The following is a 54,744-nucleotide window of genomic DNA, read 5'->3' as shown; positions in this document are numbered from 1 at the left end:
CCCAGCAAACGACGAGCACCAAATCGTCGCCGATCTGACCTGGCTACTCTCCCGCTGGTCGTGTGTATTCGGCACACCCGCCTGTCAGGGCATCATCGCCGAACGCCCCGACGACGGGTGCTGCTCGCACGGCGCTTTCCTTGCCGACAAGGACGATCGCAAGCGGCTGGCCGGTGCTGTGAAGATGCTCACACCCGAGGACTGGCAGCTGATGGGCGAAGCCACCGAGAAGGGCAAGGTCGTCAAGAAGGGTTACCTCGAGCTCGACGAACTCGAGGACGAACCGGCCCTGCGCACCCGCCGCTTCGACGGCGCCTGCATCTTCCTCAACCGCCCCGGTTTCGCCGCGGGCCCCGGCTGCGCGCTGCACATCATGGCGGTGCGCAAGGGCATCGAACCGCTCGAGGTGAAGCCGGACGTCTGCTGGCAGCTGCCGATCCGCCGCACCCAGGATTGGGTGGAGCGTCCGGACGGAGAACAGATCCTGCGCACGGTAGTCACGGAATACGACCGCCGCGGCTGGGGTCCGGGCGGCCTCGATCTGGACTGGTACTGCACCGGTTCGCCCGACGCGCACGTCGGCGCCAAGCCGGTGTGGCAGTCCTACGGCCCCGAGCTGCGGGAACTGCTCGGCGCGCCCGCCTACGAGGAACTGGCCCGGCTGTGCCGCCGGCGCGAGGGCCTCGGTCTGATCGCGGTGCATCCGGCGACGGTGGAGGCGGAACGCATCCACCCCGAGGCTCACATTTCGGATCAATCGGCGTGAAAACCTCGTAACCTGCTGGTTCACCCCGTGGTCATGCGGAAGTCACTCCGATCGGGTTGGATCGTTATCCATGTCGAAGAAAGCGCTCTCCCTGGCGACCCTCGTGATCGGCGCCACCCTCTCCATGACCGGCCTGGCCAACGCCGAACCGAACGGTGACCCGGCCAAGTACGCGGACTTCACCTCGAGCTTCGTGAACTACAACTCCCCCGAGGCCCTGACCGCGGCCCAGGACGGCAAGTACATCATCGTGAGCCCCCAGGGCACCACGACCACGATCGCCTGCCGTGGCACCGGCACCGACGTGGCGATCTACGACTGCATGCAGGAAGACCAGTTCGGCTGGTACAACCTGCGCAAGATCGACACCCCGCTCGGCCCCGCCTGGAGCTCCGTCTAAGTCCCTCCGAACACGAGAGCCCCGTCGGCGGACCGACGGGGCTCTGTTCGTTCGTGGGATCAGGCTTCGAGCTTGTACCCGAGGCCACGCACGGTGACCAGGTGCTCCGGCTTGGCCGGATCGGCCTCGATCTTCGAGCGCAGGCGCTTGACGTGCACGTCCAGGGTCTTGGTGTCGCCGACGTAGTCGGCGCCCCACACCCGGTCGATCAGCTGCCCGCGGGTGAGCACGCGACCCGAGTTGCGCAGCAGGTATTCGAGCAGGTCGAACTCCTTGAGCGGCAGGGTCACCTGCCCGCCGTTGACGTGCACCGTGTGCCGGTCCACATCCATCCGCACCGGACCGGCCTCGAGCACGCCGTTCTCGCTGCCGGAATCCAGCTCGTCGCCCGCGCCGCGGCGCAGCACCGCGCGGATGCGGGCGATCAGCTCGCGCGCCGAGTACGGCTTGGTGACGTAGTCGTCGGCGCCCAGTTCCAGGCCGACGACCTTGTCGATCTCGCTGTCGCGCGCGGTCACCATGATCACCGGCACGCCGCTGCGGGTGCGCAGCTGCTTGCAGACATCGGTGCCGCTCATGCCGGGCAGCATCAGGTCGAGCAGCACGATGTCGGCGCCGGAACGATCGAACTCGGCCAGCGCGGACGGGCCGTCGCCGACAACGGTGACGTCGAAGCCCTCCTTGCGCAGCAGGAACGCCAGCGGATCGGCCAGCGACTCCTCGTCCTCGACGATCAACACACTCGTCATCTGCGTGCCTCCACACCGTTCGTTCGTCCAGCGGGGGTGCGCTGGACAATGGTTTCTCTCGTGGCGAGCTCCGGCCCCTGCTCCGCGTCCTCGTCCCCATCGGTTTCCAGATGGGCGGGGATGCGCAGCGTGAACGTCGAGCCGGTGCCCAGTTTGCTCCACAGGGTGATCTCACCGTTGTGGTTGGCCGCCACGTGTTTGACGATGGCCAGGCCGAGCCCGGTGCCGCCGGTCGACCGTGAGCGGGCCTTGTCGGAGCGGAAGAACCGCTCGAACACCCGCTCCTGGTCTTCCTTGGCGATGCCGATGCCACGGTCGGTGACGGCCATCGCGACGTGATCGCCGCGCAGCGACCGGCTCACCGACACGTGCGACCCCTGCGGCGAGTACGCGATGGCGTTCTCGACCAGGTTCGACAGCGCGGTGACCAGCAGCGTCTCGTCGCCGAGCACTTCCAGCCCACTGGGCCGATCGGTGCTGACGGTGATGCCGGCGGCCTCGGCGGCGGTGCGCGACCGGTCGACGGCCTGCTGCACCACGGTGTCGACGTCGACCACGGCCAGATCCGGCAGCTTCTCGGCGCCCTGCAGGCGCGAGAGCGCGATCAGCTCGGTCACCATCTTGCCGAGGCGCCGCGATTCGCCGAGCACGCGCGAACCGAAGTGGCGCACGGCCTCGGGATCGTCGGCGGATTCCAGCATGGCCTCGGCCAGCAGGCTCATCGCGCCGACGGGGGTCTTGAGCTCGTGGCTGACGTTGGCGACGAAATCGCGCCTGGTCGCCTCCATGCGCGCCTGCTCGGAGTCGTCGTCGGCGAACAGCACGACGAAGCTGGTCTCCTCGCGCGAGAGCTTGCGGGCGACGCCGCGCACGGCGATCCGGCCACGGCCGGGCAGCGGGTTCTTGGCGGTGAGGTCGTATTCGGCGGACTCACCGGTGGCGAGCACCTTCTCCACGGCGGCCCACGCGCGTTCGTCGAGCAACCGATTGCGGACCAGGCCGAGTTCCTCGGCGCGCGGATTCACCAGGACCACGTCGCGGTACTCGTCGACCACGGCGATGCCGCTCTCGGAGGCGAGCACGATCAGGTCGAGCACCTGGGACATGGTCAGCCCGGTGTCTTCCTGGGTGCGGGCGGCCTGCCTGGCGTTGACATACGGGATCAGCAGGCCCCCGACTGCCAGTCCGACGACAGCCGCGAGGACTGCCAACAGCACGGCCTGCGGAACACTCACGCTTTGATCGTACGAGTGCCGACCGACGTATCGGTGGCGGGTCGTCGAAGTTTCGCGCAGGTCACAGGCCCTTGGCGTGGCGTTCTCGTGCCGTTCACCCGGCGGGCACCTGGAGTGTCCTCGGCGTGTCAGTCCGGCGGTTCGCCGTACATCGCGAGGGTCACCGCGGCCCCGTGCCGGTCGACCCATGCGCCGAGCGCATAAATCGGCTGGAGCAGATCGCGGCCCGCTTCGGTGAGTTCGTATTCCACTCGCGGCGGTGCTTCGGCATACCGCTGCCTGCGCACGAGCGTCATCTGTTCCATCCGGCGCAGCGTCTGGGTGAGCATCTTCTGGCTGATGCCCCCGACGGCGGTGCGAAGGTCACTGTGACGAAGCGGACCATCGCGCAGCATGTACACGATCACGGGCAGCCAGGAATTCCCGAACAGATCGACGCCCATCCTGGCGGGGCAGTCGGACTCGTAGTCGCCGTACGGCGCGTAGTCGACCCGTTCGGCCGGTTCCGCGGTCATGCGATCCAGCCTGCCACCGCCGAAAGGCACCCCGGAGTGCCTATCGGAATTCCTACCGTCGGTGTGGTCGATGCCATCGGGCGTCGGCAACCGCGAACCCTGGGAGTTCTCATGCGAATCGGAATCATCGGCGCCGGTGCGATGGCGGCCGCGCTCGGCGGCGGCTGGGCGGCGGCGGGCCACGAGGTGCGGATCGGCGCGCGGTCGGCCGAGGCCGGGCGCGCGCTCGCCGCCCAGATCGGCTCGCGCCAGCCGGTGCGGCGATCCACCGAGGTGCCGGGCATCGGCTCGGCGGCGACGCCCGTGGTCCACGCGGGCGACATCGCCTCGGCGATCACGGACGCCGACGTGGTGCTGCTGGCGGTGCCGGTGGACGCGCTCACCGCCGTGCTCGGCGAACACCGTGACGCGCTGGCGGGCAAGGTCCTCATCGATTGCACCAACGCCTTCCTGCCCGACGCGGCCGCGCCCGAGGGCGTCACCGCGTTCGTCCTGAGCGAGGGCGCGGTGACTGAACGCATCGCGGCGACCGTCCCGAAAGCCCACGTGGTCAAGGCTTTCAACCTGCTCGCCGCCGAGGTGTGGGCCGGACCGGACCGCGTCTTCGACGGCGAACGACTGGCCGTCCCGCTCTGCGGTGACGACGCCGACGCGCTGCGCACCGTGGCCTCCCTAGCCGAAGACCTTGCCCTGCAACCGTTCCCGGCCGGTGGCCTCCATCGGGCGAGATACCTGGAGGCCACCTCGGTCTTCACCGTCGGCCTGTGGTTCGCCGGTGCGAACGCGCGGGCCATGCTGCCACCGCTGTCGGCGGCATTCGCGGTGGCCGACGCCTAGGTCCAGCCACAAAACCCCAGCAGGACAAGCGTTCCGGATCTCAGTCGCCGCGCCCGGGGGCGGTCGCGATGGCTTCGATGGCGTCGATCAGGCGTTGCTTGCCCGCGGGTTCGATATGCAGATCCTGGAATCGCCGGTAGCTCAGGTAGCGGCCGTCGTCGGTGACGTCGAGCCAGGTCAGGTACCTGGCCGGGGTCGCGCGCTCGGCGTGCAGGCCCACCCTGGCCTCGATGTACCCGGACGCCGCGCGCGGCGACGCGGTGAGCCGGTGCATCCGCTCGGCGACGGAATCCGCTGCGCGCTGCCAGGATTCGAAGTGCGCGGCCAGGCGGTCGACGTCCTCGACGAGGTGGCCCGCCTGTCCCGCGGGCAGCTCGCCGAGGAAGGAGGCGAAGGCGCGCGTCACCATCCCGGCGCTGCCGGAGAACACCTCGACACTGTTGTCGTCGTACTGCCGGATCACCACACCGCGCTCCCCCGACCGCGCGCCATAGGCCCGCAGCCGGGGCCCGGCCTGATCGAAGACCGCCATCGCGGTGTCCGGTCGGGCCGCATGCCGCAGGACCGCGGTCAGGTCGGGGTCGGCGCCGGTCGGCCAGCGCTGCGCCGCGTCGCGGGCCAATTCCTCATATCGGCCCTGGGTCGGCGCGTCCGAAAACACGGTCAATGGGAAGGGGTACCGGTCGGCGCCGGTCTCCCCCTGCCAGACGAAGGCGAATTCGTCGGCGGTGAAGGTCCAGCTCACGATGCCCCCGCGCCGCCCTGGTCCGCGACCCGCGTCGACGGCGCGTCCGAGCCGATCGCTTCGGGCACCGCGGGAATCTCGTCCCCGAACAGCTCCGGCTGCACCCGGCGCAGATAATCGGGTGCGTTGTGTTCCTCCTCGTCGTCCTTACCGCCGCCGCGCGCACCCGGCGCGCCCATCATGCCCGGACTCATGCCACGCCCGGCCGCCGCGCCCGCCGCACCGGAAAGCCCTGCGGCAGCGAGGTTCTGGCCGACACCGGCCGGCGCCCGACCGGCGACGGACCCACCCGGCGTCAACGTGGCGCCACCAGGGCTCGAACCGCCCGGCGACCCCGACCCCGGCGAACCGCCACCACCCGGGCTGGTCCCCGGGGTGGTCGACGCCGGTGTCGTCGAGGCGGGCGTGGTGCCCGCCGGATTGGTGCTGCTGTCGTCGCCCTGCGAGTCGTCGGAACCGCCGCTGTCCTCGGTATCAGTTCCCGCCGTGGTGGTCTCGTCGTCGTCGGTCGTCGTCCCGGGTTGCGTGGTTTCCTCGGTGGTGCCGGGGTCCTCGCCGGTCGTCGTCCCGTCGTCGGTGGTGTTCCCGCCCCCGCCGTTGGTGGTGCCACCGTTGTTCGAGCCGCCACCACCGGTGCCCGGATCGTTGGGATTGACGGTGCCCGGCTGGGTGGGTGCGACGAAGGTCGGCACGTTCTCCCCAGCGGGGCCGTAGGTCGGCTTGTAGGTCAGGTTCATCGCCGCGATCGCCTGCATGCGCCGGTCTTCCTTCTCTCGGTCGGTAGCCGCCGCCGACCCGGGAACCGCGAGTTCCGCCAAGGTCGCGGGCACCGACGTCCCCGGATCGGCCACCACAGTCGCGTTGATAGGCGCCGGCACAGCCACTTTCACCGCCTCCGCGCCATAGGCCGCGGCCTTCACCCGATGCCCTACCGCCGACAGCACCATGTACACGTCCGTCGCCTCGGTGACGAACTTCCGCCCAGCAGCCTCACCGGCGGAGGCGAACTCGCCGTGCAGACTCGACGATGCCCGCGCGGTCTGGATCATCAGCCCGGTCACCGCACCGGAGATCTCGGTGAACATCGCGACCCACTGATCACCGAACTGCTGCATCACGCCGGGCTGCATCTGCTGCACGGCGTCGTAGATCTCCTGGTGCGAAAAACTATCGAACGGCTCGAATTCAGAGATGTACTTTGGATCGACACCGCCGTGACTGAGCGATTCCTGTTGCTTCTCAGCACCGGACTGCTGCTGTCGCCCGCTGACCTGCTGATCCAGTCCTGGCAGAATCACGCTCAGCGGATTCTGCGACCCTCCCCCGTCAGCCATGGTCAGTTCTCCTTACCGATGGATTTCTCTACGACCGAGGCGATTTCCATGATGTTGGCGCAGGGGTCGAGACCCTTGTTCTTACCAAGACTTTGAACAAGCGTCCCGACGATCACGACACCGGCGTCAGTCACCATGTGTACCTGGCACGCATCCTCGCCACCCGGCTGTTCGCGCACCAGCCCAGCCTGTCGACCGTTGACGGTCGTCGCCTCCAACCAGGCGCCGTTCTTCTTCAGGTTCTCGTCCCAGGTCGTGTTTCCCGAGTCGACGTGGAGTGCAAGTGTGTTCCCGGGGCTGTCGAACAGGCAGGTCAAGAACGTGTACTCCGCGACAAGATCCGGGCCACGCTTTCTGGACTCGGGTCGATAGCCAACTGACTGGATATCGGCATCGCTGATCCACGTACAGGGGTCGAAGATCACCGTTGGCCGTCCCGACGACCTCGTGTACTTGTTGTCCTGAGACGGCGGCTGCAGCTTTGGGTTCGTCAGCGTCGGCCGAGCTGGCGACGTCTCCGCCGCGCTTGCGGAACTCCCCGGCGTGTCAGAGGTAGCGCCGTCGTTGTTGGCGGCCGAGCCACAGGCCGATGCCGTTACTACGACAAGAGCACAGCCCACAGTCGTCCAAAATCTCATGTCATACCTGCCCTGGTAGGTTGCCCAGCGCCGACGCATTCAGTTGGTCCGCCTCGCTGAGGATTCCGGCAGCTTGGAGGTAACCGTCCGCCATACTGCGCGCGGCGGTCGCCATCTGCCCGAGGGTTTCCTTCGCTCGTGCCGCCTTCTCAGCGAAGCCGTCCTGCAACTCCTGCGCGGACTTCAGCGATCCGAAACCGTGGATGGTCCTGAGCACCTCCGCGTCCTTGACCCACCCATCGCACATGCCCGCGAACCGCAGGTACGACTGAGCCACTTCCCGAGCCGCATCCGGCTCCATCGTCAACTGCCCCGACGACGCCGCATTCCACAGCTGCGCGGCCGCATCCCCACCGATAGCCACAGGATCCCCTCCCAACGATGCCCACCCGCATCCTAGCGCCCGATCTTCCGCACACGATATAGGTGCTCGAGTGGTCACGGCGCACGAGACCGACCGCGGCCACCACCACCCATTCCAGCCCAGGCCGGTGCACCGATCGGCTGGTAGCCTCACGGCGGACATGGAACGGGGGAGAAATGTCGCGACCAGCCACCTATGCGGGGACCACCCGCCGTCGTGTGCGCCGCCCGACTCCCCGCCGCTTCGGCGCGTTCGTTCCGGTCACCAGAATCCGTCCCGGCGATCAGCTGAATGCTCCAGCACCGCCGAGCAGCGAACTCACTTCCGCCGGAGTGCGGTCAACCCATGGAGAACAATGCTGAAGGCCGACATCGACCAGATACGCGCTCTCACGGTGAAACTCACCAACGCGGGCGAAAGCATCGACGCGCTGGACGTCCGCTCCGGCGCGAGCTCGCTGGACGCTTCGCTCCCTGACGGCACGAACGACGTGAACGACGCGACGTTCTTGATTCCAGAGGCGGCGGCGCAGGCAGCGCTGGCGGTCGAAGGCGCCTTTCTGCGCGCGGCCGAGCGCTACAAGCAAGTAGCGTCCCTGTGCACCACGTGCGCGGACAACCTGCAGATGACCGACGAGGAATTCGGCCGCAAGCTCTCCGAACTGGACATCCACAGTGCATAAGCGTTCCGATGTCGAGAAGTGGGACCTGGAAGCGGTGAAGACTTGGGCAGGCCAGGTCGCTGCGGCACGCGGCGCCCTGGTGGTGTGCGCCGATACGACGATGACCCACATGCGGGACATGCAGGCCAGCTGGTCGGGCGCGACCTACCTGGCCGCGTATGACCGTGTCGCCGACGACCACACCCAGGTTCAGAAGCTCGCGCTGGAGGTCGACGAGCTGGTGACCGCTGTCAACGACGAGGTGAACAACGTCATCTCGCATCGCACGACGCTGCTGGGCAAGGTCGCGGACGCACAGGGCCTCGGAATGACTGTCGACGACGTGTGGAAGGTCATGGACTACGACAACGTCGAAGCCGACGTGCGCCGCGACCATCAGACCTTGATCAACAACGCGCTGTACCCCTTCGAGGACGCCGTCACCAAAGCGGTCCAGGCCATCACCAGCCAGGCGACCGAGATCAGGTCGGCAGGCGACCTGCTCGGTTCGAGCCTGGACGTGAGCGCAGCCGACACTCAAGCAGGACGCTTCGGCAAGGAGGACGGCACCGAGCTGGCCGAGGCCGTCAAGACCAACGACAAGGCCAAGATCGACGAGATCCTTGCCCAGATGCCCCAGCCTGCGCTCACCCAGTTCGAGATCGATCGGCTGGCCGAGGGCAACGAGGTCAACACACTCCCACAAAGCACCCAGGACTATTACAAGACGTTCTTTCAGGCTGCGGGCAAAGACGGCATCCTTGGCCTGAACGAACAACTCCTGGCACGCGAGAACGCCGGAGACACCAGCGCCGCCGCACAGCGCAACAACCTCGCCAACACTATCCTCGCCGTTTCCAACGAGAAAGTGGGAACTACCAACGGTTCAAAAGGATCGTACTCGAATCTACCACCGGACCTGCAGGAGCTCATCTCGGGTCGCACCGAGGATTTTACCGGCGCCTACAACGGCGACTATCAGCGAGAAAACCGCTTCGAGGAACTCGGCCAATTCGGCGAGCTTCTGAGCGAGTCTGATCCGGGTATGCAGCCCGGTAAACAGCTCGGAGTTGAACTCGGCCGCCAAAGCGAAAGCATGGTGGCGTATTTCGACACCTATGCGAAGAATACCGATGGCCAGCTCCCCCCTGGATTCAGCAGCGACGACAAGACGGCGGTTCAGGAAGGAGCGCAAGAACTTATCGCGATCGCCACCCGCAACGACGACGTGAGCTACTCACTGCTTACCGGAAACGATCTACCGCCGGCCCCTGATATCGGCTCAGAATACAAGAACGATCGCCCGTTCAACGCCGAAGAATTCCGGAACACCATGTTCCGGCAAGAATGGCCTGACGATGGCCAAGCGGCAGCCGGATTGCTGGACTGGATTGCGGAAGACACCCACAAGCCCGGCGAGGAAGGCCTGCGAGCTAATCAGGCACTCGCTGATCTGCCAGATTACTTCGCCCCCACCGGAAGCGCATCCGATGATTCGGTATCCGGACGGGCCGGACTCAAAGAGGAGGACGGCCAGACGGTCTTCAACCGTAGCGTCGATGCGTTCAGTACGAATCCGAAGCTGTCCGACACCATGGCGAATATAATGGGTAGCAATATCGATAAATACATCTCTGGCCACGCGACCGAAACCCGACTCGTGGATGATCCGACTCTGCCAGGAACAAATAATCGACTCGCTGAACTCACGACGACGGATGCCGACAGATTGCTATTTCTGGCGAGCCAATCCGAGGGCGGTCGACTCATGCTCGAGGTTAGCCGCCAAGAGTACGAATCCGCAATGATCGGACGAGCGTTGTCCGAAGGCGGAAGCAACCCCACCGAGTGGCTGAATACCAACGCACCCAACCTCGCACAACTGGACGGTCGGTACACGACCGCCATAAACAACGCGTTGACCTGGCAGGACGAGAAGAACAGCCAGACAGAGTTCGATGAGAAGACCGCAACCTTCGAGAACCGCCAAAAGGCAGGCGAGATCGTCAAGTCGCTTACTTTGGATAATCTGGAGATTCCAGGCCGAAACCCTGTAGGGGTGATCGGCAACGAGGTATTCGGGGTATTGAAGGACGAGGGATACAACGCCGCCATGGAGAAATGGAATCCCGAGCCCGAGAAGGAAGTCGTCGTACCACCAAATCCCTCCGCATTGACGACCCATTCCGAGAACGACATCAGATCCACAATCTTGCAGGAGATGATCAAAGAGGGCAGCCTCCCAGCATACGGGACCGATGCGAATGGAAATCGCGTCGATTTCCTGGACAGCAACGGACGCCTTGTAGATGTCGGCGGCTTGTCCGGTTCTGCCATAACCGCCTTCAACCAGACACTGACCGACCGCGGACTCAACGGCTATGTCGACAGGTACGGCGCGGACCATGCAGTCGCGCTGAGCACTGGGTTGGAAACAAAAACAGACGATCTCTACCAATACGTTACCGGCAAACCAATGCCCTCGAAATAGTAGGAGCAGGCGATATGACGAAATGGCAATGCACAGCAGTCGCAGCCCTATCGATCTTCGCTCTGGCGGGCTGCACGTCGAGTAGCACCGAGCCCGGTGACAAAACAACTACGACCGCGAAATCCACTGCACTCGACCCGTGTACAGACCTAACCGCCGGTTTCATAGAAAAATATGAAATGCAAACTCCCGGCCGACGAACAACGGAATATAACAACATTCCGGGATGCGAATACAAAAGATCCGTCGCCGAGCATTCGAAAGTATTCGTCGCACTCTACAAACCGTCCGAGGTATCAGCCAACGAAGCAGGCCTGCCACCGACAAGAACGGTAGCGATTGCAGGTTATCCAGCGGAGATATCGGGGTGGCGTGAAGCGCCCGCGCAGGCCGGCAAATACCTGTGCTCAGCCAAGGTTGAACTGAACGAACACTACCTGATGATCTACTATAGCGACGGCCTGCTTCCATTGCCCGACGAGGACTACTCATGCCGCAGAGCGACGGAGATGAGCGAGGACCTCGTTGAAATGGTAGTGGGACAGAAATAGCCGTCCATGGTGAAACCATACAAACGAATCCAAGGCTGCGACCGAGGATTGATTCCGCCACCCGGCTGAGGCCGAGGTCTGGCGATGTCGAGGATCGTCAGACCCGGTTGTTCAGGCGGACGAGCCCAGGACGAGGGCTGCGACCACGTAGCGGAATCTGGGCTATGAAAGCGGCGAAACCGAGGTGGGGCGAGGCCACACCCGACGCGTGCCGGTCAGGCGAAGACTTCGTCGAGGGTGTCGGCGGTGAGTACTCGCCGCGCCCACAGACGCAACCGATCCAGATCCGCCGTCCGGACCCGTGCCGACAGCTCGGCGGGCACAGTGCCGAACTTCTCGATCAGCAGCTCGACCAGGATCTCGGCTCTGCCCCGCGCTTCGCCACGAGCCTCGCCTCGTGCCTCGCCCTCGGCGCGCAGGCGCTCCGCTGTCGTCATGATCGCCTCCTTGGCGCGCGGACCGAGCTGTTCGATCACCGGATCCAGGTCTTGTTCGGGCGTATCGCCCACGATCAGGATATAGCTGAATGTCGGGCGGAGGTCGACGGTGGGATCGGCTTCCATGGCGCGTAGGTCCTCGACCAGCTCGAGCATGTCGTCACCGAGGTGGGCACTGCCGGGGGCGATCTTGTGCAGGATCAGCATGACGCGGGTGGCGGGGGTCAGGTCGCGGGCACGGAGCGCTGCCAGGTCGAGGGTCGCTACGTCGTCGAGGAGGAAGGAGAACCTCGGGAGCCACGGGCAGAGCAGCTCGTACGTGGATTCGTCCAGGTCCAGCAAGGGACGCAGTTCGGCCGGGGCCGTCCAGTGACGAGTTCGGCCGCTGTGCACGACCAGTGGGATCACCGCGGGAAGTAGTTCGGCGTCGGGGTGTTCGCGGCGGTGCTGGGCCCAGATGTTGACGACGTACTCCAGCATGCGCAGCGCCATGAAGCGGTCGTTGCCGGACTGGTGCTCGATCAGCACGTAGACGAAGGCGTCGCGGCCGTCGAGCTGGGTGCGATAGAGCAGGTCGCTGTAGCGCGATCGCAGCTCCTGCGACACGAAACTGCCGGGTTGCAGACGCAGCGACTCCAGGTCGAGCCGGGCGGTGATCGCCGAGGGCAGGGCCGCGCGGATTTCGCTGGCGGCATCGGCGGGCCGGGCCATGACACACCGGAAGTAGGCGTCGTGCGGATTCGACGGCGGCGAGACCATGTGAGCGAACCTACGCCGCTGGTGATGCCGATTACGAATCACTCAAATCGACCATGCGACAACCAGATACGAGAGACCACCTGGGATCCGGCGCTTCGGATCCCAGGGACCGGTCAGTCAGGCGGCGGCGCCGAGGCCCAGGGCTACCGCGACCGGGAGGAGGTAGAGCAGGGGGAAGGCGACGGTTTTGTACGAGCGGGCGCGGAGGACCGTGATGACCGCGCCGAGGAAGTAGAGGATGAGGGCGATGGCGGCGGTGATGCCGAGGGCGGGGATCCAGAGGCCGAGGAGCAGGCCGAGGGCGCCCGCGGCTTTGGCGAGGCCGAGGGGGGTCCACCAGGTTCGGGGGACGCCGTAGTCGATCAGGGGGTCGACGACGAAGGGGGCTCGGCGCAGGAGTGAGAAGGCCGAGAAGCCGACCCAGAGGGCGGCGATGACGGTGACGATGATGTACGCGGTGTGCATGGTTGGCCTCCTTCGGCAGCCGCGTTGTTCGCGGCGTCTACCGAGGTGACGACGTAGCCGAGGTGGGTGTGACATCGCGGGGCTGATCGCCGAATCCTGGGGTGTCACCTGGTGATTCGCCGGTCGGGGCCCGTACTCCGGTCCGAGGCGGTGGCAGTACCGCAGACCGATGCGCGTCGCGGGCGGCGATTTCTACCGTCGGATCATGCGTACCCGAGTTCTTGCTCTCGCGATCTGCACAACCGCCGTGCTGCTGTCGTCCTGCACGACCGGTGCGGCGGACCCACTGCCCTCAGGGGTCGCCGCCCGGGCTGACACCGTGCAGGCGGATCTCGATGGGCTGATCGGCTCCGGCGCTGTCGGCGCGCTCGCGACGCTCACCGACAACGGCACCATCGTCCTGGCCGCTGGCACGACCGACCTCGCGACGCCGATGCCCACCGATCCGCCACAGCATGTCCGGGTCGGCAGCATCACCAAGACCTTCACCGCGGCGGTCGTGCTGCAACTGGTGGCCGAGGGCAAGGTCGAGCTCGATCGGCCGGTCGATATGTACCTACCCGGGCTGCTCACCGGGGACGGCATCGACGGTCGCGTCATCACGGTCCGGCAGATCCTGGGTCATCGCAGCGGGCTGCCCGAGCCGATCGATGCCCTGGGCGTGAACGAGCACACGGCGGCGCGGCTCGGCCGCACCTTCACCCCCGCGCAGGAGATCGCCCTCGCGCTGCGGTACCCGGCTCGGTTCGCCCCGGGTGCGCGGTTCGAGTACACGAATACCAACTACATCGTCGCGGGGATGTTGATCGAGGCGGTGACCGGACGCGGCTACGGTGACGAACTGCGTGCGCGGATCGTCGCGCCGCTGGGGCTGTCGGGCACGTATCTTCCGGCTACCGGCGAGACCGGTCTGCGCGATCCGCATCCGGCCGGCTACACCACCGTCGACGGCATCGTCACCGAGGAGACGCTGATGGAGCCGTCGGTGCCGTGGGCGTCCGGTGCGCTGGTCAGCACCGGGGCCGACCTCAATCGCTTCTACACCGCGCTGCTGGCCGGTCGGGTGGTGTCGCTGACACAACTGCTGCCGATGCTCGACGGGGTCGATATGGGTGGCGACGACGGCATGTCCTACGGCCTAGGCGTCGGCTACACCCGGCTACCGTGCGGCGCCCGCTTCGTCGGCCACGTCGGTGGTGTGCGGGGCTTCACCGCCGTCTCCGGCGCCACGGAGGCCGGGCGAGCGGTCACCTTCTCCTTCACCGGCACGCCCAGCGCCACGGAGATCGGCACGCTGCTCACCCACGCGCTGTGCGACTGACCGGCAACAGACCGGCCCCGCACCGTGGGAACGATGCGGGGCCGGTCCGGGGAACGACTACTTGCCGCCCTGGCTGGCGACGGCGGCGGCGCCCGCGGCGGCGGCCTCCGGGTCCAGGTATTCGGCGGGCTTGACCGGGCGCAGGTTCTCGTCGAGCTCGTAGCGCAGCGGGATGCCGGTGGGGATGTTCAGGCTGGAGATGTCCTCGTCGGAGATGTTGTCGAGGTGCTTGACCAGCGCGCGCAGCGAGTTGCCGTGGGCGGCGACCAGGACGGTCTTGCCGGTGAGCAGCTCGGGGGCGATGGTGGTCTCCCAGTACGGGATCATCCGGGCCACGACATCCTTGAGGCACTCGGTCTTGGGGACCTCGATGCCCGCGTAGCGCGGGTCGCCTTCCTGGCTGTACTCGTTGTCGTCGGCGATCGGCGGCGGCGGCGTGTCGTAGCTGCGGCGCCACAGCATGAACTGGTCCTGGCCGTACTGCTCGCGGACCTGCTCCTTGTTCTTGCCCTGCAGGTCGCCGTAGTGACGCTCGTTGAGCCGCCAGTCGCGGATGACCGGGATCCAGTGCCGGTCGGCGGCGTCGAGCGCGTTGTTGGCGGTGCTGATCGCGCGGCGCAGCAGCGAGGTGTAGACGATGTCGGGCAGAACGTCGTGCTCGGCGAGCAGCTCGCCGGCCCGCTTGCCCTCGGCGATGCCCTTGTCGGTCAGGTGCACATCCACCCAGCCGGTGAACAAGTTGAGGGCATTCCATTCGCTCTCGCCGTGGCGCAGCAGCACGAGGGTGTAGGTCATGGGGTCATTCTGGCATTTCGCCGATACTTCCGGCCCACCCACCTGCTATGCGGGCGCACTGGCCCCGGGGATCACGCCGCGTCCGCCTCCACCGCCAGCACCCCGGCGCCGACGAGCGTCGCGCCGTCGGCCAGCGTCGACAACTCCACCGTGAGCCCGCGGACGAACTCCAGCCGCGCGTGCCGGGCGACCGCCGCGCGCAACGGCCCCCACAGCGGCTCGCCGGAGTGCGCGAAGCCGCCACTGATCACCGCGCGGTCCACATCGAGCAGGGCGGCCGCGCTGGAAACCGCCTGTCCGAGCGCGGTTCCCGCCCGCGCAAGCGCGGCGGTCGCCACCCGGTCGCCCCGGTGCGCTGCCTCGGCGAGCTCGATGCCGGTCGTGCCCGCCCAGCCGTGCTCACGCGCCCAGCGCACCGTGGACAGTCCGCTCGCCACCGCCTCGACGCAGCCGAACCCGCCGCAACCACACGGGGTGTCGTCACCCGGGACGACGATGTGCCCGAGATGACCGCCGTTTCCGGTGCGCCCCACCAGGACTCGCCCGTCCGCGATGATCCCGCCACCGACCCCGGAGGACACCGTCAGCGCCAGCCCGTCGGCCACCCCGCGCAGCCCGCCGACCCGATGTTCGGCCAGCGCCAGGCACGCCCCGTCGATAGCCAGCCGCACTGCTGCGGCCGGGAACAGCGCCCGCACGTGCTCGACGATCGCGAATCCGTCGCGCCACGGCGGCAGGTTCAGCGGACGGACGACACCGGCGGGCACGTCGACCGGGCCCGCCGAACCGATCCCGACGGCGGTCACCTCGGTGTCGCCCGCCACAACGCACAGCAGGTCGCGACAGGCCGTCCACGGGTCGTCGGTCGCGGTGGCCGCGCGGCGCACGCCACGCAGCGTGAAATCCGGATCGACCAGTCCCGCAGCGAATTTCGTCGCCCCGATGTCGAGTGCTAGTGCCGTCATCACCCCTCCTGTCCGCGCGGTGCCCGGCACCGTGTCGTCGCAGCCCAACAGGGCCGTGCGGACCACGCGATGTGAGGGATCACAGCATGTGGCACACGACACTTTGACTACTGGTTGGTACGCACGGCCCATTTTCGTTAGATACTTCGACGCGGGTCGGGTCTAGTCAGCTGGGCAGCACAACTCTGATGAAGGATAGCTGTGTCGAAATTTGTCGTACTGGTGTTGAGCCTGCTGTCGGTGGGCTTCCTAGCCGCACCGGCGGGGGCGAACCCGTTGTATCCGACCCCCGATCCGGATCCGTTCTTCGCGGCACCGAGTGACATCGCGGCGCTCGCGCCCGGTGACGTCGTGCGCAAGCGTCGCATCGACACCCTGCTCTACCCCGGGACCGAGGGCTGGCAGATCGCGTTCCGCTCCACCAACTCGGCGGGCAACGCGATCATGGGCGTCACCACCGTGCTGATGCCGATCGGCGTGAAGAACCCGCCGCTGGTGTCGTATCAGGCGCTGATCAACTCGATCGGCACCCGCTGCAACCCGTCGCAGTCGCTGTTCAACGGCGAACTGCAGGACGCGCCCGGCGCGATGCTGCCGTTGCAGCGCGGCTGGGCCATCTCGGTCCCGGACTACCTCGGCCCGACCGTCGCCTACGGCGCGGCCAAGCTCAGCGGCATGGTCACCCTCGACAGCGTGCGGGCCGTGCAGAAGGTCGCCGAGCTGGGTGTCGAGAACTCGCCGGTCGCGATCGCCGGGTACTCCGGCGGCGGCATGGCCACCGCGTGGGCGGGTGCGCTGCAGCCGACCTACGCGCCGGAGCTGAAGCTGTCGGCCGTGGTCGCCGGCGGCATCCCCGCCGACCTGGAGCTGATGGCCGACGCCCTCGGTTTCGCGCCGCACCCCGGCTTCGGCCTGGCCTTCGCCGCGGCGATGGGCATCGAGCGCGAGTACCCCGAGCAGGTGCCGGTCTCGGACCAGCTCAACGAGAACGGCCTGTGGTTCCGCGAGTTCACCAAGGACGCGTGCCGCCGGTTCCTGCTGTTCCACGGCATCTTCCGCAACGCCGAGCAGATGGCGGCGTCCAAGGAACTGATGACCAGCCAGGTCGCGCGCGGGGTGCTGCGCGAGAACAGCCTCGTGCACTTCACCGGCGCGCCCACCGCGCCGACCTACATCTGGCAGGGCAAGTACGACACCCTGACCCCGTACGGTCCGGTCGCCGAGTCGGTCGCGCACTTCTGCTCGAAGGGTGCCCCGGTGCAGCTGCAGACGATCGAGATCTCCGAGCACATGACCGCCGCCGCGGCCGGTTTCGTGGACGCCTGGAACTACGTCGAGTCCCGCTTCCGCAACGAGCCGGTACCGTCGAACTGCTGACCTGACACCGGGTACCCGTGCGCGCAAACACGCGGGTACCCGGTATCGACAGCCCTTGGCACGTGGTAGCACAAGGTGGCACTGCTCGCTAAGCTGGGAATATGAGTGCCCAGCCAGAGATCACCCAACGGGATCTACGGAACCGGTCCAAGGAGATCATGGACGCGGTTCAACACGGCACGTCATTCACGGTCACCCGTGATGGCCACCGGATCGGTGAGCTGATCCCCCTGCGGCGCCGACGCCGCTTCGTCAGCCGAGCTGACTTCGCCGCGATGTCGCGGACCTCTCCGGAGATCGATGTCGCGAACTTCCGCGCCGATCAGGCGATCGCGATGGACGACACGGCGGGCGACCCCTATGACGCCTGAGACACCCGAGGCCGGACTGCTCGACACCAATATCCTGATCCTGCGCCGTCGGATCGATGCGAACGAATTGCCTGATCAGATGGCGATCAGCGCCGTCACCCTCGCCGAGCTGTCCAGCGGACCGAATCAGGTTCGGCCCAATTCGGAACAGAACGACTACGACGAGATCGAAGAACGCGCCCGCCGGCTGGAGGTGCTGCAGCGCGTCGAGAGCGAGTTCGATCCGATTCCGTTCGATGTGGAGGCCGCGCGGATCTACGGGCGGGTTTCCGCTGCGGTGGTCGCCGTCGGCCGCAAACCACGCCGACGCGTCGCCGATCTGATGATCGCCGCGACCGCGATCGCCGAGGACCTGCCGCTGTTCACCACGAATCCCGATGACTACATCGGTTTGGAGAAGCTGCTGACCATCGTCGCCGTGACGCGACCGTCGAACGGGTGAGCTAGTCGCGCGGCGGCGCGGCCATGTCGTCCGGCGTCTGCGTGTCGATCAGATGCTCGAAGGCGCGCAGGTTCTTGAGGGACTCGCCGCGGGAGACGCGCCACTTCCATTCCTTGCGGATGGATTCGGCGAAGCCGAGTTCGAGCAGGATGTTGAAGTCGGTGTCGACGGCCTCGAGGATCTGGCCGAAGACGCGGTCGAGCTCGTCGGGGGTGACCGACTCGGCCGACATGCGGCCGACGAGGTAGATGTCGCCGACGTTGTCGAGGGTGTAGGCCACGCCGTAGAGGCGGCGGTTGCGGCGCAGCAGGTACTTGTAGACGCCTTCGAAGTTCTCGTCCGGCTTGCGGCAGACGAACGATTCGATGCGCACGCCGTGCTTGCCGACGGTGAGCATCACCGTCGTCTTGAGCTTGCGTTCGCCGGGCAGGACGACGATGAAGGTGTCGTCGGTGTGGCGGGTGTATTCGATCTCGCGGTCGCGCAGCGTGTCGTCGATGACCTGCGATACGGCGCTCACCTGCGTACTCCCGTCCGGCGCCGCCACAGCGCCCGCGATCTGGCCTGGCTGGTCTCGCCCGCGTGCAGGGCGATCGGGCCGCGTTCGGCGCGGAACCCGGCCATGGCGGCAGCGTAGCTGTCGAGCAGCCCCTCGGCGGTGTGCGCCCAGGAGAACTCGCTCGCGTGCGTGACGGCGGTGGCGCTCATCCGCGCCAGGCGATCGGGGTCGTCGAGCAGGGCGGCCAGCGCGTCAGCCCAGTCCGGGGTGCGGTGTCCCGGCACCAGCAGACCGGATTCGCGGTGCCGCACGGCGGTGCCGAGGCCGCCGACGTCGGCGGCGAGCACCGGGGTGCCGCTGGCCTGCGCCTCGATGGCGACCAGGCCGAAGGATTCGTTGTAGCTGGGCACCGCGACGACATCGGCCGCGCGATACACCTGCACCAGCCGGTCCGCGGGCTGCGGCGGCAGGAAGGTGACGTGGTCGGTGATGCCGAGATCGGCGGCCAGCTCGATCAGCGCGTCGGGGCGGGCAAGGCCGGATCCGGACGGTCCGCCGACGATCAGCACCCGCAGCTTGCGGCGGGGGTCGCGGCGCAGCAGCGCGGCCGCGGCGCGGACCAGCACGTCGGGGGCCTTGAGCGGCTGGATCCGGCCGACGAAGGCGACGACCTGCTCGTCGGCCCGCAGGCCGAGCTCGGCGCGGGCCGCGAGCTTGTCGCCGGGCCGGTACCGGGTCAGATCGGCGCCGGGCGGCACCACGTCGATGCGATCAGGCGAGGCGCTGTACAGGTCGACGAGCTGGCGGGCCTCGTCACCGGTGTTGGCGACGAGCCGGTCGGCCTCGGCGATGACCTGCTTCTCGCCGATCACCCTGGTCTCGGGTTCGGGAGCGTCGCCATCGGCGAGCGCGGCGTTCTTCACCGCGGCCAGCGTGTGCGCGGTGTGCACCAGCGGCACCCGCCAGCGGTCGCGGGCCAGCCAGCCGACCTGGCCGGAGAGCCAGTAGTGGGAGTGCACGAGGTCGTAGTGGCCGGGCAGGTGGCGCGCCTCCTGGCGCAGCACCTCGGCGGTGAACGGGCACAGCTGGGTGGGCAGGTCGTTCTTGTCCAGGCCCTCGAACGGTCCGGCGACGACGTGGCGCACCAGCACGCCGGGCCCCGCCTCGGCGACCGGCGGCAGATCCGACGAGGTCGCGCGGGTGAAGATCTCCACCTCGGTGCCCCGTTTGGCGAGCTCGAGCGCGGTTTGCAGCACGTAGACGTTCATGCCGCCCGCATCGCCGGTTCCGGGCTGCGCCAGCGGTGACGTATGCACCGAGAGCACCGCGATGCGGTGGGGCAAAAGTTCCGGACGACGCTGACTCACACCCTCCAGTGTGCACGCCGCGACGCCGCCGCCGACATCCCTACCGGGATCGGTGACGGTCGTCACAGCGTATTCGTGAGTGAGTTCACGTGTGTGTCGACACGAGCCTGCCGGATTCGCGAGATCGGTGCCAGCGAATTCCGGACATCGTGTTCGCGGCGGGTCAGCGGCGCAGCGCCTTGTCGAACATCGGCCAGGACTTGTGCAGATCCTGCTGCCAGTAGCCCCACGAGTGGGTGCCGTTGGGCCGCAGATCGACGGTCGCGGGGATGCCGAGCGATTGCAGCCGGTCGCGCAGCTGCTGGGTGCACGCGCCGGTGACCGCCTCCAGCGACGCGCCGAAGAGCAGCTCCATGGTCCGCTGCACTGGGTCGTCCTGGACACCGATGGTGTCGAACGGCCCGGGAATCCCGTTGCCGGAGGACAGATACACCTCGGTGCCGCGGAAGGTCTCGGCGTGCAGGTAGGGATCGTGCGCCGTCCACGCCGGATCGGTCGGCGGCCCCCACATGTTGCGGACGTTGCCGAGCCTGCTGCCGACCACCGCGCTCACGATCGCCTGTCCGCGTAGGTCACTGGTGCGCACGCACCCGCTGTAGGACCCAATCGCCCGGTACAACCCCGGTTCGGCGAGCGCGAGCTGGAACACCGCGGTGCCCGCCATCGACAGTCCCGCGATGGCATTGGCGCCGGTGCCGTCGAACGCGGCGTCGATGACCGGCGGTAATTCCCTGGTGAGGAAGGTGGTCCAGCGCTGCTTGCCGAGCACCGGATCATCGGTGCGCCAGTCGGCGAAGTAGCTGCCCGCGCCGCCGAACGGGATCACCACATTGACCTGTTTGTCCTTGAAGAACTCGACGACATCGGTGCGATCGAGCCAGTTCCCGTCGCTGCCGCCGCCGACTCCGTTGAGCAGATACAGCGTCGGCGCAGGCGAATTCGGGTCAGCGGCCCGCAGCACCCGCACCCTGGCGACGGTATCCATCGCGGGCGAGTACACCCCGATGTCGATGGTGTGATCGGCCTCGATCCGCCGATCCTCGATCCGCGCCGCGGGTTCCGCCGCGGCGGGACCGGCGGCCACCGTCCCGGCGAGCACCGCCAGCACCACCCCGGCGATCCGAGTGCCCACTGCCCGACCGAACATCATCGAACTCCACTCTCGACGCCGAACCCACTTCCTCTGCGATCAAACGGCATTCCCGAACGCTACACACGAATTCACCGAAACATTGTGACGATTACCAGAAGATTTATCGGCGCCCTGTGTGTTCGAACTCCTTAGGCCCGAAGCACAATCACAGTCGTATCACATCGGCCTCAGACACCAACCCGACCTGCTGAAACATTGCCGATGACCTGCGAGGAACCCGTTCCCATAGAGCGCAATATTGCGAACCCAGCGGACAGCCGGAATCGCCTCGAATTTGCTGTGAAAAGACTCACCGGACTCTTTTCCGAGGACCGGCGAGCACGCGATCCGGCAGCAGATATCCGATTCAGCCCACGCGCAGGGCGCGGGCGAACAGCGGCCAGGAGCGGTGCAGGTCGTCGGTCCAGTAGCCCCAGGAGTGGGTTCCGTTGGGGCGCAGGTCGACCGTGGCGGGGATGCCGAGTTCGCCGAAGCGGACGGCCAATTGGCGCGTGCACAGGCCGGTGACCGCGTCGAGCGCGCCGCCGACGAGCAGCTGATCGATCAGCTTCATGGTGTCGCCGCCGATGCCGGGGCCCACGGTGGTGTCGAGGTCGCCGGGCAGGCCGGTGCCGGAGGCCACGTAGATGGCCAGGCCGCGCAGCCGATCCGCGTGCAGGAAGGGATCATTGGCGGCCCAGAGCGGGTCGCCGGGTTGTCCCCACATGTTCACCGGGTCACCGTTCTGGCCGGAGACGACGGTGTTGACGATGGCGTGCCCCTGCGGACCACTCGTGGACACGCAGCCGCTGTAACTGCCGACGGCGCGGTAGAGCTGGGGCGCGGCCAGGGCCAGCTGGAACGCGGCCGTGCCCGCCATCGAGACGCCGGCGATGGCATTGGCTCCGGTGCCGCGGAATTCGGCGTCGATCACGCGCGGGAGTTCGCGGGTGAGGAAGGTCGTCCAGCGCTGGCGGCCGAGCACCGGATCGTCGGCGCGCCAGTCGGCGTAATAGCTGCCGGCGCCGCCGATCGGCATCACCACGGTGACCTGCTTGTCGGCGAAGAAATGCTCGGAATCGGTGCGGGTCAGCCAGTTTCCGCCGTCGCGCCAGTCACCGGTGGTGCTGCCGCCGTCGACCCCGTTGAGCAGGTACAGCACCGGCGCCGAGGAAGCCCGGTCGGCGGCGGGCAGCACGGCGACGTGCACCGGCCTGCCCATCGCCCCGGAGTAGACGACCAGGTCGACGACCCGCCCCTGCCCCGGCGTCGCCGAGATCAGCCGCGCGGCATCGATGCCGCGCGGATCGGGCGGCGCCGCGCCGGCGACCGCTTGGGCGCAGACCAGCCCCGCGACGAGAAGCAACCCACACCGTGCCAGGACGCCCATGCGTCACCTCCCTGCCCGGCCGAGAACGAGACCGTGCGAGAGAGGTTAGGCAGGTCAGGCTGCCCGCACCCGCATTTCTGAAACATTGATAGTTCACAGCAAGGGAGGCGCCGCGCGGGCGCCGGATCTCAGTCCAGCGCGTCGATGAACGCGCTGACCTCGGCGAAGAAGCGCGGCCGATCCTCGATGAAGAGCCCGTGCTGGGCACCCTCCCACAGCGAGATGCTGGCGTTAGGGGCATTGTCGGCGATGTACTGCCCGTTGGCCGCGGGCACCACCGGATCCTCGGTGCCGTGCAGGACCAGGACCGGGATGTCGAGGCCGCGCAGGGTGCCGGTGTTGTCGACGGTGCGGTAGAACAGCGCCTTGCGGACCGAGGGCGGGGTGGCCAGGCTGGTGCCGAACAGCCGCTGGGCGTCGACACCCTTGTCCGCGCCGGGACCGGTGTTGGCATTGCCGAACACCGAGAAGCCGCGCACCGCGCGACCGGCCGCCTCGTCGAAGACACCCGGAATCGCCTTCTCCATGGCCGGGCCGGGCGCCGCGCCGGGCACCTTCGGGCCGATACCGGCCTGCGACCCGCAGTAGACGGCCGCGGCGACGGCGGCGCTGCCGTGCGTGGCGAGGTAGTCGGTGGCGACGATGCCGCCGTAGGACCAGCCCAGCAACACCGCGCCCGATTCGATGCCCTCGGCCGCCAGCACGGCGGCGACATCGCCCGCCCATGCCTTGGGATCGTCGTAGCCCGCGCCCGGATCGTCGGAGTAGCCGTGCCCGCGCAGGTCGACGGCGACGACCCGGTAGCGCTGGGCCAGATCGTCGGCCGCCCCACCCCAGCAGCGCAGATTGCCCGCCCAGCCGTGCAGCAGCACCAGCGGCCTGCCGGTCTCCGGGCCGCTGACCCGGTAGACGATCCTGGTTCCGTCGGCACTGACAGCATCGCGAATAGCCATGCCGACAGGCTAACGCCGGTACACATCACGGTGATCCCAGCCATGGCGACGGCGAATCCACGGCGAATAGGATCAATCCACATGAGCACTCGCACCGCCGTCGTCACCGGAGCCAGCTCGGGAATCGGTGAAGCCACCGCCCGGGAACTCGCCAAGCAGGGCTACCACGTCTACGTGGGTGCCCGGCGGTTCGATCGGGTGCGGCGCCTCGCCGAGGAGATCGGCGGCACCGCCGTCGAGCTGGATGTCACCGTCGAGGAGTCGGTGCGCGCGTTCACCGACTCGATCGACCGGGTCGACGTGCTGGTCAACAACGCGGGCGGCGCCAAGGGCCTGGCCACGGTCGCCGAGGCCGACCTCGACGACTGGCGCTGGATGTGGGAGACCAACGTCCTTGGCACCCTGCGCCTGACCAAGGCGCTGCTGCCGAAACTCGTCGACTCCGGCGACGGCCTGATCGTCACCATCACCTCCATCGCCGCCTTCCACGCCTACCCGAACGGCGCCGGCTACACCTCGGCCAAGCACGCCCAGGCCGTGCTGCACCGCACCCTGCGCGACGAGCTGCTCGGGCAGCCGGTGCGGCTGACCGAGATCGCGCCCGGCGCGGTGGAGACCGAGTTCTCCCTGGTCCGCTTCGACGGCGACGCCGAGCGCGCCGCCAAGGTCTACCAGGGCATCGATCCGCTCTACGCCCAGGACATCGCCGAGATCGTCGGCTTCGTCGCGAGCAGGCCCGCGCACGTGAACCTCGACACCATCGTCGTCAAGCCCCGTGACCAGGCGGGCCCCGGCAGCTTCGCGCGACGCTCCTGACCTGCGGCGTTCAATCCCCGGACCGGGCAACCGAATCCGGGGGCAGCACCGCCCGAGTGGCGGCCCGGCCCGTCGGGGCCGATACTGCCCAGGACCGGCCGACGGCATAGCTACGAATTCGCTACCAGTTGGGGCGGTCGCTAGCATCACCACGTTTGCCGATAGCCAGTCTTAGGAGTGCTCCACCGATGCGCAGTATCAAGTCCGTGTTCGACGGGTTCAAAGACTTCCTGATGCGCGGAAACGTCATCGACCTCGCGGTCGCGGTGGTCATGGGCACCGCCTTCACCGCCGTCGTCACCTCGTTCACCAAGGGCATCGTCAACCCGCTGCTCGCGGTGTTCGGCTCGTCCAACGAGCTGGGCCTCGGCGTCCAGCTGATCGCCGACAAGCCGGCCACCTTCATCGCGCTCGGCCCGATCATCACCGCGTTCATCGACTTCTTCATGGTCGCCGCGGTGCTGTACTTCGTGCTGATGCTCCCGATGAAGTCGCTGAAGAACCGCTTCGGCACCACCAAGGCGGCCGAGCCCACCGAGACCGAACTGCTCATCGAGATCCGCGACCTGCTGGCCAAGCAGCAGGGGCTCAACACCGATCAGACCGAGACGCTGAGCAAGGAACGCGCGAGCGAGTCCGCCTAGCGGATAATCGCCCGCATGAGCCAACCACCGGACGGGCTACCGATCTACCGCGTGCTGACCGGCCCGGACGACGAGACGTTCTGCCGCCGGGTGAGCGCGGCGCTGGCCCTCGGCTACGAACTGCACGAGGGCCCCGCCGTCACCTTCAACGGCACGAACGTCATCGTCGCCCAGGCGGTGGTGTGGCCGACCGGCTAGCGACGCGGCAGCAGTAGCGCCGGGATCATCGCCAGCGCGATCATCACCGGGGCGATCCAGTAGGTGTGCTGGAAAGCCTCGGCCAGGGCCGGGGCCAGCTCGGCGCGTTCGACCTGGTCCATGCCGTGCAGGGCCTGGAGCCCGCCGGTCACCGGGAGCAGCGCGCCCAGCGTCACCGAGCTCACCGCGGTGCCGACCGCCATGGCGGTGGTGCTGATCATGTTCAGCACCGTCGACCCGGCCGGTTGCTGTTCCCGGCTCAGCGGCCGGGTGGCGGTGGTGATCACCGGCATCATGGTGCCGCCGCCACCGGCGCCCATCAGCAGCATGGTCAGGCCGAGCGCCCAGTACGGCGCGTCCGCGTCGAGCTGGAGCACGAACAGCACGAAACCGGTGAGCGCCACCGTGATCGACACCGGCAGGTAGCGACCGGGCGGAATCCGATCGATCAACCGGCCGGCCACCTGCATGGTGGCGCCCGACGCCAGCGCGAACGGAATCCCGAGCGCGCCCGCCACCAGGGCCGATTCACCGCGGACCACCTGGAAGTACAGCGGCAGCAACAGCATCGACCCGAAGTAGCCGCTCGCGAACAGCGCGAGCAGGGTCGCGGAGATCCCGGTCGTGCGGTTGCCCAGGACCCGCAGATCCAGCAGCGGCACCGGCGTGCTCAGCGAGCGCAGCACGAACGCGACGATGAGCCCGGCGCCCGCCGATAGCGGCACCAGCACCGACGCCGAGACGAAGCCGGCGTTCTCGCCCGCGGCGGTCACGCCGTAGATCACCAGCGCCAGGCCCGGCGACATCAGCAGCAGGCCGATCACATCGAGCGGCCGCGGCGGCTCCGGCGCGTCGTCGGGCACCACCCGGGCCGCCAGCACCAGCACCAGCGCGCCAAGCGGCAGGTTCAGGAAGAACATCCAGCGCCAGGACACCTCGTCGATGAGGTAGCCGCCGATCACCGGACCCAGCAGCGGGCCGACCAGGATCGCCAGGCCGAGGGTGCTCATCAGGCGCCCCAGCCGCTCCGGTCCGGCCGCGCGCAGCAGAATCGTCATCGCGACCGGCATCAGCAGGCCGCCGCTCGCGCCCTGCACCAGCCGGAACGCGATGAGCGACTCGATGTTCCAGGCCAGCCCCGCCAGTACCGAGCCGACCGCGAACGCGGCGATCGCCGTCAGATACAGCCGTTTGGCGCCGAAGCGGCCGACCAGCCAGGCCGAGGTCGGCACCACGGCGCCGAGGGCGAGCGAGTAGCCGGTGGCCACCCACTGGATCGTGCTCAGTCCCGCGTCGAACTCGACGGAGAGCTTGTTGATGGCGACGTTCACAATCGTCTGGTCGAGCGTCGCCATGATCATCCCGACCACCAGCACCAGCGCGATGCGCATGGGGTCGCGGGTGCCGGGCGGGGCGGTCGCGGTCCTGGTCAGCACGGCGATCACTTCCCGTACGGGCGGACGGCGCGGGCGGCGCGCAGGGCTTCGGCCCACCAGATCAGCTGGTCGAGCAGGACCGCGGCGGCGGCTTCGGCGGCGTCCGGATCGGTCAGCGCGCCCGCGTCGTCGAATCTGCCCCAGGGGTTGGGGAGGGCGACCGAGTCGCGGACGGTGACCGCGTGCAGTTCGGCGAAGACCGGCCGCAGGTGTTCCACGGCCCGCAGCCCACCGGAGATGCCGCCGTAGGAGACGAAGCCGACCGGTTTCGCCTGCCACTCGGTGTGGTGGGTGTCGATCAGGTTCTTGAGGGTGCCCGGGTAGCTGTGGTTGTACTCGGGTGTCACTACGACGAAGGCGTCGGCGCGGGCGAGCTTGCCGGTGGCCTCGGCCACGGACGGATGCTCGGCGGTGGCGCCGAAGGCGCTGGGCAGTTCGACCCGACCGGTGTCGACCACGTCGACCTCGATCGTGTCGCGCAGCGACGCCAGCCGGACGAACCAGTCGGCGACCGTGGGACCGAAGCGCCCCTCCCTGGTACTGCCGATGACGACGACGACCCGCAGCGGGCGAATGGCGGTGCGGGCGTGCTCAACCGTGGCGCTCATGTGTTCCTCCGACTAGGTGGCGGCCGCGTGGCCGCCGCTGCGCACAACGGTGCTACCTCAACTTCCCTTCAGGTCAAGCGGAGACTTTCCACCTCTTGACCGGAATACCCCCCATGGGTATATAGTTGCATCAGTACGCAGATAACAGACCATGCATGTCCGGGAGGGACGACCATCATGACCACCTCGCTGTTCGCCCACCGGGACTACCGCCTGCTGTTCACGGCGCAGGTCGCGGCCCTGTTCGGGACCGGGCTCACCACGGTCGCCCTCGGCCTGCTCGCCTACGAGCTGGCGGGCGGCGACGCCGCGATCGTGCTCGGCACCGCGCTGACGCTGAAGATGGTCGCCTACGTCATCGTCGCCCCGATCGCGGGCGCCTACGCGGGGCTCCTACCGCGCAGGCAATTCCTGATGGCGCTCAACGGCATTCGCGGCGGCATCGTGCTGGCGCTGCCGTTCGTCGACCAGATCTGGCAGATCTACGTGCTGATCACCCTGTTGCAGATCGCCTCGGCCGCCTACACCCCCACCTACCAGGCCGTACTGCCGGACATCCTGCCCGACGAGCGCGACTACACGAAGGCGCTCTCGGCCGCCCAGCTGGCCGCGACCATGGAAACCCTGCTCAGCCCGATGCTGGCGGCGCTGGCGCTGAGCGTGATCAGCTTCCACTGGCTGTTCGTCGGCACCGGTATCGGCTTCGCGGTCTCGGTCGCCCTGGTACTGACGGCGCACATCCCGAACGCGGTGGTGGGCGACGGCGCGATCGGGCAGCGGCTCGCCGCCGGCCTGCGGCTGTTCGCCGCGACCCCGCGACTGCGCGGCCTGCTCGGACTGAACCTGGTGGTCGCGGCCGCCGGCTCGGTGGTCATGGTCAACACCGTCAACTACGCCCGCGACGTGCTCGGCGGCGATCAGTCCGGCGTCGCGCTGCTGCTGGCCGCCAACGGCTTCGGCACGATGCTCGTCGCGCTGACCCTGCCCAAGATCCTGGACCGGCGCGGTGAACGTCCGGTGATGCTGTCCGGCGCGGCCGTGCTGGTCACCGGCCTCGTCGCCGCGATCACGCTGTCGACCACGAGCATCGGCGACTGGAGCTGGGCCGCCGCCCTGGCCACCTGGGCAACCATCGGTGTCGGCACCGCCCTGGTCCTCACCCCAACGGGCCGCGTCCTGCGCCGCTCGGCCCAGCCCGAGGATCGCCCGGCCATCTTCGCCGCCCAGTTCTCCCTGTCGCACCTCGCCTGGTTGATCACCTACCCGATCACCGGCTGGCTGGCCACCACCGCCGGCTTCACCACCACCTGGGTCACCCTGTCGGTCATCGCCGCCCTCGGCGCCGTCGCGGCGATCCGGCTGTGGCCCCGCCAGGATCCCACCGAGATCACCCACATCCACGAGCTCGGCACCGTCGACCCGGCCATCCTCACCGATGCCGTCGAAATCACCCCCGGCCGCTACCAGCACACCCACTCGTACGTGATCGACCGCAACCACCCCCGCTGGCCCAGCCGCACCCCGGCCCTGGTGTGACGAAACACCGGCGGAACAGCGCACCCCGCACGCGTTCAGCGTGCGGGGTGCGTCGGCATCCGGACCATGGCACGGCGAGCGCTAGCGTGGCCCGGCGGCCGATCCGCCCGACGAGGAACCGGCGGGCAACGCCGACATGGACTGCCAGGTCGGCCAGTCGATGGCCCAGTCGTAGATGTCGCCGTCGGCCTGGGAGAGCCCGATGGAGGTGCCGGTGACCTCGACCGGGTCGCCGTAGCGGGCGGTCGGGAAGTAGGCCTGGGCGTCGGCGGGTGAGAGGTTGATGCAGCCGTTGGTCACGTTGGACGAGCCCTGGGCGGACAGGGATTCCGGATTGGCGTGGATGAATTCGCCGTTGTTGGAGATCCGGACGGCCCAGCGCTCGCGAACGTTGGTGTAGTACGGCGGATTCGACATCATGAAGTCCTCGTACTTCTCGGTGACCACGTGGGTGCCCGAGCGGGTGACGTTGCGCGGCTCGTTGCCCTCGCCGTAGGAGACGGCGAAGTCGAAGACGGTGACGCCGTCGCGGACCACCTGCATGCGATGGCTCGGGGCGTTGGCGATGACGATCTGGCTGCGGCCGATCGTGAAGTCGGAGGTGAGGTCGGAGTCGCCGTACGCGCCGCCGCCGAGATCGACGCCGTACAGCTTGGCCGCGACGTGCACGGTGGTGCCGGGAGTCCAGTAGTTCTTCGGCCGCCAGTGCACCCGCGAACCGCCGTCGTCGGGCAGCCACGCCCACGAGCCCTCGGTGCCCGGGTCGGTGGTGACGGTGAGCGCCTTCTCCACCGCGGCCTTGTTCGTCACCGGGCCGGTGAACTTGATGATGATCGGGGCGGCGATACCGACCTCCTGGCCGTCACCGATATTGATCGTGGCCGGGATCGTCGACTTCGGTGTCAGCGTGCGGAAGGTGCCGTCGATCGGGACCGGCTTGCCGTCGGTGCCGATCGCGGTGCCGGTCCAGGTGTAGGTGGCGTCGTAGCCGAGCGGCTCGGTGACCTGGTAGCTCGCGCGATCGGGGCCGAAGGTGCCCGCGACCTGCTTGCCGTTGGCGTTGGTGAGCGCGATCTGGTCGATCCGGCCGTCGGCGACCGTCACCGACACGGGGGTGACCGGCGCGACATCGGTCGCCCCCGCCGCAGGCGTCATGGTGACCCGCGCGACCGGCCCCGCCGGCGCGGCGCCGCCGCCGGACCGGTCGATCGTGCAGCCGGTCAGCACGACCAGCGCCGCCAGCAAGATCACCGCAACCACGGGGCGCCCGCGCCGAACACCCACGCCACCGCTGTCGGCGGCCAACGCGCGCCGGACATGCCGAACTGCCGTCCCGCGCGCACGCAACGAGGCGGTTACCGAAGGTTTGCTCACGGCATCGAATGTACGCCGGGCTACCGACCGCGCCGCGGCGCCGCCGGGCTCAGAGGGTGAGGCCGACCGTCACCGGCTCCGGTTCCAGCGTCACGCCGAAACGGTCCTCGACGCCGGCGCGGACCGTGCGGGCCAGCGCGGCGATGTCGGCGGCGGTGGCCGCGCCGCGGTTGGTCAGCGCGAGGGTGTGCTTGGTCGAGAGCCGGGCCGCGGCCTGCTCGCCGGGGAAGCCCTTGGCGAATCCGGCGCGTTCGATCAGCCAGCCCGCCGAGAGCTTGGTGCCGTCGGGCGCGGGGTAGGTCGGCACCGACACCTCGCCGAGGTGCGCGGTGATGGCCGCCATGACCTGCGGCAACCGGTCCTCGGCCACGACGGGGTTGGTGAAGAACGAGCCGGCGCTCCAGGTGTCGTGGTCGGCGGAGTCGAGCACCATGCCCTTGCCCGCGCGCAGCCGCAGCACCTCCGCGCGCACCGCCGCGGCCGGGCGGGACTCCCCGTCGCCCGCGCCGAGCACCTTGGCCAGTTCGCCGTAGCGCAGCGGCGCGCTCAGCCCGGACGGGTCGAGCCCGAATTCCACCGCCAGCACCACCGCGGCGTCGCTGTGCTTGAGCACGCTGGTCCGGTACGCGAAGCCGAGTTCGCCCGGCTCGGCCCAGCGGACCTCGCCGGTCGTGCGATCGAGCAGCCGCACCCGGCGCAGCAGCGTGGACACCTCGGCGCCGTACGCGCCGACGTTCTGCACCGGCGTCGCCCCGGCCGAGCCGGGAATCCCCGACAGGCATTCCAGTCCGCCCAGGCCGGCCGCCACCGTCGCCGCGACGACCTCGTCCCAGTTGGCGCCCGCCTCCGCGAACACACTGTCGGCACCGATCCGCACGCCGGTGGTCGCCACCCGGACGACGACCCCGTCGAAGCCGGCGTCGTCGATGAGCAGGTTCGACCCACCCGCGATCAGCAGCACCCGGATACCGGCCGTGTCCAGCGCCGACACCGTGGCGATCAGTGCCTCCGTGGTGCCGCACTCGGCGACCAGCGCGGGCCCGCCGACCCGCAGGGTGGTCAGTTCGGACAAACGCACCGATTCCCGCACCACCGCGCCGGTATCGGCGAGGAGGTCACGCACCTGATCGGCGGACACCACCTGTGTTGTTCCCACGTTTGAAGACGGTAGCCTGTCGCGCATGGCTACACCTCTGGCGTACACGGCTCGCTACACCAAGCCGGTCGCGGCCGTGCGCGCGGCGTTCTCCGACGAGCAGTACTGGAAGGCCCGTATCGAAGAGGTCGGCGGACCCGGCGCCCGGCTGGATTCCTTCAGCGGCACGGGTGACCAGGTGCGCGTGCAGATGGTCCAGTCGATCCCCGCCGATCAGCTGCCGCCCGCGATCACCGCGGTCCGCCCCGGCGACCTGGTGATTCCCCGCACCGAGAGCTACACCGGCACGACCGGCACCATCGAGGCCCACGTCGACGGCGCGCCCGCCAAGGTCAACGCCACCGTCACCCTGACCGACGAGGGCACCGGCTCGATCGCCACCGTCAGCGGCACCATCGAGGTGAAGATCCCGCTGTTCGGCGGCAAGATCGAGGCCGCGATCTCCGAGCACCTGCTCGAGCTGCTCGGCAACGAAGCGGGCTTCACCGAACAGTGGCTCGCCACCCACTGACCCGCACAGCCACCGGTCCGGGGCGCCCGTGTCGAGCGCCCCGGTAACGTGTCCCCTCATGGCACGTCGACTTGACTACTCCGCCCGCTACCCGCTGCACACCACCGAAGAGCTCTACGCGGCGCTGCAGAGCAGGGAATACTGGGAAGCGCGCGTCGCCGAGATGCGGAAGTACTCCCCGCACAACGAGGTGATCAGCCACGAGGTGAGCGACTCCGGCATCGAGGTGGTGCTGGCGCACACGCTGCCGCGCGAGATGCTCCCCGAGATCGCCCAGACGGTGATGCGCAAGGACATGGTCATCACCCGCAAGGAGAGCTGGGGCCGGTTCGACCACGACGAGACCGAGGGCCGCTTCTCCGCGTCCATCCCGGCCGGTCCGGGCAGCCTCACCGGTGACATCCGGCTGTTCCCCACCGAGACCGGCGCCACCATGCGGTTCTCCCCCACCGCCAAGGTGTTCATCCCGATGGTCGGCCCGCGCCTGGAGCAGCTGATGCTGGTGAACCTGGTCGACCTGTTCCGGGCCGAGCAGGAGGAGACCTCGCGCTGGCTGGAAGAGGCCGCCGCGAAGAAGTCGGTCTGACCCACCCGCAGGAGAGACGACCGCCGTGGACCGCAAACGACCGGCACCGGTCGGCACGATCACCCGCGGCACCACCGGCGTCAACCGCCTGCGCCGCAGCGACCGCTGGCTGACCAACGACGACCTGGTGACCGACCGCCTGCGCGCGGCCGCCGATCCGCTGGTCGTCGACCTCGGCTACGGCGCCGCGCCATGGACGACGTTCGAACTGGCGGCCCGGCTGCGCACCGTCCGCCCCGATCTGCGGGTGGTCGGGCTCGAGATCGACCCGGCCCGGGTCGTCGACGGCCGCGACGGCGTGCGCTTCGCCCGCGGTGGCTTCGAGCTGGCCGGGCTGCACCCGGTGCTGGTCCGCGCGTTCAACGTGCTGCGCCAGTACCCAGAGGACGCCGTGCCCGACGCCTGGGCCCGGATCCGGTCGAACCTCGCGCCCGGCGGCCTGTTCGTCGACGGCACCTGCGACGAGCTCGGCCGCCGCTGCGCCTGGGTGCTGCTCGACCGGCAGCGCCCGCTGTCGCTGACGCTGGCCTGGGATCCGTTCACCGTCGAGCGCCCGTCCGATATCGCCGAGCGACTCCCGAAAGTGCTGATCCACCGCAACATTCCGGGCGAACCGGTGCACGCGCTGCTCACCGCGGCCGACCGCGCCTGGGACCGGGTGGCGGCGCTGGCGCCGTACGGTCCGCGCGTCCGCTGGCGCGGCGCGGCGGAGCTGTTGCGCGAGAGCGGGTTTCCGGTGCGCGCGTACCGGCGCCGGATGCGCGACAACGTGCTGTCGGTGCCGTGGCCGGTGGTCGCGCCGAACGGCTGGTCAGACGCCGGTTAACGCCCGGCGCACCCGGGCGGCCGCGCGCGGGGCGAGTTGCTGTCCACCCCACCAGATCTCGTCGATGTCGCAGCGGTGGATGGCGATCGCGTCGGCCACCACCTCGTCCAGCGCCGACTGCGAGATCTCGGTCTCGGCCAGATCGAGCACGGTGCGCACCGGCGTGGTGACCAGGAACGGCCCGGCCGATTCGACATCGGGCCCGTCCAGCTTGCGCCGGGTGAGTACCAGGCGTGGCGTCACCGGCGGGCGCCCCGCCGACACCGACAGATGCAGGAACCGCGGCTGCAACCGGCCGATCCCGTGCAGCTCGGCCGCGCTCTGATACGACACCGCCGCGGCGCCGTCGAACCAGGCCGCCCACATCGCGTACTCGTCGAGCGGTCCGGCCCGCCACTGCGCCAGCCGCATCATGCCGACGCCTGCCCTGGTCACCGATCCGTCGCCGAGCGCGGCTCTGACCTGCAGTTCACAGCCGGTTCGCAATACCTGACGGGTCGTGAAGAAGCCCGCGTGCCGACCGGCGAGCCGCCGCAGCACACGCCACCGATGATCCGCCGTCCCCTGCACCCGGCGCACACCCTCGCCAGTCATGGATCAAGGCTACGCCCGGTGAAGTGCTCCAGGTCACACTTTGCTGCGAAGGCTTTCACGCCCTCCTCAGAGCAGACACAGAAAGATCCGGAAGAATCCGATGCCATGACCACGCAGACACCCCAACGCCCCAAGGTAGGTCGGCGCACGCTGGTGATCGCCTTGGTCGTGGTCGCCGCGCTGCTGGTGGCCGCGATCGTGGGCACCGAAGCCTATGCCCGCCATCAGATCTCGCGCTGCATCAGCAGCTCGTTCGAGCAGCAGATGGGCTCGAGCATCGACGTGGGCTTCGGCCCGAAGCCGATGCTGCTCACCTACCTCGACGGCAAGGTCGGCTCGGTCACCATCGACAGCGAGGACAACAAGTTCGGTCCCGCGGTCGGCATGGTGGTGCACGCGGAGTTCGACGACATCGAGCTCACCGACCGCGGTCGCGGCGGCGGCACCATCGGCAGCTCCTCGGCCGAGGTGACCTGGAACAACGACGGCATCCAGCAGACCCTCGGCGGCATGGTCAGCGGCGTGACCTCCTCACGCACCACCGGCGTGCTCACCCTCGACGTGATCGGCGGCCTGGCCCAGCTGCAGGTGCAGCCGATGGTCCGCGACGGCAATGTCGTGGTGGAGACCAAGTCGGCGCAGCTGCTCGGCATCGGCCTGCCCACCGACCTGGTGCAGGGCATCGTCGAGACCTTCACGCAGAGCCTGCAGAGCTACCCGCTCGGCTTGCGCGCGCAGGAGGTGCGGGTCACCGACGACGGCGTCACCGTGCTGCTCGCGGGCGGCAAGACCACGCTCGAGTCCGCGCCGAGCGGTCAGCAGGCCGAATTCACCTGCTGATGGCGTCAGCCGGGGAAACCGTCGAGCACCGCGGCGGACTTGGACAGCCCGAGCCGGGTGGCGCCCGCCGCGATCATCGCGGCCGCGTCCTCGGCGGTGCGGATACCGCCACTGGCCTTGACCCCGAGCCGGCCGCCGACGGTCTCGGCCATCAGCCGCACCGCGTGCACGCTGGCCCCGCCCGCCGGGTGGAAACCGGTGGAGGTCTTCACGAAATCGGCGCCGCCCTCCTCGGCGGCCCGGCACGCGCCGACGATCGCCTCGTCGGTGAGCGCGGCCGATTCGATGATCACCTTGAGCACGGCGCCGCGATCGGTGGTGGCCTCGCGCACCGTGATGACGTCGGTGAGCACGGCATTGAAGTCACCGGCCAGCGCGGCGCCCACGTCGATGACCATGTCGACCTCGGCCGCCCCCTGCTCGACCGCGAAACGCGCTTCAGCACCCTTGACGAGCGAGTGGTGCTTGCCGGACGGAAAGCCGGCGACGGTCGCGACGACCAGCCCGGGAGCCCGCACCGGCAGCATCGAGGGCGACACGCAGATCGCGTACACGCCGAGCGTGCGCGCCTCGGCGATCAGCTCCTCGACCTGGGCCGGAGTGGCTTCGGGGGCGAGCAGGGTGTGATCGATCATCGCGGCCACGTCGGCCCGGGTCAGCGGTGTCGAGACGGTCATGGACTCGAGCATGACACACCGCAACACGGCGGCCGCCGCGCAGGCCGCCACGCAAACAGCGTTGCGCGGGTCTACCCAAATCCGGGAGACTTAAGCGTGGCGGTTTTCGACCGGCGCCGGCCGCCGAGGATACGGAGACGATTGTGCTGATCCGTCGAGAGACCCCTGCGGACGCCGCGGCCATCGCCGCCATCCACCGCGACGCCTTCACCCCCCACTACGCCGACGACCCGTCGATCACCGAACCACCCGAGGTGGCACTGGTCGACGCGCTGCGCACCGACGAATCGTGGATGCCGACGCTGTCACTGGTCGCTCTCGAGTACGAGACGGTCGTCGGGCACCTGTGCCTCACCAGGGCCGGGATCGGCCCGTTCCCGGTGCTCGCGCTCGGCCCGCTCGGCGTCGATCCCGAACATCAGAAGACCGGGGTCGGTTCGGCGCTGATGCACGCCGCGCTCGGCGCGGCCGACGCGCTCGACGAATCGGTGGTCGGCCTGGTCGGCAATCCCGACTACTACGCCCGCTTCGGATTCGTGCCCGGCGCCCGGCTCGGCATCGTGCCGGACGAGGCCGACTGGGCCGAGTTCTTCCAGGTGCGGCCGCTGACGGCCTACGACCCGGCCGTCACCGGCGAATTCCGCTACCCGGCACCGTTCTACGACCTCTGAGGACTACTCGAAGACGACCGTGCGGCGGCCGTGCACCAGCACCCGGCCCTCCAGGTGCCAGCGCAGGCCGCGGGCCAGCACGACCCGCTCGATATCGCGGCCCTGCCGCACCATGTCGCGCACGTCGTCGGCGTGGTCGACCCGGATGACGTCCTGCTCGATGATCGGCCCCGCGTCCAGCTCGGCCGTGACGTAGTGGCAGGTCGCGCCGATCAGCTTCACGCCGCGAGCGTAGGCCTGGTGATACGGGCGCGCGCCGACGAACGACGGCAGGAAGCTGTGGTGGATGTTGATCGCGCGGCCCGCCCAGTGCTCGCACAGCTCGGCGGGCAGCACCTGCATGAAGCGCGCGAGCACGACGGCGTGCGGATCGTGCCCGTCGACGAGGTCGCGGACCTGCTCGAAGGCCGGGCCGCGCTCGGCCGGGTCCTTCGGGAACGGCACGTAGTGGAACTTCACGCCGTGCGCCTCGGTCATCCCGGCCAGGTCGGGGTGGTTGCCGATGACGGCCTCGATGGTGGCGGGCAGCTCGCCCGCGGCCGCGCGGCCGAGCAGGTCGTGCAGGCAGTGGCCGTCCTTGCTGACCAGCAGCACCGCCCGCCGCGGCGCCCCGGAGTCGTGCAGCTGCCAGTCGGTCTCCGGACCGAACTCCGCGGCCACCTCGGCGAAGCGGGCGCGCAGTTCGTCGATGCCGAACGGCACCGTCGCGGCCTTGACCGCCTGCCGGGTGAAGAACCAGCCGATGTCACCGTCGGAGTGGTAGCCGGCCTCCACGATCGAGCCGCCGAACTCGGCGATGAACGAGGAGATCCGGGCGATGATGCCCGGCCGGTCCGGGCAGCCCAGGGTCAGCACGAACCGGCGGTCATCCGAGGTCACAGGGGCAGAACTCATCCGCCCATCCTCGCAGGCGCTCAGGCCAGCGCGCGCACAGGCTCACGCACGGCGGCCAGCACGCCGCGCAGCTCGGCGTTGAACAGGTCGTAGCGCTCGACATTGCCGAGGTGCCCGGTGGGGAGCACCGTGAACCCGGCGAGGTTGCCCGACTCGCGCAGCAGCTCGGCCAGCCGCTCGGCGTGCAGGGCCGGGGTCATGTCGTCGCGATCGCCCGCCAGCACCGTGGTCGGCACGCTGAAGTTGCGCGCGGCGTCGCCCAGGTGCAGCTCGGCGAGCAGCAGGCCGTAGCGCGACCGGGTCATCATCGGACACCCGCGCACCACCGACAGCGCGTAGTTCAGCTTCTCCGCCGTGGTGTCCAGCGTCATCACCTGACGGGCGAAGATCCAGCGCACCGGCTTGATCGGCGGGAAGACCACCGGCGTGCCGAGGATGAGCCTGCCGAGCCAGTCCGGCGTCGGCATCTGGCGGCCGCCCAGGATCCGCAGCGGCTTGTTCAGCCCGGGGACCATGGTCGAGACCTCGACCAGCGAGTGCGCGCCGGTATTGGTGAGCACGACGGCGTCGGCCTGCTCGGCGACCCGCTCGGGGTAGCGGCCCGCCCAGGCGATGAGCGTCATGCCGCCCATGCTGTGGCCGACCAGGACCGCGCGCTGACCGGGCAGCAGGACCGCGTCGAGCACATCGCACAGGTCGTCGGCGAGCAGATCGGTGCTCGGGCGCGCGTAGCCGTTGGTGCTCTCACCGTGGCCGCGCTGGTCGTAGGCGACCACGCGGTACTCGCCGGCGAAGGCGTTGATCTGGGCGTTCCAGTATTCGATGGAGCAGGTCCAGCCGTGCGCGAACACGATGACCGGCGCGTCGACAGGCCCGTAGGCGTGCACCCGCAGCCGGGCGCCGTCGGCGGTGACCACGGGGATCACCTCGGCGGGCACGGTCGGCGGATCGAACGCCGCGATCCCGTGGGTTCGGGTCCGCAGATCGGCCCGGTGGGCCGCCAGGGTGGTCTTGACCACGAGGGACGCGGAATCGACCAGGTTCAGCAGAGCCGTCGGCAGCTTTGCACGCATCGGCACACTCCTTTGTGTTACTGCCAGATACAGTAACACCGCGTACCGCTAACCGCGAGGGATCGGCGCCGGGAATCCGGCGCGTGTCGTCACCAGCGCGGGCCGCGCTGCACCTCGTCGACCTTGGGGCGCACATCCGCGAGGTAGACACCCGTCGCGATGATCGCGATGAACGAGGTCAGCATGCCGAAGCCGGCGATGCCGAGCAGCAGGAAGACCAGCGCGCCCGCGAGGATCGCCAGCCAGATCGGCTTGGTCATCTTGTCGACCGCCGTGAAGGCGTCCGCGCGCTGCCGCACGGCGTGGATCAGCGCGAAGACCGTCGCGCCGAAGGCCGCCACCCACAGGGCCAGCAGGATCAGCGACGTCAGACCGTTCACCATGTTCACTCCCCCATCATACGAACAGCGGCCCCGCTCACCACTGGTGCGCGGGGCCGCTGTTCGCGGTGGAAGATCAGGCCTTCTTGGGGGCGGCCTTCTTCGCGGGGGCCTTCTTGGCCGGGGCCTTCTTGGCGGCGGGCGCCTTGGCCGGAGCCGGGGCGGGCTCCTCGGTGCTCACGGCGACGACCTCGGCGTCGACGACAGCCGCGACCTCGTCGGCGACGGTCTCGGCCTCGGCCTTGCCACGGCCCAGCAGGTCGGTGACCTTGGCGAGGGCATCCTCGGCGCGGGCGGAGGCGTCCTTGTACAGGCTCTCCACGCGGCCGATCTGCTCGTCGACGGCCTGGTTGGCGCGCAGCCGGTCGACGGTCTCCTCACCGCGGACGGCGAGGTCGGCGTAGATGTCGAGCGCCTGGCGGTAGTACTGCTCGGCCAGCTTGCGCAGCTCCTCCGGGGTGAACTTCTCGCGCAGGTCGGCGAGGTCCTCCGGCAGCTCCGACGGCAGGCCGGCGATGCGCTCGCGCAGGGTCTCGAACTGGGCCTGCACGTCGGCGGGCACGTTGGCGATGCGCTCACGGGCCTCGTCGACCCGGGCCTGGACGTCGGTGGCGCCGACGCGACCACGGACGTCGGCGACGACGTCGTTCACGGCGGTGTAGAGGGCGTCACCCGCGCCGACGGTGGCGAACAGCGGCTTGGTCACGGTAGCGGTCTTCTCGGTCATCAGTCTTCGTTCTCCTGGCGTGGCGGAGTGTCAGTTGTCGTGAACGAAACGTCGCTGTCCCGTTCGATCCCCCCTGAGCCGGTTTCTTCCCCGTTTTCCCGGCGAAACGACTCATAGATTTCCAGCAACACCTGTTTCTGCCGCTCGGTCACCGAAGTGTCCGCGAGCAGGGCGTCCCTGACCGGGCTGTGCGGACGCTGCTCGAGATATCCGGCCCGCACATACAACACCTCCGAGGACACCCGCAGCGCCTTGGCGATCTGCGCGAGTACTTCGGCGGAAGGGTTGCGCAATCCGCGTTCGATCTGGCTCAGGTACGGATTGCTCACCCCCGCCAGTGCGGCGAGCTGACGTAAGGACACCTGCGCTGCTTCACGCTGGGACCTGATGAACCCTCCGATGTCTTGTGCCGCGTGCGCTACACGTCCCTCGGGCTGGTCTGCCATCACTCACCTTCTGGCGGTTGTACGGTCAATACTAAATCAGGGTGCTAGCTATTGCAAGCACTTCTGTTAGCACAGGTTCGGCTAACGGTTCGGCTCAGTGGAACAACAACTGCGAGATCGTGTAGATGGCCAGGCCTGCCAGCGCGCCGACGACCGTTCCGTTGATCCTGATGAACTGCAGATCCCGGCCGACCTGCAGTTCGATCTTGCGGCTCGCCTCGTCGGCGTCCCAGCGCGCGACGGTGTCGGTCACCAGGGTCGTGATCTCGGCCGAGTAGTTACCGACCAGATAGCGGGCGCCGCGATCGATCCAGCCGTCCACCTTGCCGCGCATGGCCGGGTCGTCGCGCAAGCGTTCACCGAGCTGCTGCACATTCTCGGCCACCTTGCGGCGCAACGTGGAATCGGGGTCCTCGGCCGACTCCAGGATCAGCCGCTTGGCCGCGCGCCACGTCGCCTCGGCCATGCCGGTGATCTGCTCGCGGCCCATGATCTCGGCCTTGACCTTCTCCGCCTTGGCGATCATCGCGTCGTCGTGCTGCAGGTCGTCGGCGAAATCCTGGAGAAAGCGATCGGCGGCCTTGCGCAGTTCGTGGTCGGGATTCGAGCGCACCTTCCAGGTGAACTCGACCAGCTCCCGGTAGATCCGCTCGGACAGCAACGTGTTGACGAATTTCGGCGCCCACTGCGGCGCGTCCCGCAGCACGATCCGGTCGATCGTCTCCTGCGAACCCAGTGCCCACTGATGCGCGCGCTCGGCCAGCAGATCGATCAGCGGCAGCTGGCGATTGTCGGCGATCATCTCCGAGAGCACCCGGCCGATCGGCGGACCCCACAGCGGTTCGGCGATCCGCTTGACGATGGTGTTGTCGATGATCTGCTCGACGTCCTCGTCACGCAGCACGCCGACCACCGCGGTCAGGATGGTCGCGCTCTCCTGCGCCACCCGCGCCGCGTGGCCGGGGTCGGCCATCCAGGTCCCGACGCGCAGCGAGATCTGCGCCGAGTCCAGGCGCGCCGACACCACGTCCGGCGCGAGGAAGTTGGTGCCGACGAAGGCGCCGAGGCTCGACCCGAGCTGGTCCTTCTTCTTGCGGATGATCGCGGTGTGCGGGATCGGCAGCCCCAGCGGGTGCTTGAACAGCGCGGTGACCGCGAACCAGTCGGCCAGCGCGCCGACCATGCCCGCTTCGGCGGCGGCCCGCACATAGCCGACCCACTCACCACCGCCGCCGCGCGATTCGAGCCAGCGGCAGAACAGGTACACGACGCTGGCCACCACGAGGAACCCGGTGGCCAGCGCTTTCATCTTGAAGAGGTCACGTTTCTTGCCCGCCTCGTCGGTCATGACCGCGAAACCCGCTGGTCGCGCGGCGGGCTCGGTGCGCGGCGCGAGAACCGCCGTGTTGCCGGGAGCTTTCTCCATAGCCCCCATTCTGCTGTGCCCGTCGCGAGCGCGCCGCCGCGAACCCGCGTGGCGACCACAGAACCGCCCGGTTTGTCTTACGCGCGGGTAGACCAGCGGTGTGGTAAATGCCGCAACCTCGGCCAAACGAGCGCTACCCCACACCGGCGCGCCTAAGCTGTAGAACCAGAGACGCCACATCGATTAAGGGGGCTGTTCTGTCCACCGAAGACCTTGTCGAGATCGGCGAGCAGACCGGTCGCGCCACCGTACGCGGCGGCGGTCCTGTCGACGGCCGCAAACGGCGGTGGCGGCAGCACAAGATCGACCGGCGCGAAGAGCTGGTCGACGGCACGCTCAACGCCATCCGCGCGCGCGGCAGCCAGGCGGGCATGGACGAGATCGCCACCGAGATCGGCGTGTCCAAGACCGTCCTGTACCGCTATTTCGCCGACAAGAACGACCTCGTGCACGCGACCATGCAGCGGTTCATCGAGACCACGCTGCTGCCCCGCGTCTACGGCGCGATCAACCTCGACGCCGACGAGTACCAGCTGGTGCGCGCCGCGATGACCGAGTACGTCGGCACCGTCGACGACGACCCCGAGGTCTACCGGTTCATCATGAGCAACTCCGCGGGCGACAAGTCCTCGCTGGCGGAGTTCGAGCGGCTCTTCGCCGAGGTGGTCACGGCCGTGCTCGTCGACCGGGCCGGCGCCAAGGGCGTGCGCACCGACGGCGCCATGCTGTGGTCGTATGTGCTGGTCGGCGGCATCCAGCTGGCCACGCACTGGTGGACGACCACCGAGAAGGCGATGCCGCGCCAGGACGTCATCGACTACCTGACGATGATGGCGTGGTCGGCGATCGAGGGTGTCGCCAAGGCGGGCGGGTCGCCCGAGTACTTCACCTCGCAGAGCCACGAACTGCCCGAGATCCCCGTTCAGCCCTCCTGACCGGGCGATCCTCGCGTTCGCCGGAGCCGGGCTCGACATCGCGGCTCGGTTCGTTACGCTGAACCGAGCGGGGCGCTGTGGCTTGCGTCACCGCGGGTGGTCGCGCGCGCTGTATGGGCGGTGACCGCCCTGCGCGTCGGCACCAACGGAGGTACCTCGATGGCGAAAAACGTGCCGACATCCCGGCTTGCTCGCGGGACGAAGCTGGGGGCAGTAGCGGCGAGCTCGGTGATCCGCTCGAAGAAGACCAGGCTGTCCATGCGCGGGCGGTCCGAGGCCGTGCGCGCCCGGATGGCCGAGGAGTCGATGATCCGCACCACCGAGCAGGTGGTCATGGTGCTGGGCACCATGAAGGGCGTGGCCATGAAACTCGGCCAGATGATGTCGGTGCTCGATCTGGACCTGGTGCCGCCGGATCATCGCGACCGGTTCCAGCAGCGGCTGGCCGTGCTGCGCAACGCCGCCCCGACCGTCTCGTTCGAGGCGATGCGCGCGGTCGTCGAGGAGGACTTCGGCCGCCCGCTGACCGAGGTGTTCGCCGAATTCGACCCCGAGCCGATCGCGGCCGCCTCGATCGGCCAGGTGTACCGGGCCACCCTGCACGACGGCCGGGCCGTCGCGGTGAAGATCCAGTACCCCGGCGTCGACGTCGCGGTGCGCGCCGACCTGAAGAACCTGACCATGTTCCGCCGGGTGCTGGCCTCGGCGATGCCGTGGATCACCCCGGCCGTGCTCGACGAGCTGAAGCTCAACATGGAGGCCGAACTCGACTACGTGGCCGAGGCCGTCACCCAGTCCGAGATCGCGCACCTGTACCGCGACCACCCGTTCATCGTCGTCCCCGACGCGGTGCGCGAGCTCACCACCACCCGCGTGCTGGTCAGCGAGTTCATCGAGGGCACCGGCTTCGAGGACATCCGGAATCTGCCCGCCGCCGAGCGCGATCGGGTCGGCGAGATCATCTACCGCTTCTACGTCGGCTCGCTGTTCACCTTCAACGAGTTCTGCGGCGACCCGCATCCGGGCAATGTGCTGCTGGCCCGCGACGGCCGGGTGGCCTTCCTCGACTTCGGGCTGTTCAACCGCATGGACCCCAAGCTCGTGCACTTCGAGATCCTGTGCCTGCGCGCCGCCGCCGAGGACCGCGCGGAAGATCTGCGGCAGTTGATGATCGACCGTGGCGTGATCGATTCGCCGGACGAGATCGGCGCCGAGGAGTGTCTCGAGTACGTGCTCGCCGCCTCCGAATGGTGCCTGGTCGACGAGGAACTGACCATCACCCCCGAGCTCGCCAGCGGCGCGTTCCTGCTGGCCGTCGACCCGAGGGCCAGCGAGTTCACCGGCATGAAGCAGCAGAACCTGCCGCCGGAGCACCTGTTCTCCCGCCGGGCCGACTTCCTCACCTTCGGCATGCTCGGCCAGCTCGACAGCACCAACAACTGGCACCTGATCGCCCGGGAATGGCTCTACGACGAGCCGCCGGTCACCGAACTCGGTCTGGCCCACCGCGATTGGCTCGCCACCCATCCGCCGAAACCGACGAAGAAGCCGCGCGCCCGCAAGGCGAGCACTCGATGAAAGGCGCCCCTGTGCCGCAGTCCCGCGAATTCGACCTGATCCTGTTCGGCGCGACAGGTTTCGTCGGCAAACTCACCGCCGAATACCTGCTCACCGCCGCCCCCGCCGACGCGCGGATCGCGCTGGCGGGCCGCTCGGCCGACAAACTCGCCGCCGTGCGCGCCGACCTCGGCCCCGCCGCGGCCGGGTGGGAACTGGTTCTCGCCGATTCGAACGATCCGGCCTCGCTCGCCGCGATGGCCGAGCGGACCAAGGTGGTGGTGACCACGGTCGGTCCGTACCTGCGCTACGGACTGCCGCTGCTGGGCGCGTGTGCCACCGCGGGCACCCACTACGCCGACCTCACCGGTGAGCCGCTGTTCATCCACGACGCCATCGAGCAGTTCGAGCAGGTCGCGGTGGACTCCGGCGCCAAGATCGTGAATTCCTGTGGCTACGACTCGATTCCGTCGGACCTGAGCGTCTACGAGCTCTACCGCGCCACCGTCGCCGACGACACCGGCGAACTGGAGGACACCACCCTGGTGGCCTACCTCAAGGGTGGGATGAGCGGCGGCACCATCGATTCCGGCCGCGCCATGATGGAGGACATCGCCGCCGATTCCGGCCGCGGCAAGATCCTGGCGCACCCGTACTCGCTGAGCCCCGATCGCTCGATGGAGCCCGATGTGGGCCGTCAGTCCGATCAGGCGCTGGCCCGCGCCGACAGCATCGATCCGAGCCTGGACGGCTGGGTCACCACGTTCATCATGGCCTCGCACAACACCAAGGTCGTGCGCCGCACCAACGGCCTGCTCGGCTGGGCCTACGGCAAGCAGTTCCGCTACCGCGAGGTGATGAACGCGGGCCGCTCGGCGGCGGCGCCGCTGGTGGCGGCGGGTATCGCGGGCGGCATCGTGGCGGGCATGGCCTCGGGCGCGGTGCTCTCGCGTGTCTCGTTCGGCCGCAAGCTGCTCGACCGGATCCTGCCCAAGCCGGGCACCGGCCCCAGCGAAAAGGCCCGCCTCAGTGGCTGGTTCACCATGAAGACCTTCGCCCGCACCAGCTCCGGCGCCAAGTACCAGGCCACCTTCTCCGGCACCGGCGACCCCGGCTACCAGGCCACCGCCGTGCTGCTCGGCCAGGCGGGCCTGAGCCTGGCCTTCGACGAACTCCCGCCGCGCGCGGGCATTCTCACCCCGGCCTCGGCCATGGGCGAAGCACTCACCGAGCGGCTGCGCGGCGCCGGCATGACCATCGAGGTCGCGCGGCAGTGAACCTCGCGCGCAAGACCATGAACGCGCCCGCGCTGGCCGCGGTCTACGAGCACGCGTGGCGACCAACGCTGTTCTACCTCGCCAGCGGCCGCACCACCGGCAGCGATCGGCGCGAGGCCGTCGACACGCTGCGGCTCGGCGGCGGCAAGAAGGTGCTCGACCTCGCCTGCGGCCCCGGCAATTTCACCCGGTACCTGAGCGAGTTCCTGTCCGGTGACGGCTTCGTCACCGGCCTGGACTACTCCGAGCCGATGCTGGCCAAGGCCGCCGCCGACAACGCCGGCCCCCGGGTCGGCTACGTCCGCGGTGACGCGCGGGTGCTGCCCTTCGCCGACGGAACCTTCGACGCCGTCTGCTGTTTCGGCGCCCTGTACCTGATCCCGGATCCGATCGCGGCCACCCGCGAGATGATCCGGGTGCTCGCGCCGGGCGGCCGGATCGCGATCACCACCAGCTACCGCGAGGACAACCTGTTCGGCCGGGCCAGCACCATGGCCGCGGGCCTGAGCGGGCTGCGGCTGTTCGACCGCGATACCTTCCCGCGCCTGTTCGCCGAGGCCGGATTGATCGAAATCGACCAGCGCGTGCACCGTTTCATGCAGTACGTCGACGCCACCCGGCCCGCCTGAGCCTGATCGGGGTTGCCCGGCGGTAGCCTTCGCCGCATGGACACGCTGAACTCGGTCGTCGTCGATGTCAACGACGTGTTCTGGAACTGGCTGCTGATCCCGCTGGTGATCGCGGCGGGGCTGTACTTCACCGTGCGCAGCGGTGTCGTGCAGTTGCGGATGCTGCCGGAGATGCTGCGGGTGGTCGCCGAGAAGGGGCAGCCCGCCGCCGACGGCAAGAAGTCGGTGTCGGCGTTCGGCGCGTTCAGCATCTCGGCGGCGGCGCGGGTCGGCACCGGCAATATCGCCGGCGTCGCCACCGCGATCAGTGTCGGCGGACCGGGCGCGGTGTTCTGGATGTGGGCGATGGCGACCCTCGGCGCCGCGTCGGCCTTCGTCGAATCCACGCTCGCCCAGCTGTACAAGCGGCCGGAGCACGAGCCGGGCACCTTCCGTGGCGGGCCCGCCTACTACATGGAGTACGGGCTGCGGCGGCGCTGGCAGGGCCTGATCTTCGCGGTCATCATCACGGTGACCTTCGGTTTCGTGTTCAACGCGGTGCAGTCCAACACCATCGTGGCGACGACCAGGGCCTCGCTGTCGGGCCTGGACGGCGACTGGTTCCCGTTCGCGGTCGGGCTCGCGCTGATCGCCCTGCTCGGCGTGGTGATCTTCGGCGGGGTGCGCCGGATCAGCCACATCACCGAGGTGCTGGTGCCGATCATGGCGATCGTGTACCTGCTGCTCGGCATCGCGGTGGTGGTGCTGAACATCGACGATCTGCCGCGGGTGATCGCCGATATCGTCGGCGGCGCGTTCGGGCTGCGCGAGGTGGTCGGCGGCGGGATCGGCGCCGCCATCGCGCAGGGCATCCGGCGCGGCATGTTCTCCAACGAGGCGGGCCTGGGCTCCTCGCCGAACGCGGCGGCCGCCGCCGACGTCTCGCATCCGGTGAAGCAGGGGCTGGTGCAGTCGCTCGGCGTCTACTTCGACACCCTGCTGATCTGCTCGATCACCGCGTTCATCATCCTGACCAGCGATCCCGACCTGTCCGAGCGGCGCAGCGCCGACCTCACCCAGAGCGCCCTGCAGCACAGCCTCGGCACCTGGGCCGGGCACGTGCTGACGGCGGTGGTATTCCTGCTCGCGTTCAGCTCGATGATCGGCAATTTCTACTACGGCCGGGCCAATATCGAGTTCATCACCGACCGGCCGCAGGTGCTCACCGCGTTCCGGGTGGCGGTGCTGGTGGCCGTGTTCGGCGGCGCGCTCGGCTCGGTGAGCCTGATCTGGAACCTGGCCGACGTGTTCATGGGCGTGATGGCGCTGGTCAATCTGGCCGCGATCATCCCGCTCGGCGTCGTCGCGTTCCGGCTGCTGGCCGACTACCGCGCGCAGCGGGCGGCGGGCGCCGACCCGGTGTACACGCACCGGCCCGAGATCGCCGACCCGGCCGGTGTGGCCTGCTGGCAGGCAACGATTGCGTCGAGCTTGCCGGTCGATCGCGCGCAGTAGTGGTAGGCATGGGAAATGGCGAAACACTGGGCCGAACCCGTCACCACCGCGCTGCGGGCCGACGGCCAGCGGATCATCGACCTCGACACCTCGGCGACGCCGGGCTTCACCGGTGACAAGGCCCGCGGCAAAGAGCTGCTGACCGAGCGCGCCGCCGTCCTCTCGGACCTGCAGGAGAAGCTGTTCGCGCACGGCCGCACCGGCGGCAAGCACAGCGTGCTGCTGGTCCTGCAGGGCATGGACACCGCGGGCAAGGGCGGCATCGTGCGCCACGTGATCGGCTCGGTCGACCCGCAGGGCGTCGACCACGCGTCCTTCGGGGTGCCGACCGAAGAGGAGAAGCAGCACGACTTCCTCTGGCGCATCCGCAAGCGCCTGCCCGCGCACGGCCAGATCGGCGTGTTCGACCGCTCGCACTACGAGGACGTGCTGGTCGTGCGCGTGCACGACCTGGTGCCGCAGTCCGAATGGGAGCAGCGCTACGGCCTGATCAACGCCTTCGAACACGAGGTCGCCGACGCCGGGACCACCATCGTGAAGGTGGCCATGTTCGTCTCGCTCGAGGAGCAGAAGCGCAGGCTGCGCGAGCGGCTGGAGCGCCCCGACAAGTACTGGAAGTTCAACCCCGCCGACATCACCGAACGCGGCTACTGGCCCGAGTACCAGAAGGCTTACCAGGCGGTGCTGGAACGCACCAACACCGATCACGCGCCGTGGTACGTGCTGCCCGCCGACCACAAGTGGTACGCGCGCCTCGCGGTGACCGAATTGCTGATCGACGCGCTCAACGGCCTGAAACTGGATTGGCCGCCCGCCGATTTCGATGTCGCCGAGCAGCTGCGCAGGCTCGACGAGTCCTGATCGGATCGTTGAAGAAACTCTCAGGTTCGGCCCGCATGATGTCCCCGGTGGGGAGACCACGAACGAAAGGCGTGTGACGACGGTGAGCACGGGCAAGCAGAATCCGCTGGCGGCGGCCGAAGCAGCCGACAGGAAGCGCAAGATCGCGATCCAGGTCGGCGTCGCCGCCGTCCTGGTGGCTCTGGTGGCGGCGATCGGCATCGGCATCGCCGTCAAGAAGTCCGACTCCGACAGCAGCACCACGTCGGCGGCCCAGCTGCCCGCGACCGGCGGGTCGGTGACCGAGTCCGGCGCGGTGCGCATCGGCAACCCGGACGCCAAGGTGAAGGTTCGCGTCGTGGCCGACCTCCAGTGCCCGGCCTGCAAGCAGTTCGAGGCCGCCAACGGCGAGGCGCTGGCGCAGGCCGCGGCCGACGGCACCGCCGTGATCGACTACCAGATCATCTCGTTCCTCGATCGCGCGTCCACCACGCAGTACTCCTCGCGCGCGGCCAACGCCTCGTTCTGCGTGGCGAAGTCGGACGCGAGCAAATACCAGAACTGGCTGCAGACCATGTTCGCCAAGCAGCCCGCCGAGGGCACCGCCGGGCTGAGCAACGAGCAGCTGATCCAGATCGCGACCGAGGTGGGCTACACCGATCCCGCGGTGGCCACCTGCATCAACGACAAGCCGTACAACGACTACATCACCCAGGTCACCCAGGAGACCCTGAACAGCGGCGTGCAGTCGACGCCGTCGGTGTTCGTCAACGGGCAGCTCATCCAGTCCGACGCCCTCTTCACCGAGAACGGCATGGCGTCCGTGATCGCCGACGCGGCCAAGTGATCACCGCCCCCGCCCGCTCGGCGTGGCTGCTGCTGATCGCCGGGCTGGCGGGGTGGCTGGCCTCGTTCACACTGACCGTCGAACGCTTCAAGCTGTTCGTCGACCCGAACTACGTCACCTCGTGCAGCATCAATTCGGTGCTCTCGTGCGGGTCGATCATGAAGACCGACCAGGCCGCGGTCTTCGGTTTCCCCAACCCGCTGTTCGGCATCGTCGGTTTCTCGGTGGTGGTGACCCTCGGCGTCCTCGCCGTGGTCGGCGTCGGCTTCCCCCGCTGGATCTGGGGCGGCCTCTGGCTCGGCACCGTCCTCGGCGTCGCCGCCATCTGCTGGCTCGTCTTCCAGAGCCTCTACCGCATCAACGCCCTGTGCCCGTACTGCATGGTCGTCTGGGCGGTCACCCCCCTCCTGTTCGCCGTCACCACCCAGGAAACCTGGGGCCGCTCCCGCGGCATCATGGCCATCCTCGCCGAATGGCGCTGGACCCTCGTCGTCGTCTTCTACGCCGTCGTCCTCCTCCTCGTCTTCCTGAAGTTCCAGGACTACTGGCTGAGCCTGGTCTAGTTCGGGGTGCCTTCGGCGAGGACTACGTCGATGGTGCGGGTGGTGCCGTCGGGGGCGATGATGTCGAGGCGGATGCGGTCGGCGGGTTTGCGGGTGTTGATCGCGGAGCTGAGGGCTCGGGCGGTGGTGATGGGGCGGCCGTCCAGGGCGGTGATGATGTCGCCGGTGGTGATGCCTGCGGCGCGGGCGGGTTGGCCGTAGAAGGCCCAGTTGACCTGGGCGCCCGCGGGTTTCGCGTCGACGACCTGGACGCCGAGGGTGGCGGTGGGGCCGATGTGGACGGTCTCGGTGGGGGTGCCGGAGCGGATCTGGGCGACCACCCGCATGGCGGTGTCGATCGGGACCGCGTAGCCGTTGGCCTGCTTCGGTGGCTCGCCGTCCGGGCGCTCGCCGGAGGCCGCGGTGATCACGCCGACGACCGCGCCCGAACTGTCGGCCAGCGCGCCGCCGGACTGCCCGCCGACGACGGGCGCGGCGACCTGCACCATCCCGCGCAGCGACTTGCGGGTCAGGTCGGCGGAGTTCATCGCGACGATGCTCGCGTCCAGGTCGGTGATCGGCCCGGCGACCGAGGTGGGTGCGCCGCCGTCGCCGCCCGCGTCACCGATGGCCAGCACGTCCTGGCGGATCCGCAGCTCGGCCGACGACCCGAGCCGGGCGGTCGGCAGGCCGGACGCCCCGGTCAGCGACAACAGCGCGATATCGGCGGTCGAGTCGTACCCGAGCACGGTGGCCGCGTAGACCAGCCCGTTCCCGATGTCGGTCACCGAGACCTCCTCGGCGCCTTTGATCACGTGATGGCTGGTCAGGATCTGCCCGTCGGGGGTGAGCACGATCCCCGAGCCTGCGGCGGCGGTCCCGAACAGCGTGGCGTCGACGGAGATATTCACCAGCACGGGCTGCACCTGGGCCGCGACCAGCGCCGGGTCCAGCGGAACCTGCGGCGGCGCCTGCACGACCGCGACATAGTCCTCCGCGTGCGGCTTCCACGGAAGTACCAGGTCACCGCGGTATCCCAGAAACGCGCACACGCCGATCAGCGCGACGACCAGCGTCGCGAACACCCGTCCGACAGCGTGCACGCGCCCGTCCTCTCTCGCGAGCCGACACTTCCATTGTGACCCGGATACACAGTCATCCGGTATCGATCCGGCCGCGCCTGTTGGCAAACGACGCATGCGGCGGTAGGCATGACTCCATGAGTACCGCAGCCGCCTACGCCATCCCCGCCCCCGACGGGTCCTTCGAGAAGGTCACGATCGAGCGCCGTGAACTCGGCCCCGACGACGTCCTGATCGACATCAAGTACGCGGGTATCTGCCATTCCGACATCCACACCGCCCGCGACGAGTGGGGCGGCAGCAAATACCCGTGCGTGCCCGGCCACGAGATCGCCGGCATCGTCGCGGCCACCGGCTCCGCCGTGCGCAAGTACCAGGTGGGCGACCGGGTCGGCGTCGGCTGCCTGGTGAACTCCTGCGGCAAGTGCGTGCCGTGTCTGGCCGGCGAGGAGCAGTACTGCACCAACGGCGCCACCTGGACCTACAACACCCCGGTCCCGGAGTCCGTGCAGCCCGGTGGGTACACGATGGGCGGATACGCGACCCAGATCGTGGTCGGCGAGAGCTTCGTCGTCGCCATTCCCGAGGGCATCGGCCTCGACGTCGCCGCGCCGCTGCTGTGCGCGGGCATCACCCTGTACTCGCCGCTGCGGCACTGGAACGCCGGGCCGGGCAAGAAGGTCGCGATCATCGGCATGGGCGGGCTCGGGCACGTCGGGGTGAAGATCGCGGCGGCGCTCGGTGCCGAGGTGACGGTGCTGAGCCAGTCGCTGCGCAAGCGCGACGACGGCCTGCGGATGGGCGCGCACCACTACTACGCCACCAGCGACCGGGAGACCTTCCGCCAGCTGCGCGGCTCGTTCGACCTGATCATCAACACCGTCTCGGCGAATCTGCCGATCGACCACTACCTGCGCCTGCTCGCGCTCGACGGCACCCTGGTGATCCTGGGCCTGCCCGATCAGCCGATGAGCGTCACCGGTCGCAACCTGGCCGCGTTCCGCCGATCGCTGGCCGGCTCGATGATCGGCGGTGTCGCGCAGACCCAGGAGATGCTGAACTTCTGCGCCGCGCACGGCATCGGCGCGGAGATCGAGCTGATCTCGGCCGACGAGATCGATTCCGCCTACGAGCGCGTCGTCGCCAGCGACGTGCAGTACCGCTTCGTCATCGATACCGCGACCATCTGAGCCCCGCGCGCCAGCGCGCGGAAATCGGCGCGTCCTCGGTACCGTGACGTGGTGGCCGACGACGATTCGACTTCTGGTCCCGCCGCACCGGCGACCGGCCCCGCGCTGCCCGCGTTCTGGACGGTCCGCACGCCGCCGCGCTGGCTGCCGCGGTCGCTGCTCTACGCCGCGCTCGCCGTCGCCGGGCTGATCGCGGCGTTCTGGATCCTCGGCAAACTGCAGGGCCTGCTGACCGTGCTGCTGGTCTCGCTGTTCCTGGCGTTCGCGATCGAACCCGCGGTGAATTGGCTTGCCGCCCGCGGTGTTCGGCGCGGCGCGGGCACCGGCGCGGTGTTCGGGGTGCTGCTGCTGGTGATCGTCGCGTTCGTGTGGACGCTGGGCGCGCTGCTGATCAGCCAGGTGACGATGCTGGTCGCCAACGCGCCCGGCTATGTGCAGGACGTGGTCGACTGGATCAACAAGACCTTCGACCAGGACCTCTCCGGCGACGACCTGACCAAGTACGCCTCGGAGTGGAGCTCGACGATCGAGGGCTACCTGGTCGGGCTGGCCGGAAACGTCTGGGGCATCGGCACCGTCGCGATCGGCGCGATCTTCCAGCTGCTCGGCGTCTTGCTGTTCACCTTCTACTTCGCCGCCGACGGCCCGCGCTTCCGCACCTGGGTGTGCTCGCTGCTGCCGCCCAAGCAGCAGAAGCACGTGCTGCGGGCGTGGGACATCGCGGTCGAGAAGACCGGTGGCTACATCTATTCGCGCGCGCTGCTGGCGCTGTGTTCGGCGATCGCCCACTATGTCGCGCTGCGGGTGCTCGATGTGCCGTCGGCGTTCGCGCTCGCGCTGTGGGTCGGCGTGGTCTCGCAGTTCATCCCGACCGTGGGCACCTATCTGGCCGGCGCGCTGCCGGTGCTGGTCGCGCTGGTGCACGATCCGATCAGCGCGCTGTGGATCCTGCTGTTCATCGTCGGCTACCAGCAGTTCGAGAACTACGTGCTGCAGCCACGGATCACCGCGACCACCCTGGACATGCATCCGGCGGTGGCCTTCGGCGCGGTGATCGCGGGCGCGGCGCTGCTCGGGCCGACGGGCGCGCTGCTGGCCATCCCGGTGACCGCGACGATGCAGGGTTTCGCTGGCGCCTATGTGCGGCGCTACGAGGTCGCCGAGGACGCCGAGACCCCGGCGCCGCCGAAGAAGAAGCGCAAGTCCAAGCAGCCGGAGCCCACCGACCAGGCCGAGGAGTAGGCCGGTCATGGCGATCCTGCTGTCCCTGGTGTCGATGCTGTCGACGCTGTTCGGCGGCTTCGTCGCCATGCGGATCGGCGACCGCAGGCACCTGGTGCTCGGGCTGGCCGCGGGCGTCATGCTCGGGCTGGTCGCCTTCGACCTGATCCCGGAGGCGCTCGAACAGTCCGCGGGCGAGGTGTACGGCGTGCCGGTGGTGCTGATCGCGGCGGTAGCCGGATTCCTCAGCATCCACATCATCGAGCGCGCGGTCGCGATCCACACCGGCCACGAGAGTGAATTCGGCTCGCACCACCACGGATTCGAGTCGGTCGGGTTGCTCGCCGCGGCCGGCCTGATCTTCCACAGCACCCTGGACGGTTTCGGCATCGGGATCGGTTATCAGGCGGGCGCGACCGTCGGCCTGTCGGTCGCGATCGCGGTGATCTGCCACGACTTCGCCGACGGCTTCAACACGTTCACCATCCCGACGCTGTACGGCAACGCCCGCAAACGTGCCCTCACCCTGCTCGGGCTGGACGCCATCGCCCCGGTCGTCGGCGCGATTCTCGGCACCCTGATCCACGTGCCAGAGGAGTGGATCGGCCTGTACCTCGGCTATTTCGCCGGTTTCCTGCTCTACCTGGCCACCGCCGACATCCTCCCCGAGGCGCACGCCGAGCATCCGTCCCGGCTGACCCTGCTGAGCACCGTCACCGGCGTCGCCGCGATGTTCGGCGTCGCCGCGATCAGTCACTGAACCAGGCGCACAACGGCTTCCACCGAGGACTCGACCAGGGCATCGTCGAGCGGCAGGTGACCGAACAGCGCGCGGAAGTAGATCGGCGCGGCCACCACGTCGAGGACGAAGTCGAGATCGATGCCCGGGTCGACCTCGCCGCGCGCCATGCCCGCGCGCAGGGCGGCCGCGGTGCTCGCCCGGCGCGGTTCGAAGACCGTCGCCAGGAAGTGCGCGCGCAGCTCGGGGTCGTTGGCGAGGTCGGCGACCAGCGCGGGCAGTACCCGATCGAGCGAGGTGTCGCGCAGCGCCGCGACCAGATCACGCAGGGCCACGGTGAGATCCGCGCGCAGGTCGCCGGTATCGGGGGTCGGACGCACCCCCAGCGCGTCGGCCACCACCGCGACCACCAGGTGCCGCTTCGACGGCCAGCGCCGGTAGATCGCGGGCCGGTGGATCCCCGACCTGGTCGCCACCTCGCCGATGGACAGGTCGGCGTAGCCGTTGTCGTCGAGCACCTCTCGGGTCGCGGCGAGTACCGCGGTGTCGATCCGATCCTCGCGCGCGCGGCCCGGCATCAGAACACCGGCCGCGGCACGAGCATGACGATCCAGCCGTCCGGATCGGGAAAGGCCATGCCGCCGTTGGCCGCCCAGTACGGGTTCTCGGTCGGGACCGGTTCGGCGCCGAACTCGCCGAGTCGGCGGACCGCGTCGAACATCGCGGACTCACCGTCGAAGTAGAGCACCAGCAGGTTCTCAGCACTCGGCGCGGCGCCGGGGCTGCCGTCGACGTGGGTGGTGAATTCGAGGTGGTAGTCGGTGCCGGGCAGGCCGAGCATCACCCCGTCGTAGCCCGCGTGGTTCTCGAAGCGGTAGAGCTCGCGCAGCCCCAGCCCGTCGACGTAGAAGCGCACCACCTCGTCGAGCCGGTCCGTCGGGCGGGCGATCCGGACCTGCGCGACGCGCAGGGAATCCGGCCAGGTCGTGGTGTCCATGCCAAAACAGTACAGTACGTACCGTAATGCAACCAGGGTTCAGGTCAGGTCGTGCAGCAGCTCGGTGAGGGTGAGGCGGAGCTTGTCCATGCGGGAGCGGCTGTAGAGGGCGGTGTCGTATTCGAGCTGGAGGGTGAGGCGGCCCGCGATGGTGAAGACGGTGAGCTTCGGCGGCATGGCCGGGCCCATGGCGAAGACGTCGTCGCGCAGGAAGGCGAGGTCGTCGGGGAACGAATGTGGCCGCAGGCGGCCGATATTGGAGATGGCCAGGGTCGGCGGGGTCGCCAGCAGGGCGGCGGTGAACTCGTCGGCGACCCGCTGGACGGCGAGCGGAAAGCGGGCGGGTTCGCGACGATCCAGTCCGGCGCGCAAGCCGTCGTCGACCAGCCGGGCCAGTTCGAGCGGACCGGCGTCGT

Annotated in this window: 62 protein-coding genes (2 of these 62 cut by a window edge); 30 read left to right on the top strand and 32 right to left on the bottom strand. The window is 68.8% G+C overall.

Annotated elements, in window-relative coordinates; all coding sequences use genetic code 11:
• Both AB0H54_RS03740 and AB0H54_RS03735 read left to right on the top strand, forming a co-directional pair.
• On the top strand, positions 1–766 hold the 3' portion of the coding sequence (locus AB0H54_RS03740; protein WP_357342533.1) for a hypothetical protein. Its footprint begins 113 nt before the window's first position; 766 of the gene's 879 nt are visible here — the last part of the coding sequence; its start codon lies beyond the left edge, outside the window; its stop codon occupies positions 764–766.
• A 70-nt stretch (positions 767–836) separates the two neighbouring features.
• Entirely contained in the window at positions 837–1,166 is a 330-nt protein-coding gene (locus tag AB0H54_RS03735; protein WP_357342531.1) for a hypothetical protein, read from the top strand.
• A 59-nt stretch (positions 1,167–1,225) separates the two neighbouring features.
• On the opposite strand, the gene AB0H54_RS03730 is transcribed toward AB0H54_RS03735, so the two are convergent.
• From AB0H54_RS03730 to AB0H54_RS03720, 3 genes are all read right to left on the bottom strand, one after another.
• Positions 1,226–1,915, bottom strand: a complete 690-nt coding sequence (locus AB0H54_RS03730) for a response regulator transcription factor (RefSeq protein ID WP_019049472.1) — start codon at positions 1,913–1,915, stop codon at positions 1,226–1,228.
• Complete coding sequence (locus tag AB0H54_RS03725) at positions 1,912–3,150, bottom strand: ATP-binding protein (protein ID WP_355274013.1); 1,239 nt, start codon at positions 3,148–3,150, stop codon at positions 1,912–1,914. The genes AB0H54_RS03730 and AB0H54_RS03725 overlap by 4 nt, the downstream gene beginning before the upstream one ends.
• Positions 3,151–3,278: 128 nt before the next feature.
• A complete protein-coding gene (locus AB0H54_RS03720; RefSeq protein ID WP_355274016.1) occupies positions 3,279–3,665 on the bottom strand; it encodes a helix-turn-helix domain-containing protein in 387 nt (128 codons plus the stop codon).
• Positions 3,666–3,776: 111 nt separating this feature from the next.
• Here AB0H54_RS03720 and AB0H54_RS03715 point away from each other — a divergent pair, with 111 nt between their 5' ends.
• Positions 3,777–4,502, top strand: a complete 726-nt coding sequence (locus AB0H54_RS03715) for an NAD(P)-binding domain-containing protein (protein WP_357342529.1) — start codon at positions 3,777–3,779, stop codon at positions 4,500–4,502.
• 40 nt (positions 4,503–4,542) lie between these two features.
• On the opposite strand, the gene AB0H54_RS03710 is transcribed toward AB0H54_RS03715, so the two are convergent.
• From AB0H54_RS03710 to AB0H54_RS03695, 4 genes are read right to left on the bottom strand one after another with little or no spacing between them, the layout of a single operon-like run.
• Positions 4,543–5,247, bottom strand: a complete 705-nt coding sequence (locus tag AB0H54_RS03710) for an ESX secretion-associated protein EspG (protein WP_357342527.1) — start codon at positions 5,245–5,247, stop codon at positions 4,543–4,545.
• Positions 5,244–6,581 (bottom strand): hypothetical protein, encoded by a 1,338-nt coding sequence (locus tag AB0H54_RS03705; RefSeq protein ID WP_357342526.1) that lies wholly within the window; start codon positions 6,579–6,581, stop codon positions 5,244–5,246. The genes AB0H54_RS03710 and AB0H54_RS03705 overlap by 4 nt, the downstream gene beginning before the upstream one ends.
• A 2-nt stretch (positions 6,582–6,583) precedes the next feature.
• A complete protein-coding gene (locus AB0H54_RS03700) occupies positions 6,584–7,219 on the bottom strand; it encodes a DUF3558 domain-containing protein (RefSeq protein ID WP_357342524.1) in 636 nt (211 codons plus the stop codon).
• Position 7,220: 1 nt separating this feature from the next.
• Complete coding sequence (locus AB0H54_RS03695; RefSeq protein WP_357342523.1) at positions 7,221–7,583, bottom strand: hypothetical protein; 363 nt, start codon at positions 7,581–7,583, stop codon at positions 7,221–7,223.
• A gap of 355 nt (positions 7,584–7,938) precedes the next feature.
• Between AB0H54_RS03695 and AB0H54_RS03690 the strand changes: the two genes are divergently transcribed.
• From AB0H54_RS03690 to AB0H54_RS03680, 3 genes are read left to right on the top strand one after another with little or no spacing between them, the layout of a single operon-like run.
• Positions 7,939–8,265 carry a hypothetical protein gene (locus AB0H54_RS03690; RefSeq protein WP_357342522.1) on the top strand — a complete coding sequence of 109 codons (327 nt, stop codon included), beginning with the start codon at positions 7,939–7,941 and terminating at the stop codon, positions 8,263–8,265.
• On the top strand, positions 8,258–10,735 hold the full coding sequence (locus AB0H54_RS03685; RefSeq protein WP_357342520.1) for a hypothetical protein: 2,478 nt from the start codon (positions 8,258–8,260) through the stop codon (positions 10,733–10,735). Before AB0H54_RS03690 ends, AB0H54_RS03685 begins: the two co-directional genes overlap by 8 nt.
• 14 nt (positions 10,736–10,749) lie before the next feature.
• Positions 10,750–11,286, top strand: coding sequence for a DUF3558 family protein (locus AB0H54_RS03680; RefSeq protein ID WP_357342518.1), 537 nt, complete (start codon positions 10,750–10,752; stop codon positions 11,284–11,286).
• Between the two features lie 215 nt (positions 11,287–11,501).
• Here the strand turns inward: AB0H54_RS03680 and AB0H54_RS03675 are convergent, their stop codons facing one another.
• Complete coding sequence (locus AB0H54_RS03675; protein WP_357342517.1) at positions 11,502–12,482, bottom strand: Rpn family recombination-promoting nuclease/putative transposase; 981 nt, start codon at positions 12,480–12,482, stop codon at positions 11,502–11,504.
• Positions 12,483–12,599: 117 nt separating this feature from the next.
• The gene (locus AB0H54_RS03670) at positions 12,600–12,947 is read right to left on the bottom strand and encodes a DoxX family protein (protein WP_357342516.1); all 348 of its coding nucleotides are present in this window, start codon (positions 12,945–12,947) and stop codon (positions 12,600–12,602) included.
• A 205-nt stretch (positions 12,948–13,152) separates the two neighbouring features.
• Here AB0H54_RS03670 and AB0H54_RS03665 point away from each other — a divergent pair, with 205 nt between their 5' ends.
• Entirely contained in the window at positions 13,153–14,268 is a 1,116-nt protein-coding gene (locus tag AB0H54_RS03665) for a serine hydrolase domain-containing protein (protein WP_357342514.1), read from the top strand.
• 57 nt (positions 14,269–14,325) lie between these two features.
• Here the strand turns inward: AB0H54_RS03665 and AB0H54_RS03660 are convergent, their stop codons facing one another.
• Together AB0H54_RS03660 and AB0H54_RS03655 are read right to left on the bottom strand one after the other, a co-directional pair.
• Positions 14,326–15,063, bottom strand: coding sequence for a phosphoglyceromutase (locus AB0H54_RS03660; protein ID WP_355274046.1), 738 nt, complete (start codon positions 15,061–15,063; stop codon positions 14,326–14,328).
• Positions 15,064–15,134: 71 nt separating this feature from the next.
• Positions 15,135–16,028 carry an ROK family protein gene (locus AB0H54_RS03655; RefSeq protein ID WP_357342512.1) on the bottom strand — a complete coding sequence of 298 codons (894 nt, stop codon included), beginning with the start codon at positions 16,026–16,028 and terminating at the stop codon, positions 15,135–15,137.
• A gap of 201 nt (positions 16,029–16,229) precedes the next feature.
• Here AB0H54_RS03655 and AB0H54_RS03650 point away from each other — a divergent pair, with 201 nt between their 5' ends.
• From AB0H54_RS03650 to AB0H54_RS03640, 3 genes are all read left to right on the top strand, one after another.
• A complete protein-coding gene (locus AB0H54_RS03650) occupies positions 16,230–17,405 on the top strand; it encodes a lipase family protein (RefSeq protein WP_357342511.1) in 1,176 nt (391 codons plus the stop codon).
• 101 nt (positions 17,406–17,506) lie between these two features.
• A complete protein-coding gene (locus AB0H54_RS03645; protein ID WP_357342509.1) occupies positions 17,507–17,776 on the top strand; it encodes a type II toxin-antitoxin system prevent-host-death family antitoxin in 270 nt (89 codons plus the stop codon).
• On the top strand, positions 17,766–18,218 hold the full coding sequence (locus AB0H54_RS03640; RefSeq protein WP_357342507.1) for a type II toxin-antitoxin system VapC family toxin: 453 nt from the start codon (positions 17,766–17,768) through the stop codon (positions 18,216–18,218). The genes AB0H54_RS03645 and AB0H54_RS03640 overlap by 11 nt, the downstream gene beginning before the upstream one ends.
• A gap of 1 nt (position 18,219) precedes the next feature.
• On the opposite strand, the gene AB0H54_RS03635 is transcribed toward AB0H54_RS03640, so the two are convergent.
• The 5 genes from AB0H54_RS03635 to AB0H54_RS03615 all read right to left on the bottom strand — a co-directional run bounded on the left by AB0H54_RS03635 (position 18,220) and on the right by AB0H54_RS03615 (position 23,559).
• Positions 18,220–18,738 (bottom strand): YbjN domain-containing protein, encoded by a 519-nt coding sequence (locus AB0H54_RS03635; RefSeq protein ID WP_357342505.1) that lies wholly within the window; start codon positions 18,736–18,738, stop codon positions 18,220–18,222.
• On the bottom strand, positions 18,735–20,093 hold the full coding sequence (mshA, locus tag AB0H54_RS03630) for a D-inositol-3-phosphate glycosyltransferase (RefSeq protein ID WP_357344187.1): 1,359 nt from the start codon (positions 20,091–20,093) through the stop codon (positions 18,735–18,737). Before mshA ends, AB0H54_RS03635 begins: the two co-directional genes overlap by 4 nt.
• 154 nt (positions 20,094–20,247) lie before the next feature.
• Positions 20,248–21,192, bottom strand: coding sequence for an alpha/beta hydrolase family protein (locus AB0H54_RS03625; RefSeq protein ID WP_357344185.1), 945 nt, complete (start codon positions 21,190–21,192; stop codon positions 20,248–20,250).
• Positions 21,193–21,583: 391 nt separating this feature from the next.
• A complete protein-coding gene (locus tag AB0H54_RS03620; protein ID WP_357342504.1) occupies positions 21,584–22,606 on the bottom strand; it encodes an alpha/beta hydrolase family protein in 1,023 nt (340 codons plus the stop codon).
• Positions 22,607–22,734: 128 nt separating this feature from the next.
• On the bottom strand, positions 22,735–23,559 hold the full coding sequence (locus AB0H54_RS03615; protein WP_357342502.1) for an alpha/beta hydrolase: 825 nt from the start codon (positions 23,557–23,559) through the stop codon (positions 22,735–22,737).
• A gap of 81 nt (positions 23,560–23,640) precedes the next feature.
• Here AB0H54_RS03615 and AB0H54_RS03610 point away from each other — a divergent pair, with 81 nt between their 5' ends.
• From AB0H54_RS03610 to AB0H54_RS03600, 3 genes are all read left to right on the top strand, one after another.
• The gene (locus AB0H54_RS03610; protein ID WP_355274063.1) at positions 23,641–24,375 is read left to right on the top strand and encodes an SDR family NAD(P)-dependent oxidoreductase; all 735 of its coding nucleotides are present in this window, start codon (positions 23,641–23,643) and stop codon (positions 24,373–24,375) included.
• Positions 24,376–24,581: 206 nt separating this feature from the next.
• On the top strand, positions 24,582–25,019 hold the full coding sequence (mscL, locus tag AB0H54_RS03605) for a large conductance mechanosensitive channel protein MscL (RefSeq protein WP_357344183.1): 438 nt from the start codon (positions 24,582–24,584) through the stop codon (positions 25,017–25,019).
• A gap of 15 nt (positions 25,020–25,034) precedes the next feature.
• Positions 25,035–25,217 carry a DUF1737 domain-containing protein gene (locus AB0H54_RS03600; RefSeq protein ID WP_357342499.1) on the top strand — a complete coding sequence of 61 codons (183 nt, stop codon included), beginning with the start codon at positions 25,035–25,037 and terminating at the stop codon, positions 25,215–25,217.
• Here AB0H54_RS03600 and AB0H54_RS03595 read toward each other — a convergent pair.
• Both AB0H54_RS03595 and AB0H54_RS03590 read right to left on the bottom strand, forming a co-directional pair.
• Entirely contained in the window at positions 25,214–26,653 is a 1,440-nt protein-coding gene (locus tag AB0H54_RS03595) for a DHA2 family efflux MFS transporter permease subunit (RefSeq protein WP_357342498.1), read from the bottom strand. The genes AB0H54_RS03600 and AB0H54_RS03595 overlap by 4 nt on opposite strands.
• A 5-nt stretch (positions 26,654–26,658) precedes the next feature.
• Entirely contained in the window at positions 26,659–27,261 is a 603-nt protein-coding gene (locus tag AB0H54_RS03590) for an NAD(P)H-dependent oxidoreductase (protein WP_357342496.1), read from the bottom strand.
• Between the two features lie 177 nt (positions 27,262–27,438).
• Here AB0H54_RS03590 and AB0H54_RS03585 point away from each other — a divergent pair, with 177 nt between their 5' ends.
• Positions 27,439–28,797 carry an MFS transporter gene (locus tag AB0H54_RS03585; RefSeq protein ID WP_357342495.1) on the top strand — a complete coding sequence of 453 codons (1,359 nt, stop codon included), beginning with the start codon at positions 27,439–27,441 and terminating at the stop codon, positions 28,795–28,797.
• Between the two features lie 81 nt (positions 28,798–28,878).
• Here AB0H54_RS03585 and AB0H54_RS03580 read toward each other — a convergent pair whose 3' ends face one another.
• Positions 28,879–30,057, bottom strand: a complete 1,179-nt coding sequence (locus AB0H54_RS03580; protein WP_357342494.1) for an Ig-like domain-containing protein — start codon at positions 30,055–30,057, stop codon at positions 28,879–28,881.
• A 163-nt stretch (positions 30,058–30,220) separates the two neighbouring features.
• Positions 30,221–31,312, bottom strand: coding sequence for a UDP-N-acetylmuramate dehydrogenase (locus AB0H54_RS03575; protein WP_357344181.1), 1,092 nt, complete (start codon positions 31,310–31,312; stop codon positions 30,221–30,223).
• A 40-nt stretch (positions 31,313–31,352) separates the two neighbouring features.
• Between AB0H54_RS03575 and AB0H54_RS03570 the strand changes: the two genes are divergently transcribed.
• From AB0H54_RS03570 to AB0H54_RS03560, 3 genes are read left to right on the top strand one after another with little or no spacing between them, the layout of a single operon-like run.
• A complete protein-coding gene (locus AB0H54_RS03570; RefSeq protein WP_357342493.1) occupies positions 31,353–31,838 on the top strand; it encodes a DUF2505 domain-containing protein in 486 nt (161 codons plus the stop codon).
• Positions 31,839–31,896: 58 nt separating this feature from the next.
• Positions 31,897–32,424, top strand: a complete 528-nt coding sequence (locus tag AB0H54_RS03565) for a DUF2505 domain-containing protein (protein WP_355274083.1) — start codon at positions 31,897–31,899, stop codon at positions 32,422–32,424.
• Positions 32,425–32,449: 25 nt separating this feature from the next.
• On the top strand, positions 32,450–33,250 hold the full coding sequence (locus AB0H54_RS03560; RefSeq protein WP_355274086.1) for a class I SAM-dependent methyltransferase: 801 nt from the start codon (positions 32,450–32,452) through the stop codon (positions 33,248–33,250).
• Here the strand turns inward: AB0H54_RS03560 and AB0H54_RS03555 are convergent.
• Entirely contained in the window at positions 33,236–33,844 is a 609-nt protein-coding gene (locus AB0H54_RS03555; protein WP_355274089.1) for a hypothetical protein, read from the bottom strand. The genes AB0H54_RS03560 and AB0H54_RS03555 overlap by 15 nt on opposite strands.
• 105 nt (positions 33,845–33,949) lie before the next feature.
• On the opposite strand from AB0H54_RS03555, the gene AB0H54_RS03550 reads away from it, so the two are divergent.
• Positions 33,950–34,684 (top strand): DUF2993 domain-containing protein, encoded by a 735-nt coding sequence (locus tag AB0H54_RS03550; protein ID WP_355274092.1) that lies wholly within the window; start codon positions 33,950–33,952, stop codon positions 34,682–34,684.
• Between the two features lie 5 nt (positions 34,685–34,689).
• Here the strand turns inward: AB0H54_RS03550 and deoC are convergent, their stop codons facing one another.
• Complete coding sequence (deoC, locus tag AB0H54_RS03545) at positions 34,690–35,361, bottom strand: deoxyribose-phosphate aldolase (protein WP_355274095.1); 672 nt, start codon at positions 35,359–35,361, stop codon at positions 34,690–34,692.
• 143 nt (positions 35,362–35,504) lie between these two features.
• Here deoC and AB0H54_RS03540 point away from each other — a divergent pair, with 143 nt between their 5' ends.
• Positions 35,505–36,032, top strand: a complete 528-nt coding sequence (locus AB0H54_RS03540; protein ID WP_357342492.1) for an N-acetyltransferase — start codon at positions 35,505–35,507, stop codon at positions 36,030–36,032.
• 3 nt (positions 36,033–36,035) lie between these two features.
• On the opposite strand, the gene purU is transcribed toward AB0H54_RS03540, so the two are convergent.
• The 6 genes from purU to AB0H54_RS03510 all read right to left on the bottom strand — a co-directional run bounded on the left by purU (position 36,036) and on the right by AB0H54_RS03510 (position 40,978).
• Positions 36,036–36,926, bottom strand: coding sequence for a formyltetrahydrofolate deformylase (gene purU / locus AB0H54_RS03535; protein ID WP_357342490.1), 891 nt, complete (start codon positions 36,924–36,926; stop codon positions 36,036–36,038).
• Positions 36,927–36,946: 20 nt separating this feature from the next.
• Positions 36,947–37,999 (bottom strand): alpha/beta hydrolase, encoded by a 1,053-nt coding sequence (locus AB0H54_RS03530; RefSeq protein WP_357342489.1) that lies wholly within the window; start codon positions 37,997–37,999, stop codon positions 36,947–36,949.
• 89 nt (positions 38,000–38,088) lie between these two features.
• Positions 38,089–38,382: a DUF2516 family protein gene (locus tag AB0H54_RS03525; RefSeq protein WP_342800085.1), complete on the bottom strand. Its 294-nt coding sequence runs from the start codon at positions 38,380–38,382 to the stop codon at positions 38,089–38,091.
• A 73-nt stretch (positions 38,383–38,455) separates the two neighbouring features.
• Positions 38,456–39,106, bottom strand: coding sequence for a heparin-binding hemagglutinin (locus AB0H54_RS03520; protein WP_357342488.1), 651 nt, complete (start codon positions 39,104–39,106; stop codon positions 38,456–38,458).
• Positions 39,106–39,552, bottom strand: a complete 447-nt coding sequence (locus AB0H54_RS03515) for a helix-turn-helix transcriptional regulator (protein WP_071932013.1) — start codon at positions 39,550–39,552, stop codon at positions 39,106–39,108. Before AB0H54_RS03515 ends, AB0H54_RS03520 begins: the two co-directional genes overlap by 1 nt.
• A 94-nt stretch (positions 39,553–39,646) precedes the next feature.
• On the bottom strand, positions 39,647–40,978 hold the full coding sequence (locus AB0H54_RS03510; protein ID WP_355274107.1) for a DUF445 family protein: 1,332 nt from the start codon (positions 40,976–40,978) through the stop codon (positions 39,647–39,649).
• A gap of 107 nt (positions 40,979–41,085) precedes the next feature.
• On the opposite strand from AB0H54_RS03510, the gene AB0H54_RS03505 reads away from it, so the two are divergent.
• The 8 genes from AB0H54_RS03505 to AB0H54_RS03470 all read left to right on the top strand — a co-directional run bounded on the left by AB0H54_RS03505 (position 41,086) and on the right by AB0H54_RS03470 (position 49,120).
• Positions 41,086–41,913 carry a TetR/AcrR family transcriptional regulator gene (locus AB0H54_RS03505; RefSeq protein ID WP_355274109.1) on the top strand — a complete coding sequence of 276 codons (828 nt, stop codon included), beginning with the start codon at positions 41,086–41,088 and terminating at the stop codon, positions 41,911–41,913.
• A 159-nt stretch (positions 41,914–42,072) separates the two neighbouring features.
• On the top strand, positions 42,073–43,491 hold the full coding sequence (locus tag AB0H54_RS03500) for an AarF/UbiB family protein (RefSeq protein WP_357342487.1): 1,419 nt from the start codon (positions 42,073–42,075) through the stop codon (positions 43,489–43,491).
• Positions 43,488–44,747 carry a saccharopine dehydrogenase NADP-binding domain-containing protein gene (locus AB0H54_RS03495; RefSeq protein ID WP_357342485.1) on the top strand — a complete coding sequence of 420 codons (1,260 nt, stop codon included), beginning with the start codon at positions 43,488–43,490 and terminating at the stop codon, positions 44,745–44,747. The genes AB0H54_RS03500 and AB0H54_RS03495 overlap by 4 nt, the downstream gene beginning before the upstream one ends.
• Positions 44,744–45,376: a class I SAM-dependent methyltransferase gene (locus AB0H54_RS03490; protein WP_357342484.1), complete on the top strand. Its 633-nt coding sequence runs from the start codon at positions 44,744–44,746 to the stop codon at positions 45,374–45,376. The genes AB0H54_RS03495 and AB0H54_RS03490 overlap by 4 nt, the downstream gene beginning before the upstream one ends.
• Positions 45,377–45,412: 36 nt before the next feature.
• Positions 45,413–46,870 (top strand): alanine/glycine:cation symporter family protein, encoded by a 1,458-nt coding sequence (locus tag AB0H54_RS03485; RefSeq protein ID WP_357342482.1) that lies wholly within the window; start codon positions 45,413–45,415, stop codon positions 46,868–46,870.
• 15 nt (positions 46,871–46,885) lie between these two features.
• The gene (locus AB0H54_RS03480; RefSeq protein ID WP_357342481.1) at positions 46,886–47,731 is read left to right on the top strand and encodes a polyphosphate kinase 2 family protein; all 846 of its coding nucleotides are present in this window, start codon (positions 46,886–46,888) and stop codon (positions 47,729–47,731) included.
• A 73-nt stretch (positions 47,732–47,804) separates the two neighbouring features.
• On the top strand, positions 47,805–48,557 hold the full coding sequence (locus AB0H54_RS03475; protein ID WP_357342479.1) for a thioredoxin domain-containing protein: 753 nt from the start codon (positions 47,805–47,807) through the stop codon (positions 48,555–48,557).
• A complete protein-coding gene (locus AB0H54_RS03470) occupies positions 48,554–49,120 on the top strand; it encodes a vitamin K epoxide reductase family protein (RefSeq protein ID WP_357342478.1) in 567 nt (188 codons plus the stop codon). The genes AB0H54_RS03475 and AB0H54_RS03470 overlap by 4 nt, the downstream gene beginning before the upstream one ends.
• Here the strand turns inward: AB0H54_RS03470 and AB0H54_RS03465 are convergent.
• The gene (locus AB0H54_RS03465) at positions 49,117–50,202 is read right to left on the bottom strand and encodes a trypsin-like peptidase domain-containing protein (RefSeq protein ID WP_357342476.1); all 1,086 of its coding nucleotides are present in this window, start codon (positions 50,200–50,202) and stop codon (positions 49,117–49,119) included. The two genes, AB0H54_RS03470 and AB0H54_RS03465, sit on opposite strands and share 4 nt — an antisense overlap.
• A gap of 116 nt (positions 50,203–50,318) precedes the next feature.
• Between AB0H54_RS03465 and AB0H54_RS03460 the strand changes: the two genes are divergently transcribed.
• From AB0H54_RS03460 to AB0H54_RS03450, 3 genes are read left to right on the top strand one after another with little or no spacing between them, the layout of a single operon-like run.
• Positions 50,319–51,371, top strand: coding sequence for an NAD(P)-dependent alcohol dehydrogenase (locus AB0H54_RS03460; protein WP_357342474.1), 1,053 nt, complete (start codon positions 50,319–50,321; stop codon positions 51,369–51,371).
• A gap of 51 nt (positions 51,372–51,422) precedes the next feature.
• Positions 51,423–52,613, top strand: coding sequence for an AI-2E family transporter (locus tag AB0H54_RS03455; RefSeq protein WP_357342472.1), 1,191 nt, complete (start codon positions 51,423–51,425; stop codon positions 52,611–52,613).
• Between the two features lie 7 nt (positions 52,614–52,620).
• On the top strand, positions 52,621–53,352 hold the full coding sequence (locus tag AB0H54_RS03450) for a ZIP family metal transporter (protein WP_357342471.1): 732 nt from the start codon (positions 52,621–52,623) through the stop codon (positions 53,350–53,352).
• On the opposite strand, the gene AB0H54_RS03445 is transcribed toward AB0H54_RS03450, so the two are convergent.
• The 3 genes in view from AB0H54_RS03445 to AB0H54_RS03435 are tightly spaced (at most 39 nt apart) and all read right to left on the bottom strand, a layout consistent with a single transcriptional unit that may run on beyond the window.
• Positions 53,346–53,909, bottom strand: coding sequence for a TetR/AcrR family transcriptional regulator (locus AB0H54_RS03445; RefSeq protein ID WP_357342470.1), 564 nt, complete (start codon positions 53,907–53,909; stop codon positions 53,346–53,348). The two genes, AB0H54_RS03450 and AB0H54_RS03445, sit on opposite strands and share 7 nt — an antisense overlap.
• Positions 53,909–54,328 carry a VOC family protein gene (locus AB0H54_RS03440; RefSeq protein WP_357342469.1) on the bottom strand — a complete coding sequence of 140 codons (420 nt, stop codon included), beginning with the start codon at positions 54,326–54,328 and terminating at the stop codon, positions 53,909–53,911. Before AB0H54_RS03440 ends, AB0H54_RS03445 begins: the two co-directional genes overlap by 1 nt.
• Positions 54,329–54,367: 39 nt before the next feature.
• Positions 54,368–54,744, bottom strand: the end of a protein-coding gene (locus AB0H54_RS03435; protein ID WP_357342468.1) for a hypothetical protein. The gene runs 901 nt beyond the window's last position; only the last 377 of its 1,278 coding nucleotides appear in the window; its start codon lies beyond the right edge, outside the window; its stop codon occupies positions 54,368–54,370.

This window comes from Nocardia sp. NPDC050718 (assembly GCF_040654235.1).
Lineage (GTDB): Bacteria > Actinomycetota > Actinomycetes > Mycobacteriales > Mycobacteriaceae > Nocardia.
This window is presented reverse-complemented; position numbering and strand designations above follow the sequence as displayed.

Bases quoted from the DNA above. Each gene is read 5' to 3' on its own strand.
- AB0H54_RS03735 (WP_357342531.1), top strand. From the start codon at position 837: ATGTCGAAGAAAGCGCTCTCCCTGGCGACCCTCGTGATCGGCGCCACC.
- AB0H54_RS03730 (WP_019049472.1), bottom strand. From the start codon at position 1,915: ATGACGAGTGTGTTGATCGTCGAGGACGAGGAGTCGCTGGCCGATCCG.
- AB0H54_RS03720 (WP_355274016.1), bottom strand. From the start codon at position 3,665: ATGACCGCGGAACCGGCCGAACGGGTCGACTACGCGCCGTACGGCGAC.
- AB0H54_RS03715 (WP_357342529.1), top strand. From the start codon at position 3,777: ATGCGAATCGGAATCATCGGCGCCGGTGCGATGGCGGCCGCGCTCGGC.
- AB0H54_RS03705 (WP_357342526.1), bottom strand. From the start codon at position 6,581: ATGGCTGACGGGGGAGGGTCGCAGAATCCGCTGAGCGTGATTCTGCCA.
- AB0H54_RS03700 (WP_357342524.1), bottom strand. From the start codon at position 7,219: ATGAGATTTTGGACGACTGTGGGCTGTGCTCTTGTCGTAGTAACGGCA.
- AB0H54_RS03690 (WP_357342522.1), top strand. From the start codon at position 7,939: ATGCTGAAGGCCGACATCGACCAGATACGCGCTCTCACGGTGAAACTC.
- AB0H54_RS03680 (WP_357342518.1), top strand. From the start codon at position 10,750: ATGACGAAATGGCAATGCACAGCAGTCGCAGCCCTATCGATCTTCGCT.
- AB0H54_RS03675 (WP_357342517.1), bottom strand. From the start codon at position 12,482: ATGGTCTCGCCGCCGTCGAATCCGCACGACGCCTACTTCCGGTGTGTC.
- AB0H54_RS03670 (WP_357342516.1), bottom strand. From the start codon at position 12,947: ATGCACACCGCGTACATCATCGTCACCGTCATCGCCGCCCTCTGGGTC.
- AB0H54_RS03665 (WP_357342514.1), top strand. From the start codon at position 13,153: ATGCGTACCCGAGTTCTTGCTCTCGCGATCTGCACAACCGCCGTGCTG.
- AB0H54_RS03660 (WP_355274046.1), bottom strand. From the start codon at position 15,063: ATGACCTACACCCTCGTGCTGCTGCGCCACGGCGAGAGCGAATGGAAT.
- AB0H54_RS03655 (WP_357342512.1), bottom strand. From the start codon at position 16,028: ATGACGGCACTAGCACTCGACATCGGGGCGACGAAATTCGCTGCGGGA.
- AB0H54_RS03645 (WP_357342509.1), top strand. From the start codon at position 17,507: ATGAGTGCCCAGCCAGAGATCACCCAACGGGATCTACGGAACCGGTCC.
- AB0H54_RS03640 (WP_357342507.1), top strand. From the start codon at position 17,766: ATGACGCCTGAGACACCCGAGGCCGGACTGCTCGACACCAATATCCTG.
- AB0H54_RS03620 (WP_357342504.1), bottom strand. From the start codon at position 22,606: ATGGGCGTCCTGGCACGGTGTGGGTTGCTTCTCGTCGCGGGGCTGGTC.
- AB0H54_RS03615 (WP_357342502.1), bottom strand. From the start codon at position 23,559: ATGGCTATTCGCGATGCTGTCAGTGCCGACGGAACCAGGATCGTCTAC.
- AB0H54_RS03610 (WP_355274063.1), top strand. From the start codon at position 23,641: ATGAGCACTCGCACCGCCGTCGTCACCGGAGCCAGCTCGGGAATCGGT.
- AB0H54_RS03600 (WP_357342499.1), top strand. From the start codon at position 25,035: ATGAGCCAACCACCGGACGGGCTACCGATCTACCGCGTGCTGACCGGC.
- AB0H54_RS03590 (WP_357342496.1), bottom strand. From the start codon at position 27,261: ATGAGCGCCACGGTTGAGCACGCCCGCACCGCCATTCGCCCGCTGCGG.
- AB0H54_RS03585 (WP_357342495.1), top strand. From the start codon at position 27,439: ATGACCACCTCGCTGTTCGCCCACCGGGACTACCGCCTGCTGTTCACG.
- AB0H54_RS03570 (WP_357342493.1), top strand. From the start codon at position 31,353: ATGGCTACACCTCTGGCGTACACGGCTCGCTACACCAAGCCGGTCGCG.
- AB0H54_RS03565 (WP_355274083.1), top strand. From the start codon at position 31,897: ATGGCACGTCGACTTGACTACTCCGCCCGCTACCCGCTGCACACCACC.
- AB0H54_RS03555 (WP_355274089.1), bottom strand. From the start codon at position 33,844: ATGACTGGCGAGGGTGTGCGCCGGGTGCAGGGGACGGCGGATCATCGG.
- AB0H54_RS03550 (WP_355274092.1), top strand. From the start codon at position 33,950: ATGACCACGCAGACACCCCAACGCCCCAAGGTAGGTCGGCGCACGCTG.
- deoC (WP_355274095.1), bottom strand. From the start codon at position 35,361: ATGACCGTCTCGACACCGCTGACCCGGGCCGACGTGGCCGCGATGATC.
- purU (WP_357342490.1), bottom strand. From the start codon at position 36,926: ATGAGTTCTGCCCCTGTGACCTCGGATGACCGCCGGTTCGTGCTGACC.
- AB0H54_RS03530 (WP_357342489.1), bottom strand. From the start codon at position 37,999: ATGCGTGCAAAGCTGCCGACGGCTCTGCTGAACCTGGTCGATTCCGCG.
- AB0H54_RS03525 (WP_342800085.1), bottom strand. From the start codon at position 38,382: ATGGTGAACGGTCTGACGTCGCTGATCCTGCTGGCCCTGTGGGTGGCG.
- AB0H54_RS03520 (WP_357342488.1), bottom strand. From the start codon at position 39,106: ATGACCGAGAAGACCGCTACCGTGACCAAGCCGCTGTTCGCCACCGTC.
- AB0H54_RS03515 (WP_071932013.1), bottom strand. From the start codon at position 39,552: ATGGCAGACCAGCCCGAGGGACGTGTAGCGCACGCGGCACAAGACATC.
- AB0H54_RS03510 (WP_355274107.1), bottom strand. From the start codon at position 40,978: ATGGAGAAAGCTCCCGGCAACACGGCGGTTCTCGCGCCGCGCACCGAG.
- AB0H54_RS03505 (WP_355274109.1), top strand. From the start codon at position 41,086: ATGCCGCAACCTCGGCCAAACGAGCGCTACCCCACACCGGCGCGCCTA.
- AB0H54_RS03500 (WP_357342487.1), top strand. From the start codon at position 42,073: ATGGCGAAAAACGTGCCGACATCCCGGCTTGCTCGCGGGACGAAGCTG.
- AB0H54_RS03495 (WP_357342485.1), top strand. From the start codon at position 43,488: ATGAAAGGCGCCCCTGTGCCGCAGTCCCGCGAATTCGACCTGATCCTG.
- AB0H54_RS03485 (WP_357342482.1), top strand. From the start codon at position 45,413: ATGGACACGCTGAACTCGGTCGTCGTCGATGTCAACGACGTGTTCTGG.
- AB0H54_RS03480 (WP_357342481.1), top strand. From the start codon at position 46,886: ATGGCGAAACACTGGGCCGAACCCGTCACCACCGCGCTGCGGGCCGAC.
- AB0H54_RS03460 (WP_357342474.1), top strand. From the start codon at position 50,319: ATGAGTACCGCAGCCGCCTACGCCATCCCCGCCCCCGACGGGTCCTTC.
- AB0H54_RS03450 (WP_357342471.1), top strand. From the start codon at position 52,621: ATGGCGATCCTGCTGTCCCTGGTGTCGATGCTGTCGACGCTGTTCGGC.
- AB0H54_RS03445 (WP_357342470.1), bottom strand. From the start codon at position 53,909: ATGCCGGGCCGCGCGCGCGAGGATCGGATCGACACCGCGGTACTCGCC.
- AB0H54_RS03440 (WP_357342469.1), bottom strand. From the start codon at position 54,328: ATGGACACCACGACCTGGCCGGATTCCCTGCGCGTCGCGCAGGTCCGG.